Source organism: Paenibacillus salivarius (genome assembly GCF_051307165.1).
GTDB lineage: Bacteria > Bacillota > Bacilli > Paenibacillales > Paenibacillaceae > Fontibacillus.
Genome location: NZ_CP195592.1, coordinates 743,874 through 800,453 on the forward strand (window position 1 = coordinate 743,874; position 56,580 = coordinate 800,453).

Here is a 56,580-nt window from a genome sequence, read left to right on the forward strand (position 1 = left end):
GAGGGCGCCTTTTTAACTGCTGCGGATGGGGGGAGGGCTGGCTGGTAAGAGGAAAGGACTTCCTTGCGGGACCACGCCACGCCTCGCTGGATCAATAAGTATGAAATAACGACCCTATACTCTGCAAAAGTCCGCCAAAACGCTAAATGTATGCGAAAATTCAACCAGAATCGTTCGTTATGCGGTCCAAAGCTAGATTTGTGTATGATATTTCATACAGAACTGCTCCATTTCGCCCAAAAAACTAATTTGTGTACGAAATTTCATACAGAATGGCTTAATATCACCCAAATAACCGATTTATGCACGAAATTTCATACAGGACTTGATTGTGAAAAATAGAAGCACGGCCGTCCGGGCACTGTGACCGGATGACCGTGCTTTTTATCGTTTCAGCTTTCCCGCCCCCCGAAATAATGCAGGAGCACCCGCAAATCCCGATGGGCCGGGAACCGGCTCAGCCGGCTGATCATGTCCTCCGCCTCCTCCAAATATTGCACGCTCAGGAGTTCGCTTTTCCGCAAGGCATCGGACTGTTGAATGGCCGCGATCACGGCGTCGACCTGGGCGGCCGGCGTATCCGCCGAGATGCCGCGAATGGCGGCAGATAGCCTATCGTCCTGCAGGGCGAAGAGTACCGGCAGGGTAACCTGGCCTTTGCGTAAATCGCTCCCGGCCGGCTTGCCGAGTTTTTCCGCCGACTGGGTGAAGTCGAGAATGTCGTCGCGGATCTGGAAGGCCATCCCCAGCTTTTCGCCAAAGGCGTAGAGCAGGTCGGCCACATCGTCGTCCGCGCCGGCGGACTGTGCGCCGATCCGCAAGCAAGTCGCGATTAACTGGGCGGTTTTGTTTCTGGATTTCTCCAGGTATTCCTGCACCGTGACCTCGTAATCGAACAGATGGGACAACTGTTGATACTCTCCCAAACAGAGCTGTGTCGTCGCCAGAGAGGAGAGATCGTACACATATCGCTCCCTGTCCGACGAATAGGCGGAGATCAATTCTACGACCCTTGCGGACATATAATTGCCGACGTGAAGGGCCCCGTTGATGCCGAGCTTGATATGAAGGGCGGGTTGCCCGCGGCGGACCGGAGAATCGTCGATGATGTCGTCATGAATCAGGGAGGCGGCATGAATGAACTCTGCGGCTGCCGCCAATCTCCAAACTTTGCGTTCATCGGGCGCAGGCCCGAAACGGCTGCCGACGATGACCATGAGCGGGCGGACCCGTTTGCCTCCGGAGCGAACCAGCTCAACAATGCTTTGACCGAGGGCCGAGGAACGGGGAACATCCCTGTCGGCCTTGACGATATTTTCAATTTCCCGGTCGACCGATTTTAGCGGGATTCCGAGCGCTTCGTCCAATTTGATGTTCATAGACGCCTCCTCCTTTTCCGGTTGCATAACAACCCATCCTTGGCTCCTTGAAAACACGGGAAATCATAGCGTTAACCCGCCCGGCTTTGCCGGGCTGCGCCTGCTTCAAGCCGAAGGAAGGCTTCCCAACATTCCAGCAGGCGATCATCCTCCGCTTTCCCGTCCGCGCGCCGGATTTGAATTTGCTTGATGACCGGGGCAAGTTGGGACAACAGGTCGATTTCGCGCCATTCCAGGCAAAGTTGGATATATAAACTGTATAGATAGTCGCCGTTCAGCACCTTGCGGGTGAGCATTTCGCCGGAAACGGATTCGTTACAGCCACCGTGGTACGAAAGGGCGAGCTTGATTGCGACGTAAATGGACAAGAGACGCTGCCCGCGTTCTGCCGGCATGTCATATTGCTTCAGCAGCAAAACAAGGGGACGCACGTCCTCGTCACGGATGCCGGCTTGTATCCCGGTTTCGGGAGATATTTTGCTCTGCAACAAATGACAAGCGTTTTGGATGAACTCAGTATTCATAAGGGCACGCTCCTCGGTGAAACACCAAAATTAGTTAAAATCTTAGGTAATCGTGTAAAAATTAGAGTAATGTGCGGTATACGCACATTACTCCGCATGCTACAAGTTAAAAGATCATTCCGTATATAAGTACCATCTTCGTACAAGAGGAATCTTCTTCCACTGTTTTTTCAGCCAAGGCAGAACATAGTAGTCGAGGCCGAACGTGCTGCCCGAGCCGCCGATCAGGGCAACGCCCGCGGTCATGTACCAGAGCATTTCCGTCGAAGCCATGCTGGACGACCAGATCATCACCCCGAGAGCAACCGTAGCCGCAGAAGCGACGGCCGTGAACAAACCGGCGATGATCATGACGCCGAGGGCGATTTCCATGAAGACCATGAAAAATTGGAACACGCTGGCCAACGCGGTGTAACCGCCGTCCGAAGTATAGAAGAACAATTCCATGAACCAATTCACGATGCTCTTGATAAATTCCGGAACCGGCAACGCGGTAACGGCCGTAGATGCACTTTCTACCGCGGATGCGGCTGTTTGGGCATCCACCGTTTCCGTTACTTTGCTGGCAGCCTCGCTGGCCGCGGAAATCGCGTCGCCCGCGTTCGGAGATGCCGGAATCAGGAAGATGTTCGAAGGATCTTTCCACACTTTAGGCAGCTTGTCGAGTCCTTCCTCAAGCCATTTCCAGCCGACGAAAATCCGGAGCGGCAGAAGCCAGAAGTTCGGGGAACGTTTGGCGAAATGTCCGCCGACGAAGCTTCTTCGGTTGTGCACATGGAAAAATTCATGCATCATATAAGTCCAAACTTTTGCGAAGCCCGCAACGGTAAACAGGTAGTACATATTGATCATGTGCTTGCTGAACATCGCCAGGAAGCCGCTGAGCATGAACATTTTGTTCGGCAAACCGACATTCGCTACCCCGTACCGGCTGCCGATACATACCATCGTGCCGTGGAAGCCCGGTTTATAGGATTTCTTAGGCTTGTTGTGAACATCGGCGTAAATATTGTGGGCGATAAGCGGGCCGGCTTGCTCGGCGTTCTCAACCATTTGCGGCACCGGACGAGTTTCGCCTTCGGGAATGAAGAAGATGTTATCGCCTACGATATACACATTTTCATGATCCACGCTTTGCAGTTTGTCATTCGTGACGATCCGCTTGCGGCCTTCTTGTTTGACATCCAGCTTGCCGACCAGTTCGGAACCTTCCACGCCCGCCGTCCAAACGACGGTATCCGCTTCTAGCTCCTTGTCGCCAAGGATGACCCCGGTTTTGGTAACTCCGGTAATTTTGGCGCTGGTAATAATTTCGACGTTCATTTTACGCAGGCGTTTGGCCGCCTTTTCGATCAGCTTATCAGGCAGGATCGGCAAAATTTTCGGGGCCATATCCGCCACGACGAGCCGGACTTCGCTTGGATCGATGTAGAACTCCTTGCACAGCTCGTCGCGGAACTCCGCCATCTCGCCGACAAGCTCGACACCGGTGAAGCCGGCTCCGACAACAACGAAGCTCAGCATTTTCCGGCGTTTGGCCGGATTGGATTCCTTCGCGGCCAGCCCGAACTTGTTGCGGATTTGTTCCTTCAGACGTACGGCGTCCTCGTAGGACCACAGGGTCAAGGAGTGCTCTTCCGCCCCCGGGATTCCGAAGAAGGTCGGCTTGCAGCCCGTACCGATGACCAGGTAATCGTATTTGTACGTGTTTTTCTCGGAACGCAGTTCATTGGCAGCAAAATCGATATGATCGATCGAATCCAGGACGACATCCACTTTTTGACCTTCAAAAATCTGCTTCAGTTCAATCTTGACCGAGTCTTCCGGAGCGCGATTGGCGGCAACCTCATGCAGTTCCGTCAAAAGCGTATGGTACGGATTCCGGTCAATCAGCTTGATTTCTACGTCCTTATCCTTTTTGAACAGTTTGGCCAGATGCTTGGAAGTAACGACACCGCCGTAACCGCCGCCCAAAACGACTATTTTTTTCAAGAGATTCACCTTCTTTGTTTAGGGTGGTATTCATGGTGCAAACTTGAATTACTTCGCTTGCTCAAGCGCTTTTGTCACCAAATCGAAATAAGAATTCAAGCTGATCGACACGCCGGAGATGGCGTCGGTTTTGCCTTCTTCATTGAAAGATACGGAAGCCGGATCCTGTTTTTCCACCAGATAGGCTTCAGCTTTGGCTGCTTGCTCGTGCCATTCGGCTTGAGCGCCGCCTTTTTCCTTCATGCCGTACTTGCCGTCGATCGAGTTTTGCTTCTTGTCTTCGCCGGCTTCGTTAACGCCGCTGAAGTTGACTTTCACGATTTTTCCGGCCGCGATGACGACATCCGCGGTTTCCTTCCAGCCGGAATGCTCATCGAATTTGTCCGCTTCGGCATGATAAGTGCCGTCTTTATAGGTTCCGGCTTCAACCGGTCCCGCAGTCAAAGCCTGATCGGCCAAGTTAAAAAATTCACTTACATGGACGGAAACGCCCGTAATCGCGTCGGTTTTGCCTTCTTCATTCAAAGCGATATCCTTAGGATCCTGCTTTTCGATCAGGTACTGTTCCACTTTCTCGGCTTGCTCATGCCATTCGGAAGATGCGCCGCCGGCTTTCATGCCGTATTTGCCTTCTTTGGAGTAGGTGACTTTGTCGACGCCTACGTTGGCGTTGAGGGCGTTCCATTTGGCTTCCGTGATTTTGCCGCCGGAAACGGTCAGGGTGACGTAGGACTGCCAGCCGGTTTTCGCGTCGGCTTCGCCTTGGGCAAAGTAAACGCCGTCTTGATATTTGCCTTGTTCGGCGTTGGTGCCGGCATTGTTTGCAGCGCCGTTGTTCGTCGTTGCTTCGGTGCCCGCGTTGTTGGCAGGTGCCGCATTGTTAGCCTTGTCATTCGAGCCGCAGCCGGCAAGGATACCGATCAACAGGGCGGTGCACAGCAGAATAGATGCTTTTCTCATGTTTGATGACCTCCAAAAAATTAATATATAATGGGAAAGTAGTGCCGTTAGGGAGTCCCAAAATCTGTGTTCGAGGGAATTTTAGCATATATGTATACGGGTTAATGTGAAAAAAATCACTTGGTATGTGATAAATTGCAACTCTACTCCTCTATGAAAATTTTTAATGTCCCTGCCGATAAAAATGATAGGAGTGGTCCTAAAGAAGGGATGGCTGGTCTTTGACGGTCTACAAAACGTTTATAACTCGCTTGAAGCTTAATTACGCGGCAGGATTCGTGCTTACGGTCATTGCGGCCTGCGGACTGATGGTTTTTACGCCGCTTGAACTTCCCCGTGATCAGCATCTATGGTTAATACTTATCGCAAGCTTGTCCATCTGCACGATGTTTGCGCTGGAATATGCCGTGTTCTATATGCAGCTCCGGCCGATCCGCAAATGTTTTACGGGCGATACCGACAGTTTTTCCGCTCTCCAAAACGTATACATAAGAACGCACCGGTTGCCTGCGCTTGCGGTCAAAAGAATCCTGGGCCCTCATTTGTTCGGCCTGTTGGTTCCCGCAGTATCTCTAACGCTTTGGCTTATATATACCGGTAAATTATCCGTGCCCTATTATTACGTCCTGCTCGTTTCGATCGGTGCGGTTCTCGTTGCCGGGGCGCACGCGCTGATTGAATTTTATTTGACTTCGGGCGCTGTCCGCCCGGTTCTGGCCGAACTCGGCGCTCGTGCGCGACGCTCGTTCGGCAAGGAATTGACGCTTAACGGGAGAGTGCTCATCTCCATCCGGAGAAAGCTGAGATGGAGCTTTTTCCTGATCGGGGCGTTTCCGCTGCTGTTGTTCAGTTTATCGATTCAGCTCGTCACGGGCGGATTGAACATATTCGAAACCTCCTACTGGCAGTGGGCGGTATACATACTTGTTTTTGGTTTAGGCTTTGCCGTCGTCGGCTCCAGATTGCTTACCCGGGAGATGGTCCTGCCGATTCAGCATTTATATGAAAAAATGACCGAGGTGAAGAACGGCCAGTGGGGGGCCGAAGCCAGCGACTTGTTCTCCGATGAATTTTCGCGGCTGGTATCGGGATTCAATCACATGCTGCGCGGAATTAACATTCAGGCCGGGAGAAACAGCCAGCTGCTGGAAAGCTATTTCGCAACCTTGGCCGTGGCGCTTGATGCCCGTGATCCCTATACGGCGGGCCATTCCCTGAGGGTAGCCGAATATGCGGTCGAAATCGGCCGGCTTGCCGGGCTTCCGGAAGAAGATATCGACGATTTGAGGAAGTCGGCGCTGCTGCACGATATCGGAAAAATCGGGATCAGAGACGCGGTCCTTTTAAAAGAAGGCCGTTTGACCGACGAGGAATGGAAGCAGATTAAAGAGCATCCGGTGCTTGGCGAAACCATTTTGAAACAGATCGAGCCCGCCGATGCGATGGCTCCCTTCCTGGCGGGGGTAAGATCACACCACGAACGGTATGACGGCGGAGGTTATCCAGACGGCTTGCAAGGCGAAGGCATTCCGTTGTTCGGCCGGATCATCGCGGTGGCCGATGCGTTTGACGCCATGACTTCCGACAGGCCTTACCGCCAAGGGCTGGACAAAAAAACGGCGATCCGTATTTTGGAGGAAGGCCGCGGGACGCAGTGGGATCCTCATTTCGCGAAGCTGTTCGTGGATAATTACCGAAAAAAACAGCAAAAACGGGAATCGTTCAAAGCCGAGATCCGTTAAAATAAATGGCCTCTGTCCGGCAGCCATCCGGTACAGAGGCGTTGTTGCGTTTTTCAGGAAGAACCGGCATGCAGTGGGAGGAACAGGCATTCCGGTTCAAACCGGGGGCTGAAGGGTATTTAGAAATACATAGCACTTCATTATGGACAAGGAGATGATTTCGAATGGATCATAACGTGTTCAAAGGAAAGTGGAATCAAGTGAAAGGCGAACTGAAAACGCAATGGGGCAAACTGACGGACGATGACTTGGATGTTATCGACGGGGAGAAGGACAAGCTGGTAGGCAAGCTCCAGGAGCGTTACGGACATACAAAGGATGCCGCCGAGCGCGAGTATGAGGACTGGGCGCGGAAATATTAATACGCCCGAGGAGCGACAGCCCGATAGGATAGAACGTTTAAAGGCGCGAATCCATGCGATTTGCGCCTTTTTGGCATACGATAGTCTCATTCCCAACGGCCAGGCTTATGTTAATATGAGTATTGAATGACAACGATGAATGACTTTTGGGAGTGAGCATATGGGCTTAGGCAAGATGTTTTTACTCAACCTAGGAATGCTGGTTACGGTTGCCTACCTGGCAAATGTCATATATAAGTACGCACTCGCAAAACTGTCACCCAGGATCAATTATGTGTTGTCCGTAGTATTGATTATATTTGCGGGCTGGATCTGCATGAAATTCGGCTTCAAGTTGAAAGATCACGTTATTTTCGACCTTCGCATTGTTCCTTTGATCATTGCTTCAGCCGTATACACACAGCCCTTCACATTGGTTGTTATCGGCCTGGGCATCGGATTGGCGCGGTTGACTTTCGGAATTAACGACGCGGCCATAGCCGGGCTAATCAACTTTTTAATTCTGGGCGTCCTCTGCGCCGGCTTGAACGTTTGGATGAGGCGAAGCGACTACAGGCTGTCCATTAAGGGAACGATTACGATTTTGGCGGTAAACGCCGTCAATACGGTCAACATAGCCATATTCGGAGTGATTCCCGCGAAGCAATATTTGCTTGAAATTACGCCGGTCACTTTCCCGCTATCGGTCGTTCTGAGCGGCGCGTTCGCCCTTATATTATGGGATTTTCAGATGGAACGGAAGCATACGGTTGAACTTAAGTATGCGAACGAGTTATTGCAAAGGCAGACCGAGGAGCTCCGGGGGGCCAAGCTGGCGCTGGAGGAAAGAGCGAACCAGCTTGCTCAGGCCTCCCGGTACAAATCCGAATTTTTGGCCAATATGTCCCATGAATTAAGAACGCCGCTCAACAGCATCATCAATTTGGCCCAGCTCATTTCCGAACGCGATCCGGCGGAACAGCCGGAGGACGGAGACGATACGCCCGATTACGGAACGATCATTTACAAGTCCGGACAAGACCTGCTGCAGCTGATCAACGATATTTTGGATTTATCCAAGGTGGAGGCCGGCAAACTCGAAGTCGTTGAGGAGGAGGTCGTGGTCGCGGAGCTGGCGCAAATGATGGAAATGCATTTTGAGTATACGGCCGAACAGAAAGGGATTCCGTTTGAAATCCAGGTGGAAGAGGGACTGCCGTGCACGATCGTTTCCGATAGCCAGCGGATCGGGCAAATCCTGCGGAATCTGCTTTCCAATGCGTTCAAGTTTACCCATGAGGGACGGGTCACGCTGGATATTCGCAGAGCAAAGGCGCCGGACGGGCAGCCGGAGGGCGAATGGATCGTTTTCGCCGTTACGGACACCGGGATCGGTATACCCGAGGATAAATATGAGACCATCTTTGAAGCTTTCCGCCAAGCGGACGGTTCGATCAGCCGCAAATACGGAGGAACCGGGCTTGGCCTGCCGATCAGCAAGGATCTGGCCCGGCTGCTGGGTGGGTTCATCCGGCTGCGGAGCAAAGAAGGGCACGGTAGCACGTTTTCCCTGTACTTGCCCCTCCCCAAGGGAAATAAGGCGAAATCAAATGCCTAGACGGTTGCTTAGGGTACCATTCCCCGCTACAATAATAAAAAAAATATAAGATGAAATAAGAGAATAAGATGCGGGCAACATTTTACGTACGAGCCCATCATCCAATTCCTCAATCATCTTATTTCGAAAAAGAGGGATAACGAATGAACAAACAAGTCATTTCAACAACCGCCGCTCCGGGAGCCATCGGGCCATATTCCCAGGCCGTGCAAATCGGGGACCTCGTATTTGCTTCCGGGCAACTGGGGCTGATTCCCGGGACGGGGGACCTGGCCTCGGGCGTCGAAGCGCAAACCGAGCAGGCGCTCCGCAACGTCATCGCCATTTTGGAAGCGGCGGGGACCGGGCTGGACAAGGTCGTCAAGACGACGGTGTTCCTGAACGACATGAACGACTTTGCCAAAGTCAACGAAATCTACGGAAGCTTCTTCAGCGAACCGTATCCGGCGCGCAGCGCGGTACAGGTAGCCCGCCTGCCGAAAGACGCGCTGGTGGAAATTGAAGTCATCGCTTCGAAATAGGAAACGATATATGAGCAAGCTGCCCTTAAGGGGCAGCTTGTTTGTTCTCGGGCCGCGGTTTTATCGAGCCCCGGTTTCGTATAAGATAGAAGTAATGCGGTTTTAAAGGCCGGTGAAAGTGAACCTTCAAATGACGGGAGACCACCATGAATCAACGCCTCTATGGAATATGGCTCGGAGATGTGATGTTTTGCTTCTCCGGTGAAATATCGGAAGTAAAAGTGGATGCGTGGACGGCGGCGATAAGGCCGCTCGAGCCGGCGGCCGGTATCCGCCCTTTTCAGCATGCGGCATTGCGGCTGGCCGAAATCAGATATCCGGTTTCTCCGGCCCGCAGGCAGCATGCGGGAGCCGGAGAGCGGAAGGGCCTGATCGGCAGGACGCTGGAAGGCCTGGCATTGCCGGTACGGGAAACATGGCAGCTGCTGTTGGGCTGGGATGAGGCATTTTTTACGGCCCAAGGCATTAAACCCGGAGCCGAAATGGGTTACTGGAGCACCGCTGCCCGCTTCGCGCTGGACTTGCTGAAGCGGGGCAAAATCGTGCCCGGTATGAAGCCGGGCACGGAAGGACACGGGCGCAGGCGCAGCTCGAGAAGCTCGATCGCGGCGGTCTGGGGGCCGCTGCTTGATGAGGCGGCGGATGAGGAACGCTTCCGCAAGCTTGCCGCGTCGATGCCCCCGCTGGCGCTTGCCGCGCTGCAGCCGGCCTATGACAAGGAGGACGGTTCGATTGCCGACCGCCAGATGGCGGTACTGCATTCATTTTTGACGGAGCTGATGGATCACGAGGTTCGCAAGGCCGTCGCCGATCTTGGCCGGAAGCTGAATCCGGCTCGGGCCGATTACCGCCGGGGCATGTCCCCGCTTTCGGAGCTGTGGTGGAACAGCCTGCTTACGGCCGGAACGCCGCCCGAGGTTCAGGGAAGCACTGAGGAAATCGGACAGCTGGCTGGAGAGATCAAGGCGGCAGGGTTTGATCGGCCGCGTTCGGAGGATGAACAGTCCGAGGGGATAGCGGCAGGGATGCTGCGCCTATGCCTTCGCATCGAACCCGTGCCGGAGGCCGTGGGGGATGCAGAGAAGCCGGGGCCTTTGTGGAGGTTGTCCTTTTGGGCCGAAGGGGCGGAAGATCCTGCCTTGCTTTTGCCGGCAGGGCTGATTTGGAGCTATCCGAATCCGGATATGGAAGTGCGCGGCCGGAAGTATGCTAACGTGAGCCGGAATCTGCTGCTGCGCTTATCCAAAGCGGCTGAACTTTCGGCGGAAGTGGCGGATGCGATGGAGACGGAAAGGCCGGAGGAGGTGCTGCTTCGCCCCGAACAGCTGTATGCCCTCCTAAGCCGGTCGGTCGCCCAACTGAGAAAGCACGGGGTGAGCGTTCAAATGCCTTCCCGCTGGACGCGGGAAGGACGGCGCAGAGCCGGGCTGAAGATTAAGGCTTCGGGCTGGAAAGGAAACGCACCCGAAAAGGCCCCCGAAGCGGGGTTAGGCGTCAAGCAACTGGTGGCGTTTGAAGCGGAAGCGGTGCTGAACGGGCAGGAATTGACCCTGGAGGAGCTGTCGCAGCTTGCCTCGTCCAAATCTCCGCTCGTGCTGTTTCGGGGCGAGTGGATCGAAATTGACGTGAAGGAACTCCGCCAAGTGCTGAAGTTCATGAAGCGTCAGGAAACCGGGACGATGACTTTTCGCGATTTGATGTATTTGGCGTCCGGCGAGGATCAGGATCTGCTGATGGACGGACTTCCGGTGGAACGCGTGGAAGCGGAGGGCATGCTGGCGGCTTTGCTGTCAGGCGAAGGGCTGCGCAATCTCGCCACCCGACCGGTTCCCCGATCGCTAAACGGGGAGCTCCGGCCATACCAGGAAAGGGGCTTCCAATGGCTTGCCGCGATGCGCCGGCTTGGTTTCGGTTCGCTGCTGGCGGACGATATGGGGCTTGGTAAAACCGTACAGGTAATTACGGAGCTGCTCGACGGACTGGAGACATCGCCGGGAACGTGCCTGATCGTATGTCCCACCTCGCTGCTAGGCAACTGGCAACGGGAGCTGGGCCGCTTTGCTCCGCAGCTGAGCCTGTATGTGCATCACGGTAGCGACCGGCTTCGGGGTGAACGGTTTATCGCGAAATCCCGGGCCAGCGATATCGTCCTGACGACATACCAGTTGGCGGGGCGAGACGGCAAAGAGCTGATGCAGCTGGATTGGAGGACCATCGTTCTGGATGAGGCGCAGTACATTAAAAACTTTGGAACGAAGCAGGCGCAGAGCGTAATGAAGCTTAGCGCGCCCCACAGGATCGCCATGACCGGGACGCCCGTCGAAAACCGGCTTGGCGAGCTGTGGTCGATCTTCCAGTTTCTGAATCCGGGTTATTTGGGAACGAACGCATCGTTCCGGTCCCGGTATGGCGGAACCGGGGCGAATGAGACTGCCGAGCTGGAACGGCTGCGGCGGCTGGTGGCTCCTTTTTTGCTCAGGCGTTTAAAAAGCGATCCCGACATCCGCAAGGACTTGCCGGAGAAAATCGAACTGAAATCCTACTGCACGCTGTCGGTGGAACAGGCCCGCATGTACGAAGCCGTCACTTCGGAGCTGATGTCGCGGATCGGAGACAGCGGCGGGATCGCCCGCAAAGGACTCGTACTGTCCTCATTGACCCGGTTGAAGCAAATCTGCGATCATCCTGCACTTGGATCGGGACGTTCTCCGGCGGCTTTGGCCGAAGCGGGACGTTCGGGCAAACTGGAACGGCTTACCGAGCTGCTGGATCTGATTATCGACAACGGGGAGGCGGCGCTCATTTTCACCCAGTATGTGCAAATGGGCGAGTTGCTGTGCAGGGAGCTTGGCCGGCGTTACGGAAGAACGCCCTCGTTCCTGCATGGAGGCGTCGTGAAGCAGGAGCGGGACGACATGGTGCGGGAATTCCAGGAGGGCAAGGGTTCTCCGATTTTCGTGCTGTCGCTGAAGGCCGGCGGGGTGGGTCTTAATCTCACGCGGGCCAACCATGTGATCCATTATGACCGCTGGTGGAACCCGGCGGTAGAAAATCAGGCGACGGACCGGGTATTCCGGATCGGGCAGCAAAAAAATGTGGAAGTGCACAAGCTTATATGCCAAGGGACGCTGGAGGAAAGAATCGACGAACTGATCGAACGGAAGCGATCGCTTTCCGAGCAGGTCGTCGGATCCGGCGAGCAATGGATTACGGAAATGTCGGACGAACAATTGCGCGGTCTGATCGCCCTGCAGGCTGGAAGCATCATGGAGGAGGGAGCGGAATGAGCGGAAAGCGGCCTTTGGTTCCGCGGGAAGCCGTTATTGAAGCGGTGCCCGGCGGATTGCGGGTGACGGTTCCGGCAAAGGCGGCGGAAGAGTCCAAACGCCGCCGCCGGACCAGCGGCGGCGAACCCGGCGATGCCGCCGGGAAAGGGCGTGACGCGGGAAGCGTCGCGCCTCGGGATTCGGCGCCGGAATGCACCGTCGTGCTTCCGGCGTACGCGCCCGGCGCTCCGGAGCGCGAAGCGCTGCCGGAGCGGCTCGCGGCCCGGCCGCTGCTGCTGGCCGGGCTGCTCGAGGAAGGGGCAGGGGCGATCCTCGCCCTCCTGCCCGAGCAGCCGCCGTGGCGGCGGCAGGCCGCCACGGATCCCGCGTGCACCTGCGGTGCACGCGAATGCGGCCATGGCGCGGACGCCATGGCCCGGGGCGACGCCGCCTGGGCCGCGGACGCGGGCCTGCGCCTCGCGCTGCTCGGCTGGACGCCCGAGACGCTGGCGGCGGCCGCCCTGGACCGGTGGGCAGCGGTGAAGCCGCTGCCCGACCCCGAAGAGGCCCTCCGCCGGGCGGCGGGAGGGCCTGAGCACGCCCCGGGCTCCGCCGGGGCGAACGGCGGGCCGGCCCTTGCGGAATGGCTGGCCGATATGGCCGGGCAGGGCCGGTTGCACCAGCCCGGCCCGGAATACCACGATGTGGCGGAAGACCTGCTTAAAGCTCTCCGCCACAACGTAAAGCCCGGCCACGGGCCCGCTCCGGCCCCTTTGACAGCGATGCTGCCCGGCGTGTCCGGAGCGGCCAAAGGATTGGCCCTTGTCGCGGGCCGGGTCATGGAGCGCGCCGCGGAAACGGCCGGCGCCCCTACAAAAAAGCCGCGCTAAACCGATGCGCGGCTTTTTCATTTGTTTAACGGCGAGCCCCCGTTATATCCCGGATGGTGATAATCGGTATTGGCCAGATTGTCGAGGATGCCCGTCTCCATGATCGAGTTGCGGGTGCGTTCGCTGCCGGTCCGGTACAGCATCACGTACAGATCGATCAGGCTGCGGTCGAACTGATCCGGCGCCTCGTCGTGGTCTGCCGATTTATACGGAACCGGGGCGCGTCTGAACGTGTATTCGTCTTTTTTGGATAATTTCGCGATTTTGTCCCGGAGCTGCTCCAGTTCCTCCTCGTCGAGGAATACCTGGAATTCGGAAGAATCGCCGGGAACCTCTTGAATGAGCCGGTGCGTTACGGATACATAGTAAGGGGTCTTTCCGGAAGCCACTTGCCATCCCTCCTCTTCATACAACGATCAATTCTACTCTTTTTTACACCCTGATCGGGACCGTGAACCAGGGCCGGTTTTCACTCGGTGCCCGAATCTGGTATGATTACATCTGGAATCTCATATTCATAATAAGAGGTTCGGGCATTTTTAATGTTATTGAACGATCTTTAGTAGAGTCAGAAGCTTCCCTCGGATAGTTCAAGCCGGGAAGCCGACGAATGGGAGGAACAGTCATGAATTTTTTCCAGCGAATTAAAGACGGTGCCGGGAAAGTGACCGACCGCGCGCAAAACGCCGTGGAGATCGGACGCCTGAACACGCAAATTGCGAATATTGAACGCGAGATGGACCTGTATTTTCAAAGAATGGGCGAAGTATTCTACGAAGGGTATACCCGGAAGGATATGTCCAACGCGGAGAAGGAAATGCTGGAGCTCGCCAAAACCTGCGACCTGCTGTCCGAGGAACGGAGTGAGGTCCGTGCCAAAATTGCGGAGTTGAAAAACGAGCGCTTGTGCGTTTCTTGCGGCAAGGCGGTAGCGGAGGATGCGCTGTTTTGCCAGTACTGCGGCCATAAGCTGACCAAATCCAAGGAGGCTCGGCCTGTCCGGAAAGACGACGAAGATCCGGCGATCGCCGTTGAATCTCGAAAGCTGCCTGACCCGCTCGCCAAATTTACCGGTCCTCTGACGGATGACACGATCATTTACAGGGAGCCGAAAGAGCCGAAGGAACTGAAGGAGCAGGCTGCGGACCCGGAGCTTGAAGAACTGCGCCAAATGGACGCGGAGCAGGAGGCCCGCCGACAAGCCGAACTTGAGCGGGAGCGGAGACGCCAAGAGGAACTCGACCGCCGCATCCGCACCTGGAAGGATAATGTGCAGCCCAAGCAGCAGATTTCTTCCTCGTTGGAGGCAGGCGTCCCTACGGTAACATGCCAAATTTGCTCGACCGAGCTGGTAAAAGGGACGAAATGGTGCCCGCATTGCGGCTCGGAGCAAATTTAAGGCCGGATTTGAAAAACTGAAGGTATGAACATGCTCTTTTAAGCGAGTTTTTTAATAATTCACCAAAACGTAATAAACGGCGCCGCGCGATCTGAAAGATGATCCGTAAGTAATAGTAGGCGCTTTACCGTCCGGCATGGTCAGAGCGAGCTCTGAACCGTGCCGGTTCCGTTATTGGTCCCCTCCGGATGAGTTCATGCGGCCGGGGGAACGATGACTATATCGGCATCTTGCCTATGAAAAACCGTCACAATTGGAAAGGAGCGGCATAACAGATGGAATGCATCGTTCATTTTGAAGTTCAACACCCGCAGGAGACGAAGGAGTTAAGAGGGCTGATCTTTTTGAAGGAAGGAGAGCTTCCGAAGGAAGAGGACTATTTGAAGATGTTTGAAGAGATGGGGTATAAGCTGCGGCTCGAAGACCGCGATAATCTGGTGTTTAAACCGGTTGAACCGGGAGCGGATTACAGCCAAATTCGAATTCGGCGCCTGGATACGGGAGAAAAGAGCTACAAAGAGGACTCGGAGCTCCACTCGTTACTGAACAATTTACTGCCCGGCCCATCCAGACCTATATAAGAAATTTCCTCTTTATTTCTCTGGCCCCTTTGCGTTATACTTCTAACATTGTATGTAATTCGACATTTTTTTTGTAGTTCCATGAATATCGTTCTCGTATATGTGCAGGGATCGGCCTGCATGTCTCTACCCGATCACCGGAAATGATCGGACTACGGGGTGAAACCATGGTTACGGCGGCTTGAATCGGGGAGAAGCAATCGCAGGCAAATAGGCCCCTGAAGCTTTGGTACCCTGGTTTTTTGCCTTTATCAGTCCGTTTCCCGGCCGGGAATTGGGCTGTTTTTTTTGCATTGCATATGAAAAAGACACAAAGGAGAGAGCCAGATGAAACTGTTGCGCGATAAGGTCATGAGTGAAGGCATCGTTTTGGGAGACAATGTATTGAAGGTGGATTCGTTTTTGAATCACCAGATGGACCCGGTGCTAATGAAGGAGGTTGGAGCCGAATTCGCCCGCAGATATGCGGGAGAGGGGATAACGAAGGTATTGACGATCGAGTCGTCCGGAATCGCTCCGGCCATCATGACGTCATTGGAACTTGGCGTACCGATGATATTCGCCAGAAAGCATAAATCGCTGACCCTTAAAGACGATATTCTTGTGGAAAAGGTGTATTCTTTCACCAAAAGGGAAACCAATGAAATTACGGTCTCCAAAAAGTTCCTGTTTCCGGAAGACCGGGTACTGATCATTGATGACTTTTTGGCGAACGGAGAAGCAGCCTTTGGACTGGCCCGGATCGTGGAGCAAGTCGGAGCGAAGGTTGCGGGCATCGGCATCGTGATCGAAAAGTCGTTCCAGCCAGGCGCAAGCTTGCTGCAGGAAGCGGGATATCGCGTTGATTCCTTAGTCCGGATCGCATCGCTGGAGAACGGAACCATCAGTTTCGTTCATGATGTTCATGGGGAGGAGCTCTAATTCAAATGGAACGCGAACGTATCTTTCAAAGAAACCGGCATCCGTTCAAAACGCTGTCGCTGGGGATTCAGCACGTACTGGCCATGTACGCCGGCGCGGTCATCGTTCCGTTGATCGTGGGCGGAGCGTTAAACCTGTCCCATCAGGATTTGACCTATTTGATTTCGATTGACCTTTTGGCCTGCGGTGTCGCCACATTGCTGCAGGTATGGGGCAACCGCTTTTTCGGGATCGGGCTGCCGGTGATGCTGGGTTGCGCATTCCAGGCCGTATCCCCGATGATTGCCATCGGCGGAGCGGAGGGGATGGGAGTAACGGCCATTTACGGGGCGATCATCGCTTCCGGATTGTTCGTCTTCCTGTTTTCCGGATTGTTCGGCAAACTCATCGCCTTGTTTCCTCCGGTCGTTACCGGTTCGGTTGTTACGGTGATCGGGGTAACTTTGATCCCCGTGGCGTTGACGGACCTTGGAGGCGGCGATGCGACGAGTCCGGAATTCGGAAGTCCGTCCAACCTGCTGCTCGGCTTCGGCGTTCTCTTGTTCGTCATTTTGATGAACCGCTTTGCCAGAGGTTTTTTGCAATCCATTTCCGTGCTGCTCGGATTGATTGCGGGAACGCTGGCGGCGGCAATGATGGGGAAGGTCGACTTGACGCCGTTTAAAGAAGCGAGCTGGTTCCATATGATAGAGCCGTTTTATTTTGGCGTTCCTACCTTCCATGCTTCGGCCATTCTGACGATGATTCTTGTTTCGATCGTCAGCGTAGCCGAGTCAACAGGCGTATTTATGGCGCTCGGCAAGATCGTGGACAAAGACATCGATTCCAAGGACCTTACCCGCGGGTACCGTGCCGAAGGGTTGGCGATCATGCTCGGCGGCGTGTTTAACTCCTTCCCGTATACGACTTATTCGCAAAACGTGGGCCTTGTGCAAATGAGCAGGGTCAAAACCCGCGATGTCATCGTGGTGGCGGGCGGCCTTCTGATCCTGATCGGATTCGTTCCGAAAATCGCCGCTTTGACCCAACTCGTGCCGACTTCGGTACTCGGCGGGGCGATGATTGCCTTGTTCGGACTGGTGTTGTCCTCAGGGATTCGGATGCTTGGCGACCAGGTCGATTTGAACCGGCATGAAAACCTGCTTATCATTGCTTGCTCGGTAGGTATGGGACTCGGCGTTTCGGTAGTGCCCCAAATTTTCGACGCCCTGCCTTCCTGGTTGCGCATTCTGGTCGATAACGGCATTGTGGCCGGTAGCGTGACCGCTATCGTGATGAACCTGCTGTTTAACGGACTTCAAGGCGGCAAACGGAAACCGGCTCCAGAGGTGCAGTAGTCTTTTCGATTTTTAATCACATGCGGTTCAGCTGTCTTTCCGCCAGTTCTCCAATCCAGGGCAGTTTGAGCCAACGGCCTTGGAGTGAGGCCGCCATGAGCACGATCCAGAGAACGACGCCAAGCAAGGAGAGCAGAAGGCTCACGACGACGCCGATAATGGGCAAAAATCCCGCGAGGGCATGAAAGACCATTAAGCCGGCAAACAGAATGACGGATTGCAAGGCATGAAAAAGGACGAACCGGCTTCTGCGCTCCAGCACCAGAAACACGACGCCTCCGACGAAGGCGAACAGATAACAAAGAAATGCGGCAACATTTTCGTATAAACCGGTTGAAGATTTGAATGGGGACAACGGCGAGCACCTGCCTTCCGATTGAAGGATAACCTGCTTATATCCTCAATGTATGACGAGCCTTTGGAAGGCAGAACCGATTTGGCCGGGTGCGGCTTTCACGGCATCCTGCCGAAACCATTGTTCCAAGATATCGTTTACGATCGCCTCTGCGGCCTCAGGCTTGCGGAGGCTTTTCATTTTCTCCTTAACGCCGGACAAGCGGTCTTGATCGAAAAGCAGGTCGTCGACCTCCGCGCGCAGACGATCGGCATTATGGCTAATGACCGCGATGCCCTCGGATTGCAAATAACGGGCATTGTTCAGCTCCTGGCCGGGTACAGGCCGGTACAGAAACAGGGGCAAGCTGCATGCCAGCGCTTCGGATAACGTGATTCCTCCGGGTTTGGTAATGATGCAATCGCTGGCATGCATCATCGGAGCGACCTCCTGAACGAAGCCGAAGAGATGGAAATCCGGATGACTGCCGAAAGCGTCCGAAAGACCTTGATACAATTCCCGATTACGCCCGCAGACGGCAAGAATTTGATAGGAGTTTCCATGGAGAAGCGCTTCGCAAACTTCACGAATTCCCTGCATGACGCCGTAAGCGCCGGCCATCAGCATCACCGTTTTTTTTGCAGGATCGAGTTTGTCCAAGAATGAGGGCGCCTGGGATATGCGTTCAAGCCCAAAATCCGGGCGTAACGGAATTCCGCTGACCATGATTCGTTCCTGGGGGACTCCTCTGCGCGTCATTTCCTCCTTCAACTGTTCGGTAGCCACATAATAACGGTCGACTCGGGGATGAATCCATCTCGCATGAATATCGAAATCGGTCATCACGTTGACAAGCGGCAGAGAGAGGGAGGTCTTCTTGTTCATTTCCGGCAAAAGCAGCTGCGGAAACGTATGAATAATGAGATCCGGCTCATAGCTGGCGAGCGATTGCTTCAGTTTCCCCGAGCCGAAGGAATTGATCAGCCGAAAGAAGGAAGCGCCGGGGGGCAGCTTACGGGTGGCATTGTACACCCAGCCGTAGAGCGAAGGCAGGATCGAAAAACTGTGAAGATAGACGATCTTGGTTAATTCGTTCAATAACGGGTGGGCCTCCGCCATCAAATCCAGCAGAACGACATCCCGGATCCCCCTGCTGTGAAAGCTGGCTTCAATTGCCTTGGATGCCCGGTAATGGCCGTCGCCGTAGCTCGCATACAAAATCATGATTTTAGGAGATGTGGAAGTCAAACTCGATCCCTCCCTTTCAAGTATTTTGAAGCCCCGGTATGATGATGTTCTCCAGAAGCGCCTTCGGATTTTTAAACCGTTTGACCTTGCTCTCTCCCGTAAACACAACGACTGCATCCAGCTCGGGAATAACGTGGATTTGTTGTCCACCGTGTCCGTGAGCATAGCAGTAACGTAGCCCGCGATAATTTGCGCTCCACCAGTGAAAGCCGTACTGGCCATAGCTCCCGAAGGGGGCGCAATGAGGAGACATCGATTTCTCCAGCCACTCGGGACAGACCAGAACCTCCCCTTCCCATCGGCCCTTTTGCAGGCATAACAAGCCGAGCTTCAACATATCCCGCGAAGTTAAATAAAGGCCGATATGTCCCGCGGAGTGCCCCTCAGGACTGGAATCCCAGCGATAACCGGACATTCCGAGCGGCTGAAACAAATACGTTGAGGCGAATTCCGACGCGTTCATTCCCGTCCATTTCGTAAGCAAGACCGAAAGCAAATGGGAGCCGGCGCTGCAATAAACAAAAGATCCGCGTTGCTCCTCTACTACGGGGAGCCTGAGAATGAAATCCGCCCATTTCCGGCTGCGGTGCAAACGGCCGATAAACCGTTCTCCCAGCTTCGCGCCGGTCTGCCAATACAGTCCGCTCGTCATCGTAAGCAGTTCTCTCATCGTCAGTTCGGACCAGGCCGGATCCGGACGTTTTGGGGCATATTCCCTGACGCTATCCCAGACAGGCTCATCGAGTTCCGGTAATGCGTTTTGGGCGGCGGCTATACCAAGCAGGATGGAGAGCACGCTTTTTGTGGCCGACCGCAGATCATGCAAGGATGATGGGCCGCAACCGCCGTAATAATGTTCCGATAATATTGTTCCTCCCCGGGCGATAAGCATGCTCCGCATTTTCGGATAATGGGCGCGAATGGCTTCGTCGGCTGCCGAAAAGGAATAAATACCGTTAGCGGCGGGAAAAATTCTTTTCATATTGTCCTCCTGGTCATCTTACCGCAGCATGATTAACGGTGGATTAAAACATGAAGGAATGAACAGCAAGCACAAGTATTTTAACCATGAAAGCGCGGATTCAAAAATGGATTAGGCCGTTGTAGGACAAAGGAAGGAATTGGGCTTTCGGAAGAAAGCTGTAACTGAAAGCTGAATATGTTACAATATGGGAGACAGATGTCTTTTCCACATGTGATTCACCGAGACCGGCTTATGCAGGACGCTGCTTACCAACCGTGCAATGATTCATCGGGAAGCTTGTGCGGGTATGATAGTGTCATGAGCCGATCATAAAGGAACACCCCGGTGCTAGCCTATGAGCTCATGCTTACTTGGCATTCTCAAGATCGAAGCACTGAACTAGAATCGTTCTGGGAGGGAATTTGGTATGGCAACGAAAGGTCATAACGAGGTCAAGGAAAGTTTGCGGGAAATGACGAGGATCTTCAAGCCGAAAGATCCTAAGAAATTCGTAAAGGAATACGTCCGCAAGTACCGGATCACAGGGGGATATGAAGAAGAATTGACTCATCTTGTGGAAATGGAAATGGGCAAACTGGATTCATCCGTTTCCTGAATGTGCGTTTATAAGGTAGGAAACCGATAACCACGGTAATTACCGTCCCGGCGAAAGCCGGGGCGTTTTTTCATTAAAAGCTACATATAATACATCATTGATGAACTAATACATCAAGATGAACAGCGTTTCTTGAAAGGAGTTCCTGAATTTGAAAGTCAGTCTGAAAACAAAAGAGGAAATTGCCCGGATCCGGGAAGCCGGAGAGATCTTAGCCGATTGCCACAGAGAGATCGCGAAGTTGATCGCGCCCGGGATTACCACAGCGGAAATCGACGGGTTCGTGGAATCGTTTCTTGCCAAAAAAGGGGCCACTCCCGAGCAAAAAGGCTATCGCGGGTTTCCGTACGCCACCTGTGCCTCAATCAATGAAGTCGTATGCCACGGGTTTCCTGGTAACCAGGAGCTGCGGAATGGCGATATCGTAACGATTGATATGGTGGTGAACAAAAAAGGATGGCTGGCGGATTCCGCATGGTCATACAGGGTCGGGGAGGTCGGTCCCAACGCGGAGCGACTGCTGCAGACTACAGAAAAGGCGCTTTACGCGGGGATTGCGCAAGCCATCCCGGGAAACCGGGTCGGCGACATTGGATATGCCGTTCAGCGAGTAGCCCAGGAGGCGGGGATCGGTATCGTGAAGCCGCTCATCGGCCATGGAATCGGGCGACGGATGCATGAACCGCCCGATGTTCCGAATTTCGGACGGCCCAGATCGGGCGTCAAATTACAGCCGGGCATGGTGATCACCATCGAGCCGATCTTTACGCTCGGCGAGACCGGGGCGGTGCATTGGGACGACGACGGGTGGACCATCCGGTCCGCTGACGGCAGCCTGGGGGCGCATTACGAACATACTTTGGCAATTCTGGAAGACGGTCCTGTAATTCTTACAGCCCAATAAGAGAGCGTAGGCTCTCTTTTTTTTTGATTTTAATCATAAAGTTTGAGGAAATGTCAAAAATGAATGAAAGGCGGATTTTGCCGGAAGGCACAGGCCGAAACCCCGGTTCAGGACATCGGCGGAGGGGTAATCCAATGGTGAAAACGTTCGCAAACCCTTTCGTGGCGGGCCTTCGCGGCTTTTTGAACAATTTGTGAACTTGCCTTGAATCATTGACAAAACAGGGGTTCAATCATATATTTAATAGGTGATTGTTGTAATTGACAGGAAGGCAGTTTCCGTGCTAGGGCAGGTAGTTTTTGAACTGGATATACCAAATGCCTGTACATAACCGGAAGAAAACGGAAAAAGTGGGGTAGATCAATGATGAAACCGTGGAAGGCTGTAAAGCGGCTCGCACCTATGCTTGCGGGGCTGGCGCTTCTTTTGTCCGCATGCGGCCGCGAGGATTTGTCTGTGCTCAGACCGCAGGGGACGGTAGCCGAGGGGCAGTTGGGCTTGATTAAACTATCGATTACGATCATGGTGGTCGTCATGCTCATCGTGTTCGGGATTGCGGCTTATGTATGGATTAAATTCCGCCGGAAGCCGGGACAAAAGGAAGTTCCGAAGCAGGTGGAAGGCAACTTCAAGCTGGAGGTTATCTGGACGGCTATTCCGCTCGTACTCGTTCTGATTCTTGGTGCGGTAACCGTTCAGAAAATATTTGCGTATGGAGAAGATTACTCCGGCGACAAAAATGCCGTGAAAGTAAAGGTAACTTCCCATTTATTCTGGTGGGAGTTCAACTATCCGGATTACGGAGTTACGACGGCTCAGGATTTGATTATTCCCACAGGGAAAAAAATCGCTCTTGAATTGAAAACGGCGGACGTTCTCCACTCCTTCTGGGTACCTTCGCTTGCCGGTAAAACCGACACCAACACGGACGGAACCATCAACAAAATGTGGCTCGAATCGAAGAAGGACGGCGTGTATCTCGGAAAGTGCGCGGAGCTTTGCGGACCGTCCCATGCTCTCATGGAGTTCAAGGTGAAATCCGTCAGTGACGAGGACTTTAAGCAATGGGTTGAATCGATGAAGGCGCCGGCCGTACTGCCTGAGGATCCGGCGGTCGCCGAAGTGTTCAAGAACCAATGTCTGACTTGCCACGCGGTGGGAGATCAAGGTATCGCGGTCGGCCCGAATTTGACGGGAATGGGCAGCCGGGAAACGGTCGCCAGCATTTTGCTGAACGAAGAAGGCGAAGGGCATTATGAAGGCTCCAAGCCGGTGAAGGACAACCTGGTCGAGTGGTTGACAGACCCGCAGAAAGTCAAACCGGGCAACAAAATGCCGAAACCGAAAGAAGACCTTGGATTGTCGGATGAGGAAATCGACGCCATCGCCCAGTATTTGGCGGACTACAAACTATCGTATTGATTTTGGTGCCTCTGGCTGCTTTGGAGAAGGCATTGATGGAACAGGAAACTAAAGGGGGTACAAACCTTGGCTCACGCTCATAGTGTCAAGCGGCACAAGGGGTTGATGGATTGGCTGACAACGGTCGATCACAAGAAAATCGCTATCCTGTATTTGATAGCCGGCGGTTTGTTCTTCGGCATCGGCGGCATTGAAGCGCTGCTGATCCGGGTCCAGCTTGCCAAGCCGATGAATAACTTCGTCACGGCGCAACAATTTAACGAATTGATTACGATGCACGGAACGACAATGATTTTCCTCGGCGTCATGCCGGTTATCTTCGCGCTCATGAACGCGGTGATCCCTCTGCAAATCGGGGCGCGGGACGTGGCGTTTCCATTCCTGAACGCGCTCGGATTCTGGACGTTTTTGTTCGGGGGATTGCTGCTTAACTTGAGTTGGATCATGGGAGGAGCCCCGGATGCGGGCTGGACCTCCTACACGCCGCTGTCATCGTCGAGCTACAGCATGACGCACGGCGTGGACTTCTACACGATCGGTCTTCAGATCGCCGGTCTCGGGACGCTGATCGGGGGGATTAACTTCCTGGCCACAATCATCACGATGCGCGCTCCCGGCATGTCCTTTATGCGTATGCCGATGTTTACTTGGACGACCTTCGTCACTTCGGCCATGATCTTGTTCGCTTTTCCGGCCATTACGGTCGGCCTTGTGTTGCTGACATTCGACCGCATTCTGGGGGCCAACTTCTTTAATGTGGAAGCGGGCGGCAACCCGGTTTTATGGCAGCATATTTTCTGGATCTTCGGACACCCTGAGGTTTACATACTGATTTTGCCGGCATTCGGGGTCATCTCCGAGGTAGTCAGTACGTTTTCGCGTAAACGTCTGTTCGGATACAGCTCGATGGTATTCGCCACCATCCTGATCGCCTTCCTCGGCTTCATGGTTTGGGCGCACCATATGTTTACTACGGGAATGGGGCCGGTTGCGAACGCGCTGTTCTCCATTGCCACGATGCTGATTGCCGTTCCGACGGGGATTAAAATTTTCAACTGGCTGTTTACGATGTGGGGCGGTCAAATCCGTTTTACGACGGCAAACCTGTTTGCGGCCGGATTTATTCCGACCTTCGTCATGGGCGGGGTGACCGGGGTGATGCTTGCATCTGCTCCTGCGGATTATCAATACCATGATACTTACTTCGTCGTGGCCCACTTCCACTACGTTATCGTAGGCGGTTTGGTGCTCGGCCTGTTTGCCGGTCTGCATTACTGGTGGCCGAAAATGTTCGGACGCGTGCTGAACGAGAAGCTTGGCAAACTGGAGTTCTGGACGTTCATCATCGGCTTCCATATGACTTTCTTTGTCCAGCATTTCCTCGGTCTTATCGGGATGCAGCGCCGCGTGTTCACGTATTTGCCGAACCAAGGCTTCGACTTGTTGAACCTGATCAGTACCATCGGGGCGTTCCTGATGGGGGTTGGCGTGATCGTGTTCCTGATCAATATCGCGATTACGTTCAAACAGCCGAAAGGCGTGGCAGGCGACGTTTGGGAAGACGGACGTACTCTGGAATGGGCGATCCCTTCGCCGCCGCCGGAATACAACTTTAAGCAAACTCCGCTTGTACGCGGCATCGATGCTTTCTGGAAAGAGAAGATGGCCGGCAATAAGGAAATGACTCCTGCGGAACCGGTTGGACCGATCCATATGCCGTCGCCTACGATTCTTCCGTTTGTCATGTCCGTCGGGTTGTTCATCGCCGGTCTCGGATTTATGTTCACGAAAGACGATTTCGGCAACAGCCTGCTGAACTTCCTGTTCAGCAACTACATCGTAACGGGTCTCGGCCTTGTGATCACGTTCGGCTGTATGATCGTCCGCTCGCTTTATGATGACCACGGCTGGCATATTGAGCCTGACGAATTGAAAGACAAGGGGGTAAAAGCATGACGACACCTCATGCGCAGCAGGCTTCGGGCGAGCTTCCTCACGAACCTGAGAAAGCGACGCTTGAAGGCCGGAACAAAGTGCTTGGCTTCTGGCTTTTCCTGGGGGGCGAGTCGGTTCTGTTCGGCACCTTGTTCGCTACCTTCCTGACCCTGCGGAATCAAGTGGCCGACGGCCCTTCCGCCAGCGAGTTGTTCGGCCTGCCGATGACGGCGGCTGCAACGTTTATTTTGCTCCTGAGCAGCTTGACTAGCGTATTCGCCATTCAAGCGATGCATCGCGGGAACAAGAAGTCCCTGGTTAATTGGCTTGCCATAACCGTGGTGCTGGGCCTCGCGTTCCTTTGCCTGGAGATCTACGAATTTTACGAATACGTTGTTCATGAGGATTACGGCATGACAACGAGTGCGTTCAGTTCCGCGTTCTATACGCTGGTCGGGTTCCACGGAGCCCACGTATTGTTCGGGATTGTATGGATTTCCATTCTGATCGGCCAGCTGTTCAAAAAAGGGTTGAACGTCGTGACGGCTCCGAAAATTTATGTATCCGCCATGTACTGGCATTTCATCGACGTCGTGTGGGTATTTATTTTCACGGTAGTTTACCTGCTCGGAAAGGTGGTAGGGTAACAAATGACCAATCACGATTCTAACGGCGGCGTAGTGAAGCATCGTCACCGCCATGAGGGACCGCAGAAACATGTCATTGCTTTTATCTTCTCCATCTTCCTGACGCTGATCGCTTTTGCGACGGTAGCGGCAGGAGGCGTCAATACCGCGTTTACGGTGCTGCTGCTGCTCGTGATGGCAGTGCTGCAAGTCCTCGTTCAGCTCGGGTACTGGATGCATTTGAAGGATAAGGGCCATATGATTCCGATTATCTTTATGGCCGGCGGCTTTTTTGTCGCAGGAACCTGTATCGTTGCAGCTTTATACTGGATGTGGTGGTAAGATTAAAGAGGTGGGCTTGAAACCAAGCCGCCTCTTTCTTCCTATTTTAAGGAAAAGTTCAAAAAGTCAGCTTTTCAGCACCGAGAAGGTTGGATGAAGGAGGGACTGTGGAGCGGAGCGAAGGCAAAACCTATGTGAGCACCGGAAGGGCTGTCTGAATTCAAGATTCGATGTCGATTAGACTCAACCTGACTCCTTCTTGATCAAAAGATGATTTTTTGAACCACCTCTGCAAGGGAAGTTCACAATATTGACAGAATAATGGCCTGCCGAAGGGAGGGATGTAGGTGCTCGGATTAGAATATTTTGAATTTGCGGATGTTTGGAGTCCGTTGTTTCTTGCGGTGATGCTGCTTTTGACGGCGGGGTACCTGGTTATTGCGGGACCGCTGAACGATAAGTTCGGACAAGGCCGACCCGTCACCGGCGGCAAGAAGTTCTTGTTCGTGCTCGGCATGATCGTGCTTTACTTCGCCCAAGGCGGGCCCGTAGAGCTGCTGGGTCATATGATGTTCAGCTTCCACATGGTAAGTATGGCGCTGTCTTATTTGATCGCTCCGCCGCTGTTGATGCTTGGCCTGCCTGTCTGGGTATGGACGAAAGTCGTATCGTTTCTGGGGCGAAGCCCGCTGCGCCACCTGAAGTTTCTGACCCACCCGATCGTGGCGGCGGTCGTGTTCAACGGGCTGTTTTCGATCTATCATCTCCCGGTCGTACATGATTACGTAATGCTGCATTTCGGTGTTCACCGGCTGTACTATCTGGTTTTGTTCATTGCTTCCGCTTTGATGTGGTGGACCTTGGTCAAACCACTGCCGGATCAGGGGGAAGTGCAAGGCCTGAAGAAAATGGGCTTCATTTTCCTCAACATGGTGCTGTTGACGCCTGCGTGCGGGCTGATTATTTTTGCGCCCGAGCCTTTGTACGCAACCTACAGCGACCCGGTTGTCTGGGCCAAAGCGATGGGGTATTGCATCCCGGGCGATACGTCCTTTCTGCTGAGCCGTTTCGGCGGGCCTGAGTTTTTCGGCTACCTCGGAACGCGCGTGGACCAGCAGGTCGGGGGAATCCTGATGAAGTTCATGCAGGAGATTATTTTTGCTTCGATGCTGGCTTACGTCTTTTTCCAATGGTACAGACAGGAGAACCGGGAGGAAGAAGAAGGGCAATTGCCTGACGAGTTGGAGTTTAGACCTGATCTGAAAATGAAATGATACGCAGGAGGATTGTCATGGATTTGTTTACCTTGTTCCCGACGCTCAGCACCTCATTTATCGTCATCAGCGCCGTGCTCGTCGCGATCGGCTGGCGTTTGATCATTAAAGGGAAACGGGAAGCGCACAAGAAGACGATGATCGCGGCTGCCGTGGCTGCGTTGATCTTTTTTATCATCTATATGTCACGAACGGTGTTTATCGGCAATACCGCATGGGGCGGTCCGGATAACCTGAAGCCTTATTACCAGGTATTCCTGATTTTCCATATCGTGCTTGCTACGGTAGCTGCGGTGTTCGGGTTAACGACGCTGGTGCTCGGCTTTAAGGAAAAGTACGCGAAGCACCGCAAATGGGGGCGCGTCACTTCGGTCATCTGGTTTTTCACGGCGATCACGGGTGTTGCTGTCTACGTGCTGCTGTATTTGCTGTACCCGGGCGGTCACACAAAGCCGGTGTGGGAAGTTATATTTGGATTGTAAAGTTTATGTCTGGGGCCGAAGGCCGCGAAGCGCCGCTGGAGCGAATAGCTCCGGCGGTTTTTTTATGGTCAAAATCCAGCTAACGAAACGTCATATCCTTAGTAGGCGTTTTTTTCTGCTTTCACCCATTTAACGAAACGTAGTAACGCTATTTAGTCGTATGGTGGCTGAAATTCGGCGATTTGTCCTGAATAGCGTTCTGTAGTTTCCTTAAGCTGATTTAATGGTGATATTTTCCCTAATAAGACTACATAGTTTCTTTAGAAGCATATAAACGGCCCAGGTTTCCACGAAAAATTGGATAAATCAGGTTGACGCAAGAATAAGCACAGTATATACTGTGTATAAAGATATATACAGTAAGCACAGTGAAGCACAGTGTGGCGGGTGAAATTGAGACGCTAACGCACTTTTATACATTTTGAGCCGAGGAAAGGTGAGCGGAATTGAACACATGGAAGGATGCCTGGGTTATTTTTTCCAAGGATTTGCGGATCGACCGGATGTATTTGATCTGGAATGTGATCTTTATGATTTATAGCGGCGGGATGATCAGCATGATGATCTGGTCGAGGGATGAATCGGGGGTACGCTTGCTGGATCCGATGGCGGATTACTTGATTTTGATGACCGTGCCGATGATCGGATTTTACTTCTCGCGAAGGTCGTTCAGTTACATCAAGGAAGATTCGTATACGAAAATGCTGCTTTACTACAAAACGCTGCCGATCCCGGCCGCAACCATTATGAAAAGCAGAATCATTCAACTGGTGACGGCAATGTTGTTTAACGGATTCATCTATTTTGCGACGATTTATCTGGTGTTTATGGGTATGGGCGACAAGTTGAGTTTTGATAACTTTCTTGCTCTGGCAATTACCTGGATAGGTTATGCGACTGCCTTGAACGGACCGTTTATCTACTTCGAACTTTCGAGAACGGGCCGGGTTTATTTATGGCTGACCTTTGCCATCATGTTAGCTGTATGCGTACTAGCCTTTATCGTTGCATACCTTGGCGGCAATATCTTGAATTTTACAATGGAATCCTCCAAACGGTATGGACTGTTATCTCCGGTAATGTGGGGCGTTCTTGCCGGGGGAATCTTCATGCTGGCACTATTTTGCAAATTGACGCTGAGGAAACTCGGAATGCGGGACCTGGAACGATGAGGGGCAGCAATCAAGCGCTGGAAGCCGGAGGTGAATCGGAAGGTGTGGATTCCAATACAAATCAATGAAAGCAGTGCCGAGCCGCTTTACCATCAAATCGAAACCCAACTCCGGTCCCTGATCGTCAGCGGCCAGATTGAGGAAGGGACATTGCTTCCCTCGATCCGGGAGTTTGCCGGAAGCCTGAATTGCAGCGTAATCACGGTGCGCCGGGTGTATCAGGATCTGGAGAATGAAGGATTGCTCCGCACCAAACAGGGAACGGGAACGTTCGTGGCGAGCGTCGGAGCGGGAGAGCGGGACGAGTACCGCAGAACGGTGGTGCGGGAGGCGGTCGAGGCTGCAGTGGATACCGGGATCTCGGTCCAGTATAAAGAGGATGAAATGAAGAATTTGTTTCTGGAAATTTTGAAGAAAAAATACGGCGGGACAGACCGAAGGGAGGAGCCGAAGTGACCGGATTCGGAGATCAACAGATCGCCATTCAATTTGCCGGTGCCTTGAAAAAAGGGCGCAGAAAGCCGATCGGACCGATTGACCTGCGGATACCGCAAGGTTATGTGGTCGCCTTGGTCGGACCGAACGGCTCAGGCAAAACAACGATGATGAACCTGATGCTGCAGACGATTCATCCGGACGAGGGAGGGTTGAGCTGGTACGGCGGGCCGGTCAATGAAGCCCTGCCGCTCGATGTAAGGCAGCGAATCGGATACGTTCCCGAAAATCCGGCGCTCGAAGAGAATCACATGACAGCCGAAATGGCGGCGGAGTTCAGGGCGCACTGGTATCCGGCCTGGGACCAGGAGCGCTTCGAAGAGTTGATGGACCGGTTCGATGTGCCGCGTAAGGAGCGGCTGAACCGGATGTCCAAAGGGGAGCGGCGCAAGTTTGAAATCGCCGCGGTGCTCGCGGCCAAACCGAAGCTTCTGCTGCTGGACGAACCGTCCTCGGGGCTGGACCCTTTCGCATGGAAAGGGATGATCGAGGAATTGCGTAATTGCCTGGATGAGGGGGACGTCACGATCGTCCTGGCAACGCATATCGTCGAAGAGGTCAAGAGGCTGGCCGACTATATTGCATTGATTCATCATGGACAAATCGTAGGAATGGCGGAAAAAGACGCTTTGCTCGGAAGTTGGCAGGAGGTATGGGTCCGTTGTACGGATGCGAGCCGGCTCGCATCGCTTCCGGGGGTCTTGACCTCTTCACCCGACGGCCCTTCCATCTGGAAGCTGGTCGTGAAAGACAACAGAACTTTCGAGCGGGAACTTGCCGAAAGCGATGGAGATGTTCAATTGCTGAAGAGCCGGAACCTGGAGTTGGAAGAAATTTTGGAGTTATGGATAGAAGGATTCGCACCGGAGAATTGCATCTGAGATTGGTCTGGACATTTTGAAGGAAAGAGGGAGAAGATCGATGGCAAAACCGTTAGTGTTGGAACAGGTGGTTAAGCAGTTCGGCGAGAAGACCGCGGTCAACGAAATTTCGCTGCAGGTGGGAGAGGGGGAAATTTACGGGCTGCTCGGCGCCAACGGCGCGGGGAAAACGACGACGATGCGGATGGTGCTCGGACTGATTTACCCTGACGGAGGCCGGATTTTGTATAACGGCAAGCCGTACAGTACCGAGCTTCAGCGTACGATGGGGTATTTACCGGAAGAACGCGGTTTGTACCCGAAAGTGAAGGTGAGCGATCAAATTATCTATCTGGCCCGTTTGCGCGGCATGTCCGCCTCCGAAGCCGACAAAAATCTGAAATACTGGTTGGATCGGTTCGAGGTGCCGGAATATTACGATAAAAAGATCGAGGAACTGTCGAAAGGGAACCAGCAGAAGATGGGGTTCATCGCAGCCGTCGTCCATAAACCGAAAATCGTGATCATGGATGAAGCCTTTAGCGGCCTGGACCCGGTGAATGTCGAATTGCTGAAGGCGACCGTTAAAGAACTGCGCGACGAGGGGACGAGCATTCTGTTCTCCACCCACCGCATGGAGCATGTCGAGGAGCTTTGCCGGAACATTACCATCCTGCACCGCTCCAATACCGTACTGCAAGGCGATCTGCGAGACATCAAGAAGCGCTATCCGAGAGAGGAAGTGCTGCTGCATACGATCGGCGAGGTTTCGGGTCTGGATCGGATTCCGGGGGTTACCCGGGTGGATAGGAAAGACCGGGGATATTCCATTCGGATTTCCGATGTGTCGGCCGCCAAAGCGATCCTTGGAACGGCGATGGAACAAAGCGAGGTCGAGCATTTTGAAATCAAGGAACCGACCCTGAATCAAATTTTCATTAAAGAAGTGGGTGAATCCAATGAATAAAATGAGTACGGTGATCGCATTTACGTTCATGAACAAAATCAGGGCCAAATCGTTCACGATCACGACCCTGGTGTTGGCGCTCCTGGTCACGGTCGGAATGAACGTCCCGTATTTTATCGATAAGTTTACCGGAAGCGACGCGGGTCCGGCTGCCGTCGGCGTCATCCACGGCAACCAGCCGGCCATCGCCGAGTCTCTGGTCGCCTACCAGACCAAACAAGGAGCGGGCGGGTTCTCGCTGGTAGAGTACGACCAGGCGGATGAACAGACGCTGCGCCAAGATATCGAGTCCGGAAAAATCGACGGGTATTTGCGGTTCGGCGACGGCAATGAAGGCACGTTCCCATCCGTTACCTATATTTCGAAAAAAGACAGCATCCCGCAAGGCTTGCAAACCTCGCTGCAGGCGGCTTTGCAAAGCGTGAGGGCGGAGTATATTACCAAAGGCACACTAAGCGACGAGCAAATCGCAGCTTTGACCGCTCCCGTACAAATCGAAGCGATGAAGCAGACGGCGGGCGGAGAAAGTACCGGAACCGGTGCAGAAAAAGACGCTCATCCGGCAACCATAAATTATGTAATTGTTTACGTGTTGATCATCTTGTTCTTCATGACGATTATGATGACGGGGAATATGATCGCGGCGGAAGTGACGGCGGAAAAGAGCTCGCGCATCATGGAAATTCTGATCACCAGCGTTTCGCCGATGGCGCAAATGTTCGGCAAAATTATCGGCATGTTTCTTATCGGTCTGTTTCAGATCGTCATCTTCGCGGCAGTAATCGCCATCAACGTGTCCTTGCCGCACAACAGCAGCGTTCTTACCGACTTCAATTTGGATTTGTCGCAGATGAATGTTGAAGTACTGGTATTCGGCCTGATCTTTTATATCCTTGGATACTTCCTGTATGCGACATTGTTTGCCGCCATCGGCTCGCTCGTCAGCCGCACAGAGGAGCTCGGTCAGGCGATTATGCCGATTACCATGCTGTCCCTGGCCTCTTTTTACATCGGGATCTTCTCGTTAAGCGCACCGGATTCCCTGCTGATCAGGATCAGCAACTTCGTTCCGTTCTTCTCGCCGGTGACGATGATCGTTCGGGTTGGGGTGGGGAATACGCCGATTTGGGAAATTCTTCTCTCGCTGGCCATTTTGATCGTCGCCATACTGTTCTTTGGTTGGCTGTCGGCTAAAATTTACCGCACGGGCGTCCTGTTGTACGGCAAGCGGCCGACGTTCAAGGAACTTCGCAAAGCGATGAGAGCCTATAAAATTTAAGGGGGCCTTTATAGTTGAGACCCCAATAAGTAATAATTGAGACAGGTATACAACATTTACAAATCGCTCAAAACAATTAAAGGAGTGAAGGTAATGAATACAAAGCAACAACAAAATGTAGCATTGCTGTTCTTAGCCTCGTTTTCCTCGCTTACATTGAGCCAAGTCATTCAGTCCAACGGAAGTAATTTGATGGATTTTACACAAGGGATGCTGACCGGTCTGGGCATTGCCGGCATGCTGCTAGCCATCATGACCATGGGCAGACGTAATAAGCGCAGTCACTAAAAATGGTATACCATGGATAAGTTTATGCCTTCGGGATTTCAAAAAAACCGCCCGCGATTTAATTGCGGAATGCAGAATCAAAAGCATCATTCATCCCTTGTTGGCCGATCACGTGTTCCGTGAAGCGGAACGGTTTCTGTTTATTCTCGATATGTTTGAGCAATCGCTATCGGGGGTCAAAGTCAACAAGAGAGAGATCCTGTTTTAGCGAGTGAATGGGACCGGTTGCCGGAAGCCTGTCCTTATAGTAGTATCTGACATGAGGTGAAAAACAGGATGACTGACAATAAAAAAATAGGCGTGCTGTTCGTCTGTCTGGGAAATATTTGCCGGTCCCCGATGGCGGAGGCAGTCTTCCGGCATATGGTTATCGAAGAGAATCTGGAGGACAAATTTTTAATCGATTCCGCGGGAACGGGGGATTGGCATACCGGTAACCCCCCGCATCACGGGACGAGATCGATACTCGACCGGTACGGCATTTCCTACGAGGGACTGAAAGCCCGGCAGGTGGCTGCCGATGATTTTACGATTTTCGACTACATCATCGCGATGGACAATCAGAACGAAGCGAATTTGAAAAAAATCGCGAAGCAGGCGGGTGCGAAAGTCATCAAGCTGCTTGATCTGGTACCGGATTCGGTATTGCGCGAGGTACCGGACCCGTACTACACCGGCAATTTCGACGAGACCTATGAACTGGTCGGTAAAGGATGCCGGGCGCTTCTGGAGAAGATCAAAAAGGAAGCATGAACGAATGAATGACGAAAAAAGCGTCCCGCCCCGGGAAAGTACCCGGGACAGGGCGCTTTTGTTAATTGAAAAACAGACGGTTCATCGTCAACTGCCCTTTCCCGGAACGGAAAAGTCCGGGCGTGGTTCCCGTCGTTTTGCGGAAGACCTTGATAAAATAGCTCCCGCCGGAGTAACCGACGCTTTCGGCGATTCGGTCGATGCTCCAATCCGTATGCCGAAGCAGCCGCATTGTATGCTCGATGCGAATTCTGCTTAAGTATTCGCCGGGCGGGACGCCCGCAGCCGCCGTAAATGAGCGGATCAGGTGATGCTTGGAAATATGCAGGTTGTCCGACAATTGGTCAAGGCTGATCATCCGGTCATAATGGGCCTCCATATATTCGGCGGCCGCACGGACTTTTTCGGGCCAGTCCCGGCGATTGCCCTGCGGAAGAAAGGCGAACCTGCACAATTCGGTTACAAACTGGTAGACGTAGGACGAAGCCGTATAAGGATCCGTAATGCGGCCGGCGTTGGCCGCTTCCCACATATCCTCCAGCAACCGGACAGGATTGCTGGAGGACGGCAGATACGGGGCCTCGCCCAGCTTCTGCTTCGCCTCCCGCCAGTTCGGTTCGATTACGTCCGGCCGCATGAGAATAAAGAGAAACGACCAATGCTTACCGTCTTCCGGGAAATAGTAACAGTGATCCCCGGGAATTTCGGTCATAAGGGCGCGACCGGCACCCATCCGATAGGTTTCGCCCGACGACTGAAATTCGCCTTCTCCGTCGAAGGTGTATTGGAACAATAAGAGCGGTCCGTCCATCCTTGTCAGACCATTCCACCGGTATTCCGGATCTTTGACAACGTCCCGTCCGACCGCGAATAAATTGCAAAGCGACAGGCCTGACGGCGGGGTGAAACGAAAGCCATACGTGCCAGTTGAGATCTCTTTTGCCATGCCGACGCTTCCTCCCGTTCGTCGAAATCCGCATCACTTAATTTGCATTCAAGCGGTAGAGCGCCGCCCCATGCGGCGGTATGTTAACCTGAAGCCGGTCTTTCAGTTCTTCCGTTTCCTGACCGGTCCACAGTTCCTTGCCCCGAGCTTTTCCTGACAAGCCGAGCTCGGAGAGCCCGACGGAAACGACAGCCGGGGTTTCGCCGGTATTGAACAATGCGGCGTATTTTTCGCCATCCGGGCCTTCCGCGGTCCAAACGACTTGGTCGCCGCTCCTGCTGACTTGACGGGCACCGCTGCTGTATTTATGCATGTGAAGCACGTCGCGGTTTCTCAAAAGAGACAGCGTCCAGTCATCATTATCGCGAAGTTCTCCGCCAAACATGAGGGGGGAACGGAAGATGGTCCACAGCGTCATCATGGTTAGCTGCTCGTCTTTGGTAAAGCGCGTCCAGCGATCGGCGCCGCCGCCGTCGACGGAACGGATGCCGATGTGCCCGAGCGGAAGCATGTCGCAATCCGGCCAGCAGCCCGGACGCGGGCGTCCTTCCCATTGGGAGCACCGGTCAAACATGTCGAGCAGGAGAGGCCATAAATCCCAGAAGTCGTCCGTCATCCGCCACATATTGGCATTGGCCTCCAGAAAGTCGGCATGCTCGACCGGAGCCGGCCCCGGGGATAGACTAAGCGTCATCGGTCTGCCGCAGCGGTCAATCGCTTTACGGATCAGTTCGATTTCGGCGAGATGAGGGCCGTACAGCCGGGACGCGGCGATGTCGTCAACCTTGACGAAGTCGACGCCCCATTCCGCGTAAAGCTCAAAGATGGAATCATAGTACGCTTGCGCACCTTCCTTGGAGGCGTCAATTCCGTACATATCGGTATTCCACGGGCAGATGGAGTTGGTATGCGCAATGTCGCGCGCCGTTGCGTCGGTTCCTTTGATCGGCGTATTGTCGTGCACGGCCTGGCGCGGGATGCCGCGCATAATATGGATTCCGAATTTCAGGCCGAGGCCATGGACATAATCGGCCAGCGGCTTGAAGCCTCTGCCGCCGGAAGCCGACGGAAAACGGTTTTCCGCCGGAATCAGCCGCGAGTACTCGTCGGTTTCCAGTCGGACGAAGGGCCGATATTGCGACGAGACGGCGCCGGGCTCGGACCATTGGATATCAACGACGATATACTCCCATCCGTATTCTTTCAAATGCTGCGCCATGTAGTCTGCATTGCCGCGGATTTCGGCTTCCGTTACGGCAGCTCCGTAACAGTCCCAGCTGTTCCACCCCATGGGAGGCGTGGGTGCGTAAGCGTGATGCTGCATATTTGTCCACCTCTATTTTAAATAGTAATATATTGCGTTACAACATCATTCTACCCCTCCTCAAAACCGGGAATCCACAGTAATCTTTTGCGGAGAATTGTAAAATGTTGATGTGAGTGGAAAGAGTAAAAAACGCCCATTTCCCGGAAGAAATGCCGGGACAGGGCGTTTTTGATTTAAATGTTATTCCTGGAATGGCCATAAGTTTTACGTGCTTTCAGTTTTAACCATGCGGCCGCGCCGGCCAAGAGCACGGCGATGCCGATCGCTGCAGCGCCATATGTCGATAAGGCGGTTCCGCCCCATGCTTGGATCGAGTAATCCGCGAAGGGGGCATGCTCCCATACGGATTGTTCACGATCGATAAAGCCATGATTTATGGCGACCCGTTCCAATCCGTCCGGGAGTCCGGAGGCGAGCGGGGTGAGCAATAGGAGGGCAAGCAGGACAATATACCAACCTGCGTGCTTCTTGAAGTTATGCCGCATGTCGGTTCACCTCCGCAAGCGAGGAAGTTAGGCTTCGGCGCTCCGCGACCCGAATCAGCAGTGCCGTGGCGGCGCCCTCCGCCAAGCCGATCCACATGTGCCAGCTGAGCATGGCCGGCACGACCGTGCCGAACGGGGACGTTCCGGAGGCGGCCAGGTAAAGGCCGGTAGCCAGTGCGGCCGCGGCTACCGAGCCGATTCCCGCAAGCATCAGCGCCGGTGCGGCCGATGCTTTGCCCGGCAGCATGCGGCGCACGGCCGCCGTGATTCCCCAGCCGGCAAGGGGGGCGATGAGCCCCATCGATAGGATGTTGGCCCCGAGCGCGAACAGCCCGCCGTCATGGAAGAGCACGGCCTGCACGATCAGGATGGCCGTCATGACGAGAATGGCGGCGGAAGGACCGAGGGCGGCCGCGGCCAGCGCCCCGCCGATCAGATGGCCGGACGTGCCGCCCGGGATCGGGAAGTTCAGCATTTGGGCGGCGAAGATCGTGCCTCCGACCAGCCCTATTTTTACGATATCGGGCTTGGTGCCTTTCAGCTTCCAGGTTGCGATGCCCACCCCCGTCAGGGCGAGGCCGAATGTCGCGGCGCTTACGGCCGGCGTGAGAAAACCGTCGGGAATATGCATAAAGAAAATCTCCTTTCATACCGTTAAATAGTGTTCGAATTGCTCCATGTCGATCTCTTCGGGATCGCCTTCAGCCACAACCGTGCCTTTATCCATCACATAAATGTAGTCGGCGACGCTGCGGACAAAATCGATGCTTTGCTCGACGAGAATGACGGAGGTCTCGCCCCGTGCTTTGATTCCGCGAATGACTTCACGGATCTCCTCCACGATGGAGGGTTGAATGCCCTCGGTCGGCTCGTCGAGCAAAAGCAGCTTCGGCCGGGAGGCCAGCGCCCTCGCAAAAGCGAGCTGCTGCTGCTGCCCGCCGCTAAGGTCCCCGCCTTGCCGGTGATACATTTGCGGCAGAACGGGGAACAGGTCCAGCACGTCGGCAGGAAACGTTTTGGGCTTCGGAGAGCAGGGCTCCAGTCCGAGAAGCAGGTTTTCCTTAACCGTGAGCATGGGGAAAATCTCGCGGCCCTGGGGAACATAGCCGATAGCGTTCCTCGCCCGCTGCGTGGAGCTCCAGCCGGTTGCGTCCGTCTCCTCCAGAAGCATGCGGCCGCGGCGGATTTTGAGTTGTCCCGCCAGCGTGCGCATCAGCGTCGTTTTGCCGACTCCGTTGCGGCCGATCAGGCAAACGACCCGGGCGGGAGCCACGTTCAAGCTGACGTTTCTGAGCACCGGACTTTCTCCATAGCCGGATTCAATCTCCTGCAGTTTAAGCATGGTGATCCCTCCTTTTCCCGAGGTAAACCTCGGCGACGGCAGGATCGCTTTGTATTTCCGTCATCGTGCCTTCTTTCAGCAGTTTCCCTTCATGCATGACGGTGACCCGGGACGCGAAGGAACGGACGAATTCCATGTCGTGTTCGACGACGACCACGGAGCAGTCCTTGGCGATTTCCTTCAGCAACTCTCCGGTTTTGACGGTTTCCTCGTCCGTCATGCCGGCAACCGGCTCATCGAGCAGGAGAACGGACGGCTTTTGCAGCAGCAGCATGCCGATCTCCAGCCACTGCTTTTCGCCATGGGACAGTGATCCTGCCCTTGTTCCGTTCCGCCCCGTGAGGCCGATCAGTTCCTGTACGCGCTCCATCTCCGGGGTCATTCCCGAGTTCCTCCGGGACCGAAGGGCTCTCAGCACCGAGCGACTGGCATCGCCTGCAAGCTCGAGATTTTCCTGTACGCTCAAATTGGCGAATATCGACGGTGCCTGGAATTTGCGGCCGATGCCGAGACGGGCGATTTCGAATTCCTTTTTTCGGGTCAGATCGGTCTTCCCGTCCAACAGGACCCGTCCTGAGGCGGCTTTTGTTTTTCCGCAAATCACATCGAGCATCGTCGTCTTCCCGGCCCCGTTCGGGCCGATCAAGAAATGCAGTTCATGACGCCCGAGAGCCAGGCTCATGTCCCGGACCGCCATAAAACCGCCGAAAGAGACGGTAATGTCTTCCGCCGAGAGCACGGCGGGGACCGCAACGGTTTTTCCCGCTTTAAGGCTTAGGGCTGCCGGGTAATCAGCTTTCTTTGCGTACGACTGCATGTTTAACACCTCCTTTGCGGGACAACATTCCGGCCGCTTTGTTCCAGATCCCGATCAATCCGTTCGGCATCCAGACGACGACGGCGACGAACAGGGCGCCGAGCACCAGCAGCCATCCTTCCGGATAGGCCTCGCTGATCCCGGTTTTGGCGGTATTGAGAAGCACCGCTCCGATAACCGCTCCGATCAGCGTGCCCCTTCCGCCGAGCGCGACCCACAGAATCATTTCGATGGACGGAACGATGCCCATCATGGAAGGGGAAATAATGCCGACCTGAAGCACGAACAGCATCCCGGCCAGACCGGCCAGGCCGCCGGATACGGCGAAGGCGAACGTCTTGAACCGTGAGGGGTCATACCCTAAAAAGCGGACCCGGTTTTCTCCGTCTCTGGAAGCCTCGAGCACTTGCCCGGCCCGGCTCCGCACAATGTAACGGCAGAGCAGGTAGGCGAGAATGAGGGCGGCGAGAGTCACGAAATAAAGCGCGATCTTGGTCGCCGGATGATGGAAGGAAAAGCCGAAAATGCCGTTATAACCGGTCAATCCGTTGGTACCGCCGGTCCATTCTTGCTTTCCTACGAACAGGGTGACGACGATCATGACGAGCGCTTGGGTTAAGATCGTAAAGTATACCCCGACGATCCGGTTGCGAAAGGTGAAGGTTCCCAGGATCAGCGCTAGTGCAGCAGGGATCAGGATGCCGAGCAGAAAGGCGATCGGGAAATAACGAAACGGTTCCCAAAAGAAAGGGAGAGAGGAAAGGCCGCTCCAATTCATAAAATCGGGTATCGCCTGACCGCTAGCGTCAAGCTTGAGATACATGGCCATCGCATAAGCGCCGAGACCGAAAAATACGCCGTGGCCGAGACTGAGAATCCCGCCATAGCCCCAGATCAGGTCCAGGCCGACGGCCAGAATCGCCAATGCCAAAAATTTAGTGAACAGCCCGAGCCGGAAGGGGGTCATGAACAAGGGCGCCATGACCATCAGGATCAGGACGGCAGCCCATATGATTCGGGAACTGCGATTGCCTCGGCCCCGACTCATCCATCTCATCAACATGTTGTAATCCTCCTTTTAATCGAGACTGCGGGTGCGCATTGCGACCAATCCGCGCGGTTTCCATTGCAAAAATGCGACGATGCAGGCAAACACCAGCACTTTGCCGATCGAGGCGTTGGTATACGTTTCGAACAGCGTGTTGAAAAGGCCGATGCCCAGAGCGCCGGCAACCGTTCCGGCGAGTTTCCCGACGCCGCCCAGGACGACCACCATGAACGCGTCGACGATATAATACGTTCCGATCGACGGCCCGATCGGACCGAGCAGCGTAAGTGCGCAGCCGGCAACCCCGGCGATGCCCGAGCCGATCGCAAACGTCAATGCGTCCACCCGGCGGGTGGAAATGCCGAGACAACCGGCCATCTGCCGGTTTTGCATGACGGCCCGCATCCGTCTTCCGGAGGCGGTTTTGTAAATGTACAGATACATCGCCGTAAGCACGGTGGCGACCAGAACGATAATAAACAGACGTTTGTAAGGAAGCACGATGTCCGATGTTACGGCAAGGCCTCCATTCAGCCAGGAAGGACTCGTCACCGCGACGTTCGGCGCGCCGAAAATAAAACGGGCCAGCTGTTGCAGCGCCATTCCGACGCCCCAGGTGGCCAAAAGGCTGTCGAGCGGACGTCCGTATAGATGCCGGATGAGAAGAAGCTCCAGCAGCCAACCGATGACCGCGGCCACCAGAAAAGAGACGAGGAGCGCAACGAAAAAGTAAGTGTCGTACCACGCTTTAGGCAAGTAAACGGCAAAAGCGTTTTGAGTCAGGTATGCGGTGTATGCTCCAACCATGATCAATTCGCCGTGAGCCATGTTGATGACGTTCATCAGACCGAAGGTCACCGCGAGACCCAGGGCGATCAAGAGCAGAACGGAGCTGACGCTGAGCCCGTTGAATGCTTGCAGGATGAACATTTCCATAAAAGCCTCCTTTCCCGGCGGACCGTGGCGGGCCCGCCGAGTTGTTGTCAGGCGTTTTTTTTCAATAACCGCTTTACTGCCCTTCGCTTAAGCCCTTCGCCCACTCGTAGGATTTCAGATAAGGGTCCGGTTTAACGGGTTCGCCGGAGTTCCACAATTCCTTGAACTGGCCGTCTGCGGCGACTTCACCGATTCGGACGGTTTTGTAAATATGCTGATTGTCGCCGTCCACCGTTACTTTGCCTTCCGGCGCGGCAAATTCGATCCCTTTGGCAGCTTCCTTCACTTTATCGACTTCGATGGATCCGGCTTTTTCCACGGCTGCTTTCCAGAGGTACACCGCGGTATATCCGGCCTCAATCGGATCGGCGGTGACGCGGTCGCTGCCGTATTTTGCTTTGTACTTCTCGACGAACGTTTTGTTTTCCGGAGTGTCCGTCGTTTGGTAGTAATTCCATGCGGCCAAGTGCCCTTCAAGCACATCGGCTCCGATGCCGCGAATCTCTTCTTCGGCTACGCTAACCGAAAGTGTCGTAAGATCCTTGGACGTAATGCCTGCATCTTTCAGCTGTTTGAAAAAGGCGACGTTGCTGTCCCCGTTCAGGGTGTTGTAGACGATATCCGGCTTGGCTTCTTTAATCTTGCTGATGATGGTGCTGTAATCGGTGTGACCCAGCGGGGTGTATTCTTCGCCGACCAATTCGCCGCCTTCCGCTTCGAGCTGGGCTTTTATGATTTTGTTGGCCGTTCTCGGGAATACGTAGTCGGATCCGAGGAGAAACATTTTTTTGCCCCGGTTTTCAAGAAGCCAGCTGACGGAAGGAACGATTTGCTGGTTGGTGGTGGCGCCGGTATAGAAGATGTTCGGAGAAGATTCGAGGCCTTCGTACTGTACGGGATAAAACAAAAGTCCGTTGTTTTGCTCGAAGACAGGGAGCATCGCTTTGCGGCTGGCCGAAGTCCAACCCCCGAAAACCGCGGCGACTTTGTCCTGCTGCAGCAGTTTGCCCGCTTTTTCCGCGAAGGTCGGCCAATCGGATGCGCCGTCTTCAAGAACCGGTTCGATCTGCTTGCCGAGAACGCCGCCGGCCGCGTTGATCTCCTCGATTGCCAGAAGCTCCGCATCTTTGACGGACACCTCGCTGATCGCCATCGTGCCGCTCAGGGAATGAAGGATCCCTACTTTAATCGTATCGCCGGACGCTTCGGCGGCAGGCGTGCCGTTCCCCGATGTCGTTGCCGGAGCCGCTTTCTTCTCGGCAAGACAACCGGATAATACTGCGGCAGACAGTATGAGCGCCGCTGCGATTTTGCCCATCGATTTCTTATTTAACTTCATGTTTCCCACTCCCTTTTGTCTATTTCCGAACATTCTTCTTGTTGGAGAGCTCCCCCATTCGGTTCGGTTCATGTTCGTTAATCCACATTATAGGTGCGCACGGAAAAATGTGTCAACAATTCTTACATAAAATAATTATTTATTTATTTTGGATTGCTTTATTGACATATTTACAATCATTGTGTAAGGATAGTTAACATAAAATGAAGTTGAGATTGTTAATTTGGAGTATCTCGTGTTATGTAACATGACGTAACAAGGAGGTGTGATATTGCACTGGACAGAGCAGGAAAAAGAGAAATTGTTGATTACGGTAGCCGCCCAACTCGCGCATGCGCGCAAAAACAGGGGGCTCAAGCTGAACGTTCCCGAAGCCATGGCCATCCTGACGGCTGAAGTTCTCGAACGGGCAAGGGACGGAATGAGCGTGGCCGAACTGATGCACTACGGCGGAATGGTGCTAAAAAGGGAGGATTGCATGGAGGGCGTGCCCGAAATGATCCCGGAGGTCCAAGTCGAAGCCACCTTCCCTGACGGAACCAAGCTGGTGACCGTTCATGAGCCGATTCGATAAGCTCGGCCGCGATTTGGATAAAAAGCAGGAGGTGTGGAGTGAATGATTCCCGGAGAATACAGGCTGGTGCGGGAAGATGTCGTGTGCAATGCGGGACGTGCCGCCATCGGCGTTAAAGTAAGGAATTGCGGAGACCGGCCCGTACAGGTCGGCTCCCATATCCATTTTTACGAAGTCAATCCCGCTTTGGAATTCCCGAGGGCCGAAGCGTACGGCAAGCGTCTGAACATCCCGGCCGGTACGGCGACCAGGTTCGAACCCGGGGAAGAAAAAGCGGTGTCGCTGATCCCCTTCGGCGGGAGCAAAATCATCAGGGGCTTGAACCGATTGACGGACGGACCTTTGGCCGTACCGCCTTCGGGGGAAAGGCTTGACGCATTTCTCGGCAAACCGGGAAATTCGGGTGACCGGGGGAGGGATGAAGATGCTTCAAATGACTAGGCAGCAATATGCATCCATGTTCGGACCGACGACAGGCGACGCCGTAAGGCTTGCGGACACCAACCTGTGGGCGGCGGTCGAACGGGATTACACCGTTTACGGAGACGAGTGCAAGTTCGGCGGAGGTAAAGTCATCCGCGACGGTATGGGACAGTCGTCCGTCGCCTCAAGAGAGGACGGTACGCCGGATACCGTTATTACGAATGCGCTGATTATCGACCATTGGGGGATCGTCAAAGCCGATATCGGGATCAGGGACGGGGTTATTTGCGGCATCGGAAAGGCTGGTAACCCCGATACGATGGACGGCGTGGACCCCGCGCTGGTCATCGGAGCCGCAACCGAAATCATCGCCGGGGAAGGGTTGATCGTTACGGCGGGAGGCATTGACGCCCATATCCATTTTATTTGCCCGCAGCAAATCACCGTCGCCTTGGCTTCGGGGATTACGACGATGATCGGTGGCGGGACCGGTCCGGCCACGGGAACGAACGCGACGACATGCACGCCGGGTTCATGGCATATCGCCAGAATGCTGGAAGCGGCGGAGGCGTTTCCGATGAACATCGGCTTCCTCGGCAAGGGGAACTGCTCGAGCCGCGAGCCGTTGGAAGAGCAGGTGAAGGCCGGCGTCATTGGGCTCAAGCTGCACGAGGATTGGGGTTCCACGCCGTCAGCGATCGATGCCTGTTTATCTGTGGCGGACGAATTCGACGTACAGGTAGCCATTCATACGGATACGCTGAACGAAACCGGATTTTTGGAAAAAACGCTCGAGGCCATCGGAGGACGCACCATCCATACGTATCATACGGAAGGAGCGGGCGGGGGGCATGCGCCGGATATCATCCGGGCGGCGGCCGAGACTTACGTGCTTCCTTCCTCGACCAATCCGACGCGCCCGTTTACGGTAAACACGGTGGAAGAGCACCTGGATATGCTTATGGTTTGTCACCATCTTGACCCCGAGCTACCCGAGGACGTGGCGTTCGCGGATTCCCGGATTCGGCCCGAAACGATTGCCGCGGAAGACATTTTGCACGATCTGGGCGTGTTCAGCATCATCAGCTCGGATTCGCAAGCCATGGGACGCGTGGGCGAGGTGATTATCCGGACCTGGCAAACGGCCGATAAAATGAAGCGCCAGAGAGGGCATCTTTCGTTTCGCGATGGATCATTGGCGGATAACGACCGGATCCGCCGGTATATCGCCAAGTACACGATCAACCCTGCCATCGCGCACGGAATCAGCCATATCGTCGGCTCGGTGGAAGTCGGCAAGTGGGCGGACCTGGTGCTTTGGCAACCAAGCTTTTTCGGCGTCAAACCCGAATTGGTGCTCAAAGGCGGGACGATCGCCTACGCGCAAATGGGTGACCCGGGAGCATCGATTCCGACGCCGCAGCCCGTATTCGGGCGGCCGATGTTCGGAGCCTACGGCAAATCGGTTGCCACGGGCTCGATCACCTTCGTCTCCCGGGCCGCCTACGAGGCGGGAATTAAAGAGGTGCTGGGGCTGCGGAAGGCGGTCGAACCGGTCCGAAACTGCCGTTCCATCGGCAAAAAAGACATGGTCCTGAACGATGCGACTCCGCATATCGAGGTCAATCCCGAAACCTATGAAGTCAAGGCGGACGGAGTTCCGCTGACCTGCGAGCCCGCAAAGGAGTTGCCGATGGCCCAGCGCTACTTTATGTTTTGAAGGGCGGTGCTGCATGAATGGAGAAGCTGCAAAGGCTCAGGTTCAGCCAATTGTTGGACTCCGCGCTGCCCGTCGGCGGATTTTCCCATTCCTTCGGACTTGAAACCTACTGCAATGCGGGTAAAATGACGAGCGGCGCCGATCTGGAACGGTACCTGCTCAGTCAGCTTCAGTCGGGATGGGCTCCCTTGGACGGCGTCGCGATGAAAGGGATTTATGAGGCGGCCGCAAACCGCAGCGATAGTGCCGAAATGGCACGGCTCGATCATATCCTTCATGTGCAACGGATATCCAGAGAATCCCGCGAGGGCGTGCAAAAAATGGGGAAGCGTCTGCTGAAGCTGGGACGCTCGTTGTATCCCTGGATCTCGTTTCGGCTCATGGATGATGCGGTGTCGCTGCATGGAGCTCCCTGTACGTTTCCGGCAGTGCTGGCCTGGCTGGCCGTGGAACTGGAGGTTCCGGTTGACGACGCGGTTTGCGGCTATCTTTATATTTCCGTCACGGCGGCGGCCAACAGCGCTTTGCGATTAATGTCCATCGGCCAGACCGAGGTTCAGACGATCATTGCCCGCGTTCTCCCGGAAATTTGCCGGGAATGGGATCGGGTAAAAGAACGCCCTTCGGAGGAGCTTTCTTCTTTCTCCTGGTCGCAGGAAATCTTCGCGATGCGGCATGAAACGCTGCATTCCCGGTTGTTTATGTCTTGATTCTATATTCCATTTTCAATGTCGTTGATCTCTCAAAAATAAGGAGGAGTTATTATGTGTCAGGGAAACGGACATCACCATCATCATGGAGGTTGGGAACGGAAGGCGATCGAACAAGGAAGGACGCTGCGGATCGGAATCGGGGGACCGGTAGGCTCGGGAAAAACGGCGCTGGTGGAAAAGCTGTCCAAGGCGATGCGTACGAGATACAGCCTTGCGGTCATTACGAATGATATTTATACGAAAGAAGACGCGGAAATCCTCCTGCGTCAAAACGCGCTGGACCCGAGCCGGATCATCGGCGTGGAAACCGGCGGTTGCCCGCATACGGCGATCCGGGAGGATGCTTCGATGAACTTTGAGGCCATCGAGGAGCTGGAATCCAGGTTCGACGATCTGCAAATGATTCTGATCGAGAGCGGGGGAGACAATTTGGCCGCCGCTTTTAGTCCCGAGCTTGTCGATCTGTTCATTTACGTCATCGATGTTGCCCAGGGGGAAAAGCTGCCGCGCAAAGGCGGCCCGGGCATTACGCGTTCCGATTTGCTGCTGATCAACAAGACGGATCTGGCTCCGTTTGTGGGCGCGAGCCTGGAAGTCATGCGGCGGGATACGGAAAAGGTGCGGGACGGCAGGCCTTATGTCATGTCCAATTTGATGAGCGGGGAAGGCGTTTCGGAGATTGTTCACTGGATCGAGCATCAGCTCCTGGGCGAAAACACGGAGCCGCACGCCCATGCCAATCATTGAGACCGCAGGCGCCGGTGCGCTGAAAAAAGAACGCCGAAGCGAGCTCCGCGCCGCGTTTTGTCTTGAGAACGACGGGCGGACCTGCTTTTCCGAACGATATTATTCGGCCCCGCTCCGGATTAGCAGAAGCTTTCGCCCCGAAGGGGGGACCGGCGAACTGTGCGTCTACACCGCTGACGTATCCCCCGGCGTGATGGACGGAGACCGGTATTTTTCCGAATGGGAGTTGGGGCCGGGCACGCATGTCATATTGAGCAGCACATCGGCGATCCGCTTGCATCCGACGCCTTATGTTCCGTCCGCCGTGGAACAGATTTTCCGTTTGGAGACAGGGGCGGTGCTTGAATATTTCCCGGACGGCGTCATTCCCTTCCGAGGCTCGAGGTGCACGATGAAAACGGCGTTTTTCTTGGAGCCGGACGCCGTACTAGCCTACGGGGAGATTTGGTCCGCCGGCCGGATCCATCACGGGGAGGCTTTTGATTTTCATTCGTATGCCTCGTCGACGGAAGTTTGGAGGGGGAAGGAGCTGGCGGTGTGGGATCGTTTCGCGTTGGAACCGGGCTCCGGTTTCGGTCCGCAAGACGGTAACGCGGCAATGATGGATTACACGCACTCGGCGGCGCTCTGGATTGTGGCGGACGGGCTTGGAGGGCCGGAGCTCGATGCGATTCAAGGCCAACTTACGCCCGGTGACCGGGTGTTGGCAGGTGCCAGTACCTTGGCGGGACAGCGAGGCATTGCCGTTCGCATGCTGGGATATTCGGCGGAGGAGCTTCAGCAATACTGCTTTCGTGTGTGGAATGCGTTGCGGCATAAAGTGCTCGGCAAACCTCAGCTTATGCTTCGAAAATAGAAAGCTTGTCCCAACGGGGCGGGCTTTTTTTTATCGTTTGGCGAATTGACAAAGGGAGCTCGTTTCACTATTATATACCCGTAGGGGTATCCTATTTGGAATGGAGGAACTCTGATGGAAGTACAGTATTCGGAAGATTTGAAGCGCCGCCTGAAAAGAATAGAGGGGCAGGTTCGCGGCGTTCTGCGGCTGATGGAGGAAGGTAAATCCTGCAAGGAGGTCGTCGGTCAGCTTACCGCGGTCCGCAATGCTTCGGATAAAGCCATTGCCCAGATCGTGGCGGATAATTTGCAGCACTGCCTGCTGAAAGAGCAGGCCGAAGGCGGGGAGACGGATCAGTTGGTCAAGGAAGCCGTTGAATTGCTGGTTAAGAGCCGCTAATAAAATATATTTAAACAATAAGGAGATGACAGTTCGTTATGAGTTACCAAGCGGAGAAGGAAATTTCAGCACAGGAGCTGGCGGAGCGACTGGAGCGCGGGGAAGAGCTTTACATTGTTGACGTGCGGGAGCCGCAAGAGTGGGAAGAGGGGCACATTCCGGGAGCGAAGCATATTCCGCTCGGACAGCTGCCGGAGAGATTCCGGGAACTGGAGGAAGACCGGGAATGGTTCGTCGTTTGCCGAAGCGGCGGGCGGAGCGGTCTGGCCTGCGAGCTGTTGTCCGAATACGGGTATAATGCCGTGAATATGACCGGCGGACTTTTGGCTTGGAGAGGAAAGCTGGTCTAATGGCGGGATTGCTGATTGCGGCGATGATAGTCGCTGTCTGGGGTTTTTGGTTGGTCCGCCAGCTTCTGCCGGTGAAGGACCTTGCTTATGTCGATGCCGCCGTCCTCCGGGAAACTCCGGAAATGACGGCTCACGCCAAAATCGTCGATGTGCGGGATCCCTTTCTGTATGAAAAATGCCATATCAGCGGGGCCATCAATATTTCGCTGGGGCGCTTGCCGTTTCTTTGGAACAAGGAGCTGTCTCCGGACGAGCCGGTCGTGATTTTATCGGAAAGTGTGTACCAAAGCAAAAAAGCCGCAAGACTGCTAAAAAACCGCGGATTCCGTAAAATTTATGCCGTTCGCGGTCGCTTTTGCGCGTAAGGTAAATAAATTGTACGACCGCCGATGAGCGCGAATTGTACTATTTAGCGAAGCTGTCTTCACGCAGTCGTTTGACTGCGTGAGGATAGCTTCGCTTTATTTATAGGGCAGGCTGAATGATTTAGTGCATATAAACCCGGATTTTGAAATCCCCTGCCCAATCTTAATGTAAAACTTGTATATAAATTTCAGAATTTTGTGGATTGTGGATAAAATTTGGCTTTTATCTACCGATTTTGCAATGATCTCAACAACTTTGGGCAAAAATTTAAGTTTTATGCACATAAAATGCACTTATCTTGGGCATAAGTCGTTCGAGTGAGCGGTATTTTCAAAAGGGAAAGATCGAAAGTGGAGCATCAGGTGGCTTGTTTCTGCATAAGTCGGGTATTTGAAGTGGATAAGTAATCGGCGCTGTCGCTTGCGGGCGAATAGCCGGTGGATAAGTAGTCGGCGCAGGAGGTCGCGCGTGAATGAAAGTGGATAACTAGTCGGCGCGGCAGTTCACATTGCTTTCGGCGGCAGCTTTGCGGAAGCAGGATGAAGGTGAAACTTTCTTTTCCGCCCGCGCGTTTACTTGTATAGCATGTAAATTCGCAGCAGTTAGGAGAATAGGAAGATGCAATCGATGCAGCCTCATCCGCCTTCCGCGCTGCCGAGCCGGTCTTCGGCCGGGCGGGGAAAAGGGACGAATAAGCGCAAAGGTGTCAGGAAGCGCCGGAAACGGGGCTTTTGGCGCTCGGTAGGCAGGTTCATCATGGTCATGATGTTTTTGGGGGCGATTGCGGGAATTTGGCTGTTTTTCACGCCTTCCGGCAACAATGTCAGATTTCTCATGGCGGATACGCTGATTACGACACAGCATCGCCATTGGGCCAAATATATTATCGGGCAAGCGGAATTGGACAAACGCGTTGCGGCATACCAGGAACGGTTCGAACAAATGGGTACGGAAAGGGATACGCATACGATCGATTTGCCTGATCCGGACGGGGAGAATGAGCAAGAGGCAGGGGCCGAAGAAAAGCCGCTGATCGAAATCGAAGAGGTATCGGGCAAGGGCTACAAAGGATACGTCCTGACGGTGAACGACCCGACGAAAATCAGGCTCGGGGTCCCGGCAAAACGCGGCAAAGGCGAGAAGGTGTCCAGCATGGTTGCCAGGACCGGTGCGCTTGCCGGCGTAAACGGCGGGGGATTTGCCGATCCGAACTGGAAAGGCAACGGCTTTAAGCCGATCGGGGTCGTTATTTCACGAGGCAAGCTTTACTACAACGGTATAAGCAGCAACGAAGCGACCCAGGTCGTCGGCATCGACAAGAAGGGGAAGATGATCGCCGGGAAGTATACGCTGGATGAGTTGAAGGATCTTGGTATACAGGAAGCGGTGACGTTCCAACCGCGGATAATCGTCAACGGCAAAGGACAGATCCGCAACCAGAAGGAAGGCTGGGGCATCGCGCCCCGGACGGCAATGGGGCAAAAAGAGGACGGCGCCATTCTGTTCGTCGTCATCGACGGGCGCCAGCCGGGTTACAGCATCGGAGCTAGTTTATACGACGTTCAGCAGATCATGCTGGACCACGGAGCGGTCATTGCCGCCAACCTGGACGGCGGTTCATCGACCGTGCTGGTCAAAGAAGGCGGAGAAATCGTGAACAAGCCGTCGTCCGAGTACGGCGAACGCTACTTGCCGACCGCTTTCCTTGTTTTTGAGGACCCGGATCGGGTGGAGATCCCGAACATTTGGGAGGGCCTCAGACCGCAGGATATCGAGGCGGGGAAAAAGTAATCCTCATGCCATGATTAAGCCAAAGAAGAAACGCGCCGACCGAAGCACCTAAAAGTGCGAAGTAAGCGCGTTTTTCGCATTTTATTTGATAAATACGCCGCCGAACGGAATGACTTCACGCAAAAACCTTTTGATGATGCCGTCGTTGTCGGCAAGCTCCCGTTCGAGTTCCCAACCGCCGCCTCCGGCTTGGACCAGCACGAAACCATGGCCCGTAATTTTCCATTGGTATTTCATGCTTTGACTGGCAAGGGTGTTGCCGTATACGGACAACTCCAGCTTGGCGTTCTCCGGGTAAGCGATCAGGCATCCGGTTTCGACAAAGATCGGCTGGTCGGGGTGAATAGGCAGCTCGAGTACTTGGCCCTGGGTCAAAATGCCGATTTGCCCTTCCCCGTGAAATTTCATTTTGACGGCGTCCCGGGTGATCATCATATTTTTCATGCTGAGTATCCTGGATTCCATGCGCACGCCGTCCGTGTAGAAAAAAAGATGCTTGAAATCATATAACAGGTCGCTGTTTGCGCCCAGCGTTATCGGCTTCAGGGTTACGGATGAGGGCATGGATGCGACGAATTGGCAGGGTCCGGTGAAATCGGCGCGAAGCATTTTCTTTTTGCGGTACATGCCTTTGATGTTCATCAACCTGTCGGACCGGCCGCCCGCCGCTCCCCGGTAAGCGATAACTTGAGCGGGATGAAGCACGTGGACCTGTTCGCCGTCGTATACATCGAACGTCACGGCTTGTCCGCCGAAACCGGCAGGCTCGTTCTGGTAAAGGATTTTCATCGGCGAAGCACCAGACGGACCAAACGGAGCAGCAGGAAATAGCCGATCAGCAAAATCACGCCGGTCAAAATAAGGACGCGAGTTTTGTGGGCGCTCGCTTCCCGGGCCTGCTGCGATTCGGTCAAGGCGGCGACCGATGCGGCAAGTTCCTGATTTTGCTTGATCAATTCTTCGTTTTGCAGCCGATACTGTTCAATGGCCGTTTCGGCTTCCGTAAGCTTGTCCTGCGTCATTTGATAGCTTATTTTAAGCTCGTTTACTTCATCGGGGAGCTCGGATAATTCCTTGACCCCCTGGTACAAATCGTTAAAGTAACCGGCGTAGGCACGGGATTGAACCGGGAGAAGAAGTGCACAAACCAGCAGAACGCAGAAGACGGGCAGCGAGTACAGCGCAATTTTATGTTTCGAATCAAGTTTCATTCTTCTCCACCTTTCTCGTGAAAGTCTCTCCATCAATATTACGAAATGCTTCGCCTAAAAGTTTCCGTTTCATATATTTACACGCATATCCCGGATTTGGACGCATAAAAAAGCCCTGTTTCCCGAAAAAGAAAGCTTTCAGGAAGACAGGGCCTATAATTTATACGTTATTCGGATGCACTAAATACCGCAAGCCGACCGGCGCAAATACATAATGGCCACGGTCCGCGGGCCGCAGTGGCACGAAATGGCGCAACCGCCTTCGATCACCGCAACCTCTTTGACATCGTTTTTTTCGAGCAAGGAAGATTTAATATAGTCCGCAGCCTTTTCGGCCAGCGTTTGGGCGACGATGATGAGTTCGCGATCCACTTTATGGATGTTTTCCGTAAAATGATGGATCATGCGTTCTACCGCTTTTTCCGTCTTGCCGCGGTATTTATCGGCGGAGTAGATCAACCCCTCCTTGATGCGTAGCACGGGGCGGATTTTAAGCAGGTTCCCGATCATTTGCTGCACGCTGGAAACCCGTCCGCCTTTATGAAGATAATCAAGACTGTCGACCAGGACCTCGATTTCGACCCGGCCGCGGAGTTCTTCGAGCATCGAGGCGATTTCGGCGGCACTCATACCCGCTTTGGCCGCTTGGGCGGCCTTCACGGCGAGCAGGGCCGTGCCACCCGACACATTCAGCGAATCTACGACGATGACGCGTCCTTTCGGCAGCTCCTCGGCTGCGATCAACGCGTTCTGGTAGGTGGAAGAGAGCTTGGAAGACATGCTGATGAACAAAACGGTATCACCTTGTTCAATCCATGGTGTAAATGCCGAGATAAAATCCGCGGGGGACGGGGCCGAAGTACGGGGCAATTCCCCGGTTTGGTCGGCTCGCCGGTATATATCGGTTGTGGTGATCTCCAGCTTGTCTTTGTAGGCGTTTTCACCGTACACGACGTAGAGCGGAATGATCCCGATATCATATTGAATCTGCCAGGATTCCGGGATATCGGAGATGCTGTCCGCAAATATTTTCACTTGTGTCAACGCGTTTCCTCCAAATCGTAAGTTAGTAATGATAGATTGCTATTCTCTTGATTATAGAGGACGTTTCTCCTATAAGCAAAAAAGATGAACCGTGGAGATTTATCCAATTGCCCCGTCTCCTCATTATGCCTTGCTCCAGGCAAACAGCTGCCGGTATTTGCGTGGCGGCATGCCTTCGAACCGTGAGAAGGTAGCGGTAAAGTAGGCCGCATGATTAAAGCCGACCTCTTCGGCGATGCGTTCCACCGGCAGATTCGTCTGCAGCAGCAGCAGCTTGGATTGGTCGATCCGCAGGCGCAGCAGGTAGTTGGAAGGCGAGCAGCCGAACACCTTTTGCATACAGCGCGCGATATAAACCGGATGGAAATTGATCGCTTCGCCCATTTTTTTTGCGGAAAAGGGCTCGTTCAAATGCTCGCGCAGGTAGGAAGCGGCCCGTTCGGCACAAACGGATTGCGGTGACGGCCCGCCCGTGCCGAGCGAAGCCGAGAGCAGGATAATCAGCTCCTGAAACAAAGCCTGCTGCTTCATCCGTACGCCGGGAAGGTGAATACGGCGATTCATTTCATTAAGACCGTCGATCGTTTCGGCCACCTTTTGCGGCTGGGCCAGCTTCGTAAATTGAGGGAACGCGACGGTATAAGGCGTTACCGTAAACGGCGGGAGCGACGTATACCCTTGCGGTTCCCCCTCGGGGGCGCGCCCGGAATGGAGATGATATTCTTCCTCGTCCATGACACGCCACTCCCCGGGGAGTTGAAAGTGAACCCAGTAATGGAGCGACTCCTCGCGGCATCCTTCATAGCCGTAATGCGTTTTGTCCGGCCGCAAAATCAGCGCGTGCCCCTCCGTAATTTCGTATTTTTGATCATCCTCGCCGACATACAGGCAGCCCTGAACAACTACGAGAAGGTCGAAGGCGCCGATATTTTTGCGGCTGACATGCCTTCCGCCGGGCGGAAGCAAGGTTAAACCGCTGACAATGTAATGGGGGAGCGGAGGCGCGGTTAATTCGATGACGGACGGCATATTCATCCACCTTTCCCCTCTGAAATTGAGGTTTGAATATTGAAAAATTGAGTTGATAAAATGATACATCGGTATCACTATACCATCTATAATGGATTTCATGCTATAAATGTTTTGAATGCGGGCAGGCCGAATTGTTCCCGGTTCTACAGGAGGTTGTAATAGTTATGAAAAATAAGGACAGCGAGAGAAACAAATTTTCCCTATGGCTGCTCGCATGGCCTATCTTTATCGAACAGTTTTTGCAATTTTTGCTCGGTTCGGTCGATACCTTGATGGTCAGCCGGATCTCGGACGACGCGGTGGCAGTGGTCGGCTTCTCCAACCAGTTGTTTAACGCGCTGATGACGCTGTTTGCCACGGTAGCCAGCGGAGCGGGGATCGTTATTGCGCAAAAAATCGGCTCGCGTAAGGAGAACGAAGCGCGGACCGTAGCGATTATCGCATTTAACGTCACGGCCGGCATCGGCCTGGCGATCAGTATTTTGCTTATAGCCGCACCAGGGCCGATCGCGAGAATGCTGCAGCTGCCGGACGAGCTGCTTTCCCTTGCCGAGGTGTATATCTCCATCGTCGGCGGCGGTATGATTCTTACGGCTTTGATGTCCGCCCTAGGCACGGCGATCCGCAACACCGGCAACACCAAAGGGCCGATGATGACCGCGATCGGGATGAATATCATTCATATCATCATGAACTACTGCTTTATTTTCGGGGCGTTCGGGTTTCCGCAATGGGGGCTTACGGGGGTTGCGATCTCCACGGTGATCAGCAGACTGCTGGCCACGATCGTGCTGTTCTTTATTTTCCTCGGGTCCTTTGAACGTAAAATCGGAATTCGCGACTTCCGGTTGTTCGACCGGAGATTGTTCAAGGAAATTCTCGTCATCGGATGGCCGTTGGGCGTCAACTCGGCGAGCTGGGTATTTTCCCAATTGGCGATCTTCTCGTTCCTGGCCATGCTCGGTTCAACGGAATTGACGGCGCGAACCTATATGAACACGCTGGAATCGTTCTGCTTCCTGCTCGGGTTCTCGCTCGCGCTTGCGGTTCAAATCCAAATCGCCCACTTATACGGGGCGGGCCGTACGAAGGAAGCATACAAGGCGGTTTACAAAGTGCTGGCGATCGCGCTGCCGCTCGTGATGGTCAATGCGTTTATCATCGTAGTTTTCGGCAAGCATGTGCTTGGATTGTTTACGAAAGACGACGATATCCTGGCGCTTTGCGGTACGCTGCTGTGGCTGAATCTGCTGCTGCAGCCGGGCAAAATGGTCAATATGGCGATCGGCAACTCGCTTAATGCGGTCGGAGATACACGCTTTACGATGAAAATCTCCCTCATATTCATGTGGGCGGTCGCGACCGGATGTTCTTACGTGTTCGGCGTTTCGCTAGGTATCGGTATTATTGCGATTTACTCCTGCATGATTGCCGATGAGTACATCCGGGGCGTTTTGTCTTACTTCCGCTGGAGAGGCCAAAAATATTTGCGCATGAAGGACGCCGACATGGAAAAGCAACGGGAGCTGGAGCAGCGGCGCTCCGGGGATGGAGTGGCCAGCCCGGCGCTGTAACACGAAAAGCCGGACAGGGATCGTGATGATCCTTATCCGGCTTTTCTAGTGGTATAGGATAGGCCGATTGTTGCACTATTTACAACAATTTCCCCAAGAACACGAGGTGGCGAGCGAAAATGTTGTACAATTTGCAGTATTTTCCCGTGCTTCTCTGGCAGTTCACTTGATTTTTGTTGAAAATGCTGCAAATCATGCAACTTTGGGGCATTGGACCGCCTTTTTGAGGCAATATGCTGTATTCAATACAACATTCGCAGCTTGGTTCACTTGAAATGCGTAAAAAAGCCCTCTCATTCAACCGGCGGCCGATGGTCCGCTAGAAGAGAGGGAGGGCATGTTTTTTACTCAGTGCGACAGGGCTATTCTTTTTTCACCCGGTCGGGAAGCTGCTGTACATAGCTGTCGGACATCTTGAGGAGATCGAGCGCCCGGTTATACTCATTTTCCGTCGTCAGCGCCTGGCTGACACCGCCCTCGGCGAACGGATACCCGGTTCCGTCATCATACCAGACCCCCGGAATGAACAGGGCCTTGTCGTTCAGGAACGAGCCGGAAGGCAAATAGTAACGCTGCGGCAGCAAATTGTAGGTTTGATTGAAAATATCTTCCCCGAAATGAATATGATCATCCAGCTTAATCCCCATCAGATTCGCCACCGTAGGCAAAATATCCACCTGGCCGCCCACGTTCTCGTGAACCGCAGGTTCCATGCCCGGAACGGAAACGATCAGCGGGATATTGATCATATCAATATATCCGTAATCGCGGCCGTAAATTTCCTTCATCAGTTCCAGTCCGTGTTTATCCAGCGAATACATCGGCAGGCCGAGGTGATCGCCATAAATGACCACGACACTGTTATCCCAAATGCCTCTTTGCTTCAAGTCCTGAATAAACTCGCCCAACGCGTGGTCGGCATAATTTTGGGACCGGATATAATCGCCGACCATATTATCCTGATAACGTTCCGGCAGCGTGATCAGATCTTTCTCGTGCGGCATCGTAAACGGATGGTGCGCCGTCATGGAGATGACCTGAGAGTAGAACGGCTTGCCGGCCTGCTGCATCCTATCGAGTTCTTCCGATGTCTTCTTGTAGAGCACTTCATCGGAAGGCCCGAAGAACACGGTATCTTCGTTGCCGAAGAACTTCTGGTCATAGTAACGGTCAAAGCCGATCGCTTTGTATAGCTCTCCGCGGTTCCAGAATTCCACCACGTTCGTATGGAAGGTGGCGGTGTCGTAACCTGCGGATTTCATCATTTTCGGCAGGCTCGGAAGCTCTTTGTCCGGATAGTTTTGGGTTGCCGCCTCGTTATAAGGAATGTAGAACGAAGTGTTCACCACAAACTCGGCATCCGAGGTATTGCCTTGCCCGACCATTTGATAAAAGTGTTTGAAATATTGGTTTTCCTTCACGAGCGAATTCATGACCGGCGTAATTTCCTGGCCGTCGATCTTCAGGTTTACCAGGAAGTTCTGGAAAGATTCCATTTGGATAATGATCAGATTTTTCCCTTGGGCAGCGCCGAAGTATTTAGGCTCCGCCGGTTGGGTGACGCCTTTCAGCTGATCGATTTTGGCTTGCGAAATCTGCGTCTTGTCCACCAATTCCTCCTCTTTGCCGGAGAAGATGGCGTAGGTTTCGTAATTCAGAATACCCATTTGCTCGGCCTTCTTGATTTCGTTCATGCTGGCCCGGTTCGGCCACACATTAAAGATGCAGAGTGCGATGGAAATGCCGAACACCGCAGCGACGACCCCGGTACGGAGTTGTTTCATGTTGAACAGCGATTTCAGCTTTTCGGCTCTCTTTTTACGGAGCAGCCAGAAGCCAATGACGACGATATCCAGAAAAATCAGCAAGTAGTATGGGGCGAGCAGCGAGAAAACGCTGTTGCTGACCGCCGTTACCTGGTTCACCTGCTGCAATGCGGTATAGGTCACGATAACGCCATAATATTTATGATACATGATTGCCGCAAAGAAAATGGCCGTAACGAGCAGGTTGACCGTCAGGTAGATTCCCATTTTCCGTTTGGAGGAGAACCATTCGATCAGGCAGAACAAAATCCAAATGAACGGAAGCTCCTTCAACAATGGCCCCCATGGCGGGATGCTGTCAAATATGGAGATCCATGCGAGATACGTCTTAAGAATCATGATCAGGGAAAAGAAGACGAA

58 protein-coding genes, 1 pseudogene and 1 riboswitch (1 of these 60 cut by a window edge) are annotated in these 56,580 nt (G+C 53.9%); of the genes and pseudogenes, 37 read left to right on the forward strand and 22 right to left on the reverse strand.

Going from position 1 to position 56,580, the window contains the following annotated elements:
* Window positions 1-392 precede the first annotated feature (392 nt).
* The 4 genes from ACSFXJ_RS03330 to ACSFXJ_RS03345 form a co-directional block, all read right to left on the reverse strand.
* A complete protein-coding gene (locus ACSFXJ_RS03330; RefSeq protein WP_435923806.1) occupies window positions 393-1,379 on the reverse strand; it encodes a polyprenyl synthetase family protein in 987 nt (328 codons plus the stop codon).
* Between the two features lie 71 nt (window positions 1,380-1,450).
* Window positions 1,451-1,903, reverse strand: a complete 453-nt coding sequence (locus tag ACSFXJ_RS03335) for a hypothetical protein (RefSeq protein WP_435923807.1) — start codon at window positions 1,901-1,903, stop codon at window positions 1,451-1,453.
* A 114-nt stretch (window positions 1,904-2,017) separates the two neighbouring features.
* Window positions 2,018-3,895, reverse strand: coding sequence for an NAD(P)/FAD-dependent oxidoreductase (locus tag ACSFXJ_RS03340; protein ID WP_435923808.1), 1,878 nt, complete (start codon window positions 3,893-3,895; stop codon window positions 2,018-2,020).
* A 48-nt stretch (window positions 3,896-3,943) separates the two neighbouring features.
* Complete coding sequence (locus tag ACSFXJ_RS03345; RefSeq protein ID WP_435923809.1) at window positions 3,944-4,855, reverse strand: FMN-binding protein; 912 nt, start codon at window positions 4,853-4,855, stop codon at window positions 3,944-3,946.
* Between the two features lie 221 nt (window positions 4,856-5,076).
* Between ACSFXJ_RS03345 and ACSFXJ_RS03350 the strand changes: the two genes are divergently transcribed.
* The 6 genes from ACSFXJ_RS03350 to ACSFXJ_RS03375 all read left to right on the forward strand — a co-directional run bounded on the left by ACSFXJ_RS03350 (window position 5,077) and on the right by ACSFXJ_RS03375 (window position 13,233).
* A complete protein-coding gene (locus ACSFXJ_RS03350; RefSeq protein ID WP_435923810.1) occupies window positions 5,077-6,597 on the forward strand; it encodes an HD-GYP domain-containing protein in 1,521 nt (506 codons plus the stop codon).
* Window positions 6,598-6,761: 164 nt separating this feature from the next.
* Entirely contained in the window at window positions 6,762-6,959 is a 198-nt protein-coding gene (locus tag ACSFXJ_RS03355) for a CsbD family protein (protein ID WP_435923811.1), read from the forward strand.
* 160 nt (window positions 6,960-7,119) lie between these two features.
* Window positions 7,120-8,556 (forward strand): sensor histidine kinase, encoded by a 1,437-nt coding sequence (locus ACSFXJ_RS03360; RefSeq protein ID WP_435923812.1) that lies wholly within the window; start codon window positions 7,120-7,122, stop codon window positions 8,554-8,556.
* A 143-nt stretch (window positions 8,557-8,699) separates the two neighbouring features.
* A complete protein-coding gene (locus ACSFXJ_RS03365) occupies window positions 8,700-9,077 on the forward strand; it encodes a RidA family protein (protein ID WP_435923813.1) in 378 nt (125 codons plus the stop codon).
* 146 nt (window positions 9,078-9,223) lie between these two features.
* The gene (locus ACSFXJ_RS03370) at window positions 9,224-12,364 is read left to right on the forward strand and encodes a DEAD/DEAH box helicase (RefSeq protein ID WP_435923814.1); all 3,141 of its coding nucleotides are present in this window, start codon (window positions 9,224-9,226) and stop codon (window positions 12,362-12,364) included.
* Window positions 12,361-13,233, forward strand: a complete 873-nt coding sequence (locus ACSFXJ_RS03375; RefSeq protein WP_435923815.1) for a hypothetical protein — start codon at window positions 12,361-12,363, stop codon at window positions 13,231-13,233. Before ACSFXJ_RS03370 ends, ACSFXJ_RS03375 begins: the two co-directional genes overlap by 4 nt.
* Before the next feature lie 17 nt (window positions 13,234-13,250).
* Here the strand turns inward: ACSFXJ_RS03375 and ACSFXJ_RS03380 are convergent, their stop codons facing one another.
* Window positions 13,251-13,622, reverse strand: coding sequence for a hypothetical protein (locus ACSFXJ_RS03380; RefSeq protein WP_435923816.1), 372 nt, complete (start codon window positions 13,620-13,622; stop codon window positions 13,251-13,253).
* A gap of 236 nt (window positions 13,623-13,858) precedes the next feature.
* On the opposite strand from ACSFXJ_RS03380, the gene ACSFXJ_RS03385 reads away from it, so the two are divergent.
* From ACSFXJ_RS03385 to ACSFXJ_RS03400, 4 genes are all read left to right on the forward strand, one after another.
* Window positions 13,859-14,632 (forward strand): zinc-ribbon domain-containing protein, encoded by a 774-nt coding sequence (locus ACSFXJ_RS03385; protein WP_435923817.1) that lies wholly within the window; start codon window positions 13,859-13,861, stop codon window positions 14,630-14,632.
* A 275-nt stretch (window positions 14,633-14,907) separates the two neighbouring features.
* On the forward strand, window positions 14,908-15,213 hold the full coding sequence (locus ACSFXJ_RS03390) for a hypothetical protein (protein WP_435923818.1): 306 nt from the start codon (window positions 14,908-14,910) through the stop codon (window positions 15,211-15,213).
* A gap of 74 nt (window positions 15,214-15,287) precedes the next feature.
* Window positions 15,288-15,388: riboswitch (purine riboswitch) on the forward strand.
* A 152-nt stretch (window positions 15,389-15,540) separates the two neighbouring features.
* A complete protein-coding gene (locus ACSFXJ_RS03395) occupies window positions 15,541-16,134 on the forward strand; it encodes a xanthine phosphoribosyltransferase (RefSeq protein ID WP_435923819.1) in 594 nt (197 codons plus the stop codon).
* 5 nt (window positions 16,135-16,139) lie between these two features.
* Complete coding sequence (locus ACSFXJ_RS03400; RefSeq protein ID WP_435923820.1) at window positions 16,140-17,471, forward strand: nucleobase:cation symporter-2 family protein; 1,332 nt, start codon at window positions 16,140-16,142, stop codon at window positions 17,469-17,471.
* A 16-nt stretch (window positions 17,472-17,487) separates the two neighbouring features.
* Here the strand turns inward: ACSFXJ_RS03400 and ACSFXJ_RS03405 are convergent, their stop codons facing one another.
* From ACSFXJ_RS03405 to ACSFXJ_RS03415, 3 genes are read right to left on the reverse strand one after another with little or no spacing between them, the layout of a single operon-like run.
* Entirely contained in the window at window positions 17,488-17,826 is a 339-nt protein-coding gene (locus tag ACSFXJ_RS03405) for a DUF4870 domain-containing protein (RefSeq protein WP_435923821.1), read from the reverse strand.
* Window positions 17,827-17,871: 45 nt separating this feature from the next.
* Window positions 17,872-19,053 carry an MGDG synthase family glycosyltransferase gene (locus ACSFXJ_RS03410; RefSeq protein ID WP_435923822.1) on the reverse strand — a complete coding sequence of 394 codons (1,182 nt, stop codon included), beginning with the start codon at window positions 19,051-19,053 and terminating at the stop codon, window positions 17,872-17,874.
* Window positions 19,054-19,069: 16 nt separating this feature from the next.
* On the reverse strand, window positions 19,070-20,035 hold the full coding sequence (locus ACSFXJ_RS03415) for a serine hydrolase domain-containing protein (protein WP_435923823.1): 966 nt from the start codon (window positions 20,033-20,035) through the stop codon (window positions 19,070-19,072).
* Between the two features lie 409 nt (window positions 20,036-20,444).
* Here ACSFXJ_RS03415 and ACSFXJ_RS03420 point away from each other — a divergent pair, with 409 nt between their 5' ends.
* The 16 genes and pseudogenes from ACSFXJ_RS03420 (at window position 20,445) to ACSFXJ_RS03495 (ending at window position 33,372) form a co-directional block, all read left to right on the forward strand.
* Window positions 20,445-20,633: a hypothetical protein gene (locus tag ACSFXJ_RS03420; protein WP_114498473.1), complete on the forward strand. Its 189-nt coding sequence runs from the start codon at window positions 20,445-20,447 to the stop codon at window positions 20,631-20,633.
* Window positions 20,634-20,784: 151 nt separating this feature from the next.
* Window positions 20,785-21,537, forward strand: a complete 753-nt coding sequence (gene map, locus ACSFXJ_RS03425) for a type I methionyl aminopeptidase (RefSeq protein ID WP_435923824.1) — start codon at window positions 20,785-20,787, stop codon at window positions 21,535-21,537.
* 363 nt (window positions 21,538-21,900) lie between these two features.
* Window positions 21,901-22,959 carry a cytochrome c oxidase subunit II gene (coxB, locus tag ACSFXJ_RS03430; RefSeq protein ID WP_435923825.1) on the forward strand — a complete coding sequence of 353 codons (1,059 nt, stop codon included), beginning with the start codon at window positions 21,901-21,903 and terminating at the stop codon, window positions 22,957-22,959.
* Window positions 22,960-23,064: 105 nt separating this feature from the next.
* Window positions 23,065-24,915 carry a cytochrome c oxidase subunit I gene (gene ctaD, locus ACSFXJ_RS03435; protein WP_435925668.1) on the forward strand — a complete coding sequence of 617 codons (1,851 nt, stop codon included), beginning with the start codon at window positions 23,065-23,067 and terminating at the stop codon, window positions 24,913-24,915.
* Complete coding sequence (locus tag ACSFXJ_RS03440) at window positions 24,912-25,541, forward strand: cytochrome (ubi)quinol oxidase subunit III (RefSeq protein ID WP_435923826.1); 630 nt, start codon at window positions 24,912-24,914, stop codon at window positions 25,539-25,541. Before ctaD ends, ACSFXJ_RS03440 begins: the two co-directional genes overlap by 4 nt.
* Before the next feature lie 3 nt (window positions 25,542-25,544).
* Window positions 25,545-25,862, forward strand: coding sequence for a cytochrome C oxidase subunit IV family protein (locus tag ACSFXJ_RS03445; RefSeq protein ID WP_435923827.1), 318 nt, complete (start codon window positions 25,545-25,547; stop codon window positions 25,860-25,862).
* A gap of 287 nt (window positions 25,863-26,149) precedes the next feature.
* On the forward strand, window positions 26,150-27,076 hold the full coding sequence (gene ctaG / locus ACSFXJ_RS03450) for a cytochrome c oxidase assembly factor CtaG (protein WP_435923828.1): 927 nt from the start codon (window positions 26,150-26,152) through the stop codon (window positions 27,074-27,076).
* A 17-nt stretch (window positions 27,077-27,093) separates the two neighbouring features.
* Window positions 27,094-27,558, forward strand: a complete 465-nt coding sequence (locus ACSFXJ_RS03455) for a DUF420 domain-containing protein (protein WP_435923829.1) — start codon at window positions 27,094-27,096, stop codon at window positions 27,556-27,558.
* 446 nt (window positions 27,559-28,004) lie between these two features.
* Window positions 28,005-28,730 (forward strand): hypothetical protein, encoded by a 726-nt coding sequence (locus tag ACSFXJ_RS03460; protein ID WP_435923830.1) that lies wholly within the window; start codon window positions 28,005-28,007, stop codon window positions 28,728-28,730.
* Between the two features lie 42 nt (window positions 28,731-28,772).
* The gene (locus ACSFXJ_RS03465) at window positions 28,773-29,186 is read left to right on the forward strand and encodes a GntR family transcriptional regulator (protein ID WP_435923831.1); all 414 of its coding nucleotides are present in this window, start codon (window positions 28,773-28,775) and stop codon (window positions 29,184-29,186) included.
* A complete protein-coding gene (locus ACSFXJ_RS03470) occupies window positions 29,183-30,106 on the forward strand; it encodes an ATP-binding cassette domain-containing protein (RefSeq protein ID WP_435923832.1) in 924 nt (307 codons plus the stop codon). The genes ACSFXJ_RS03465 and ACSFXJ_RS03470 overlap by 4 nt, the downstream gene beginning before the upstream one ends.
* Before the next feature lie 40 nt (window positions 30,107-30,146).
* Window positions 30,147-31,052 carry an ABC transporter ATP-binding protein gene (locus tag ACSFXJ_RS03475; protein WP_435923833.1) on the forward strand — a complete coding sequence of 302 codons (906 nt, stop codon included), beginning with the start codon at window positions 30,147-30,149 and terminating at the stop codon, window positions 31,050-31,052.
* Window positions 31,045-32,331 (forward strand): ABC transporter permease, encoded by a 1,287-nt coding sequence (locus ACSFXJ_RS03480; RefSeq protein WP_435923834.1) that lies wholly within the window; start codon window positions 31,045-31,047, stop codon window positions 32,329-32,331. The genes ACSFXJ_RS03475 and ACSFXJ_RS03480 overlap by 8 nt, the downstream gene beginning before the upstream one ends.
* A 93-nt stretch (window positions 32,332-32,424) precedes the next feature.
* The gene (locus tag ACSFXJ_RS03485) at window positions 32,425-32,619 is read left to right on the forward strand and encodes a hypothetical protein (protein ID WP_435923835.1); all 195 of its coding nucleotides are present in this window, start codon (window positions 32,425-32,427) and stop codon (window positions 32,617-32,619) included.
* A gap of 28 nt (window positions 32,620-32,647) precedes the next feature.
* Window positions 32,648-32,827: pseudogene (locus ACSFXJ_RS03490) on the forward strand (DUF2935 domain-containing protein); the annotation flags it as partial.
* Window positions 32,828-32,895: 68 nt separating this feature from the next.
* On the forward strand, window positions 32,896-33,372 hold the full coding sequence (locus ACSFXJ_RS03495; protein WP_435923836.1) for a low molecular weight protein-tyrosine-phosphatase: 477 nt from the start codon (window positions 32,896-32,898) through the stop codon (window positions 33,370-33,372).
* 61 nt (window positions 33,373-33,433) lie between these two features.
* Here ACSFXJ_RS03495 and ACSFXJ_RS03500 read toward each other — a convergent pair whose 3' ends face one another.
* From ACSFXJ_RS03500 to urtA, 9 genes are all read right to left on the reverse strand, one after another.
* On the reverse strand, window positions 33,434-34,318 hold the full coding sequence (locus ACSFXJ_RS03500) for a helix-turn-helix domain-containing protein (protein WP_435923838.1): 885 nt from the start codon (window positions 34,316-34,318) through the stop codon (window positions 33,434-33,436).
* 37 nt (window positions 34,319-34,355) lie between these two features.
* Window positions 34,356-35,642: a glycoside hydrolase family 27 protein gene (locus tag ACSFXJ_RS03505; RefSeq protein WP_435923839.1), complete on the reverse strand. Its 1,287-nt coding sequence runs from the start codon at window positions 35,640-35,642 to the stop codon at window positions 34,356-34,358.
* 176 nt (window positions 35,643-35,818) lie between these two features.
* Window positions 35,819-36,130, reverse strand: a complete 312-nt coding sequence (locus ACSFXJ_RS03510; RefSeq protein ID WP_435923841.1) for a PDGLE domain-containing protein — start codon at window positions 36,128-36,130, stop codon at window positions 35,819-35,821.
* Window positions 36,120-36,761 carry an energy-coupling factor ABC transporter permease gene (locus ACSFXJ_RS03515; RefSeq protein ID WP_435923842.1) on the reverse strand — a complete coding sequence of 214 codons (642 nt, stop codon included), beginning with the start codon at window positions 36,759-36,761 and terminating at the stop codon, window positions 36,120-36,122. The genes ACSFXJ_RS03510 and ACSFXJ_RS03515 overlap by 11 nt, the downstream gene beginning before the upstream one ends.
* Before the next feature lie 15 nt (window positions 36,762-36,776).
* Window positions 36,777-37,472, reverse strand: coding sequence for an urea ABC transporter ATP-binding subunit UrtE (urtE, locus tag ACSFXJ_RS03520; protein WP_435923843.1), 696 nt, complete (start codon window positions 37,470-37,472; stop codon window positions 36,777-36,779).
* Window positions 37,465-38,289, reverse strand: a complete 825-nt coding sequence (urtD, locus tag ACSFXJ_RS03525) for an urea ABC transporter ATP-binding protein UrtD (protein ID WP_435923845.1) — start codon at window positions 38,287-38,289, stop codon at window positions 37,465-37,467. The genes urtE and urtD overlap by 8 nt, the downstream gene beginning before the upstream one ends.
* On the reverse strand, window positions 38,264-39,352 hold the full coding sequence (urtC, locus tag ACSFXJ_RS03530; protein WP_435923846.1) for an urea ABC transporter permease subunit UrtC: 1,089 nt from the start codon (window positions 39,350-39,352) through the stop codon (window positions 38,264-38,266). Before urtC ends, urtD begins: the two co-directional genes overlap by 26 nt.
* Before the next feature lie 15 nt (window positions 39,353-39,367).
* Window positions 39,368-40,273 carry an urea ABC transporter permease subunit UrtB gene (gene urtB / locus ACSFXJ_RS03535; RefSeq protein ID WP_435923847.1) on the reverse strand — a complete coding sequence of 302 codons (906 nt, stop codon included), beginning with the start codon at window positions 40,271-40,273 and terminating at the stop codon, window positions 39,368-39,370.
* Between the two features lie 73 nt (window positions 40,274-40,346).
* On the reverse strand, window positions 40,347-41,612 hold the full coding sequence (urtA, locus tag ACSFXJ_RS03540) for an urea ABC transporter substrate-binding protein (RefSeq protein ID WP_435923849.1): 1,266 nt from the start codon (window positions 41,610-41,612) through the stop codon (window positions 40,347-40,349).
* Window positions 41,613-41,883: 271 nt separating this feature from the next.
* Here urtA and ACSFXJ_RS03545 point away from each other — a divergent pair, with 271 nt between their 5' ends.
* From ACSFXJ_RS03545 to ACSFXJ_RS03590, 10 genes are all read left to right on the forward strand, one after another.
* Complete coding sequence (locus ACSFXJ_RS03545; RefSeq protein ID WP_435923850.1) at window positions 41,884-42,186, forward strand: urease subunit gamma; 303 nt, start codon at window positions 41,884-41,886, stop codon at window positions 42,184-42,186.
* A 42-nt stretch (window positions 42,187-42,228) separates the two neighbouring features.
* Window positions 42,229-42,627, forward strand: coding sequence for an urease subunit beta (locus tag ACSFXJ_RS03550; protein ID WP_435923851.1), 399 nt, complete (start codon window positions 42,229-42,231; stop codon window positions 42,625-42,627).
* Window positions 42,611-44,329: an urease subunit alpha gene (ureC, locus tag ACSFXJ_RS03555; RefSeq protein ID WP_435923853.1), complete on the forward strand. Its 1,719-nt coding sequence runs from the start codon at window positions 42,611-42,613 to the stop codon at window positions 44,327-44,329. The genes ACSFXJ_RS03550 and ureC overlap by 17 nt, the downstream gene beginning before the upstream one ends.
* A gap of 17 nt (window positions 44,330-44,346) precedes the next feature.
* On the forward strand, window positions 44,347-45,039 hold the full coding sequence (locus ACSFXJ_RS03560; protein ID WP_435923854.1) for an urease accessory protein UreF: 693 nt from the start codon (window positions 44,347-44,349) through the stop codon (window positions 45,037-45,039).
* Between the two features lie 54 nt (window positions 45,040-45,093).
* Window positions 45,094-45,789 (forward strand): urease accessory protein UreG, encoded by a 696-nt coding sequence (gene ureG / locus ACSFXJ_RS03565; RefSeq protein ID WP_435923855.1) that lies wholly within the window; start codon window positions 45,094-45,096, stop codon window positions 45,787-45,789.
* The gene (locus ACSFXJ_RS03570) at window positions 45,776-46,645 is read left to right on the forward strand and encodes an urease accessory protein UreD (RefSeq protein ID WP_435923856.1); all 870 of its coding nucleotides are present in this window, start codon (window positions 45,776-45,778) and stop codon (window positions 46,643-46,645) included. The genes ureG and ACSFXJ_RS03570 overlap by 14 nt, the downstream gene beginning before the upstream one ends.
* 114 nt (window positions 46,646-46,759) lie before the next feature.
* Complete coding sequence (locus ACSFXJ_RS03575) at window positions 46,760-47,026, forward strand: metal-sensitive transcriptional regulator (RefSeq protein ID WP_435923857.1); 267 nt, start codon at window positions 46,760-46,762, stop codon at window positions 47,024-47,026.
* Between the two features lie 38 nt (window positions 47,027-47,064).
* The gene (locus ACSFXJ_RS03580; RefSeq protein WP_435923858.1) at window positions 47,065-47,376 is read left to right on the forward strand and encodes a rhodanese-like domain-containing protein; all 312 of its coding nucleotides are present in this window, start codon (window positions 47,065-47,067) and stop codon (window positions 47,374-47,376) included.
* Window positions 47,376-47,741, forward strand: coding sequence for a rhodanese-like domain-containing protein (locus tag ACSFXJ_RS03585; RefSeq protein WP_435923859.1), 366 nt, complete (start codon window positions 47,376-47,378; stop codon window positions 47,739-47,741). The genes ACSFXJ_RS03580 and ACSFXJ_RS03585 overlap by 1 nt, the downstream gene beginning before the upstream one ends.
* A gap of 619 nt (window positions 47,742-48,360) precedes the next feature.
* A complete protein-coding gene (locus ACSFXJ_RS03590; protein WP_435923860.1) occupies window positions 48,361-49,533 on the forward strand; it encodes a phosphodiester glycosidase family protein in 1,173 nt (390 codons plus the stop codon).
* An 81-nt stretch (window positions 49,534-49,614) separates the two neighbouring features.
* Here ACSFXJ_RS03590 and ACSFXJ_RS03595 read toward each other — a convergent pair whose 3' ends face one another.
* From ACSFXJ_RS03595 to ACSFXJ_RS03610, 4 genes are all read right to left on the reverse strand, one after another.
* Complete coding sequence (locus tag ACSFXJ_RS03595) at window positions 49,615-50,322, reverse strand: AIM24 family protein (protein WP_435923861.1); 708 nt, start codon at window positions 50,320-50,322, stop codon at window positions 49,615-49,617.
* Complete coding sequence (locus ACSFXJ_RS03600) at window positions 50,319-50,744, reverse strand: hypothetical protein (RefSeq protein WP_435923862.1); 426 nt, start codon at window positions 50,742-50,744, stop codon at window positions 50,319-50,321. Before ACSFXJ_RS03600 ends, ACSFXJ_RS03595 begins: the two co-directional genes overlap by 4 nt.
* Before the next feature lie 180 nt (window positions 50,745-50,924).
* Complete coding sequence (locus ACSFXJ_RS03605; protein WP_435925669.1) at window positions 50,925-51,779, reverse strand: DegV family protein; 855 nt, start codon at window positions 51,777-51,779, stop codon at window positions 50,925-50,927.
* 132 nt (window positions 51,780-51,911) lie between these two features.
* A complete protein-coding gene (locus tag ACSFXJ_RS03610) occupies window positions 51,912-52,823 on the reverse strand; it encodes an AraC family transcriptional regulator (RefSeq protein WP_435923863.1) in 912 nt (303 codons plus the stop codon).
* 161 nt (window positions 52,824-52,984) lie between these two features.
* Between ACSFXJ_RS03610 and ACSFXJ_RS03615 the strand changes: the two genes are divergently transcribed.
* Complete coding sequence (locus ACSFXJ_RS03615) at window positions 52,985-54,394, forward strand: MATE family efflux transporter (RefSeq protein ID WP_435923864.1); 1,410 nt, start codon at window positions 52,985-52,987, stop codon at window positions 54,392-54,394.
* Between the two features lie 362 nt (window positions 54,395-54,756).
* On the opposite strand, the gene ACSFXJ_RS03620 is transcribed toward ACSFXJ_RS03615, so the two are convergent.
* Window positions 54,757-56,580 carry the 3' portion of an LTA synthase family protein gene (locus tag ACSFXJ_RS03620; RefSeq protein WP_435923865.1) on the reverse strand. The gene runs 42 nt beyond the window's last position, so only the last 1,824 of its 1,866 coding nucleotides appear in the window; the start codon falls outside the window, past its right edge; its stop codon occupies window positions 54,757-54,759.

Bases quoted from the DNA above. Each gene is read 5' to 3' on its own strand.
- ACSFXJ_RS03360 (WP_435923812.1), top strand. From the start codon at position 7,120: ATGGGCTTAGGCAAGATGTTTTTACTCAACCTAGGAATGCTGGTTACG.
- ACSFXJ_RS03390 (WP_435923818.1), top strand. From the start codon at position 14,908: ATGGAATGCATCGTTCATTTTGAAGTTCAACACCCGCAGGAGACGAAG.
- ACSFXJ_RS03365 (WP_435923813.1), top strand. From the start codon at position 8,700: ATGAACAAACAAGTCATTTCAACAACCGCCGCTCCGGGAGCCATCGGG.
- ACSFXJ_RS03600 (WP_435923862.1), bottom strand. From the start codon at position 50,744: ATGAAACTTGATTCGAAACATAAAATTGCGCTGTACTCGCTGCCCGTC.
- ACSFXJ_RS03510 (WP_435923841.1), bottom strand. From the start codon at position 36,130: ATGCGGCATAACTTCAAGAAGCACGCAGGTTGGTATATTGTCCTGCTT.
- ACSFXJ_RS03475 (WP_435923833.1), top strand. From the start codon at position 30,147: ATGGCAAAACCGTTAGTGTTGGAACAGGTGGTTAAGCAGTTCGGCGAG.
- ACSFXJ_RS03590 (WP_435923860.1), top strand. From the start codon at position 48,361: ATGCAATCGATGCAGCCTCATCCGCCTTCCGCGCTGCCGAGCCGGTCT.
- ACSFXJ_RS03355 (WP_435923811.1), top strand. From the start codon at position 6,762: ATGGATCATAACGTGTTCAAAGGAAAGTGGAATCAAGTGAAAGGCGAA.
- ACSFXJ_RS03335 (WP_435923807.1), bottom strand. From the start codon at position 1,903: ATGAATACTGAGTTCATCCAAAACGCTTGTCATTTGTTGCAGAGCAAA.
- ACSFXJ_RS03550 (WP_435923851.1), top strand. From the start codon at position 42,229: ATGATTCCCGGAGAATACAGGCTGGTGCGGGAAGATGTCGTGTGCAAT.
- ACSFXJ_RS03420 (WP_114498473.1), top strand. From the start codon at position 20,445: ATGGCAACGAAAGGTCATAACGAGGTCAAGGAAAGTTTGCGGGAAATG.
- ureG (WP_435923855.1), top strand. From the start codon at position 45,094: ATGTGTCAGGGAAACGGACATCACCATCATCATGGAGGTTGGGAACGG.
- ACSFXJ_RS03440 (WP_435923826.1), top strand. From the start codon at position 24,912: ATGACGACACCTCATGCGCAGCAGGCTTCGGGCGAGCTTCCTCACGAA.
- ACSFXJ_RS03370 (WP_435923814.1), top strand. From the start codon at position 9,224: ATGAATCAACGCCTCTATGGAATATGGCTCGGAGATGTGATGTTTTGC.
- ACSFXJ_RS03415 (WP_435923823.1), bottom strand. From the start codon at position 20,035: ATGAAAAGAATTTTTCCCGCCGCTAACGGTATTTATTCCTTTTCGGCA.
- ACSFXJ_RS03385 (WP_435923817.1), top strand. From the start codon at position 13,859: ATGAATTTTTTCCAGCGAATTAAAGACGGTGCCGGGAAAGTGACCGAC.
- coxB (WP_435923825.1), top strand. From the start codon at position 21,901: ATGATGAAACCGTGGAAGGCTGTAAAGCGGCTCGCACCTATGCTTGCG.
- ACSFXJ_RS03480 (WP_435923834.1), top strand. From the start codon at position 31,045: ATGAATAAAATGAGTACGGTGATCGCATTTACGTTCATGAACAAAATC.
- ACSFXJ_RS03455 (WP_435923829.1), top strand. From the start codon at position 27,094: ATGGATTTGTTTACCTTGTTCCCGACGCTCAGCACCTCATTTATCGTC.
- ACSFXJ_RS03500 (WP_435923838.1), bottom strand. From the start codon at position 34,318: ATGGCAAAAGAGATCTCAACTGGCACGTATGGCTTTCGTTTCACCCCG.
- ACSFXJ_RS03595 (WP_435923861.1), bottom strand. From the start codon at position 50,322: ATGAAAATCCTTTACCAGAACGAGCCTGCCGGTTTCGGCGGACAAGCC.
- urtA (WP_435923849.1), bottom strand. From the start codon at position 41,612: ATGAAGTTAAATAAGAAATCGATGGGCAAAATCGCAGCGGCGCTCATA.
- ACSFXJ_RS03515 (WP_435923842.1), bottom strand. From the start codon at position 36,761: ATGCATATTCCCGACGGTTTTCTCACGCCGGCCGTAAGCGCCGCGACA.
- urtB (WP_435923847.1), bottom strand. From the start codon at position 40,273: ATGGAAATGTTCATCCTGCAAGCATTCAACGGGCTCAGCGTCAGCTCC.
- ureC (WP_435923853.1), top strand. From the start codon at position 42,611: ATGCTTCAAATGACTAGGCAGCAATATGCATCCATGTTCGGACCGACG.
- ACSFXJ_RS03345 (WP_435923809.1), bottom strand. From the start codon at position 4,855: ATGAGAAAAGCATCTATTCTGCTGTGCACCGCCCTGTTGATCGGTATC.
- ACSFXJ_RS03375 (WP_435923815.1), top strand. From the start codon at position 12,361: ATGAGCGGAAAGCGGCCTTTGGTTCCGCGGGAAGCCGTTATTGAAGCG.
- ACSFXJ_RS03575 (WP_435923857.1), top strand. From the start codon at position 46,760: ATGGAAGTACAGTATTCGGAAGATTTGAAGCGCCGCCTGAAAAGAATA.
- ACSFXJ_RS03570 (WP_435923856.1), top strand. From the start codon at position 45,776: ATGCCAATCATTGAGACCGCAGGCGCCGGTGCGCTGAAAAAAGAACGC.
- ACSFXJ_RS03610 (WP_435923863.1), bottom strand. From the start codon at position 52,823: ATGAATATGCCGTCCGTCATCGAATTAACCGCGCCTCCGCTCCCCCAT.
- ACSFXJ_RS03615 (WP_435923864.1), top strand. From the start codon at position 52,985: ATGAAAAATAAGGACAGCGAGAGAAACAAATTTTCCCTATGGCTGCTC.
- ACSFXJ_RS03400 (WP_435923820.1), top strand. From the start codon at position 16,140: ATGGAACGCGAACGTATCTTTCAAAGAAACCGGCATCCGTTCAAAACG.
- ctaD (WP_435925668.1), top strand. From the start codon at position 23,065: ATGGATTGGCTGACAACGGTCGATCACAAGAAAATCGCTATCCTGTAT.
- ACSFXJ_RS03505 (WP_435923839.1), bottom strand. From the start codon at position 35,642: ATGCAGCATCACGCTTACGCACCCACGCCTCCCATGGGGTGGAACAGC.
- ACSFXJ_RS03585 (WP_435923859.1), top strand. From the start codon at position 47,376: ATGGCGGGATTGCTGATTGCGGCGATGATAGTCGCTGTCTGGGGTTTT.
- ACSFXJ_RS03485 (WP_435923835.1), top strand. From the start codon at position 32,425: ATGAATACAAAGCAACAACAAAATGTAGCATTGCTGTTCTTAGCCTCG.
- ACSFXJ_RS03330 (WP_435923806.1), bottom strand. From the start codon at position 1,379: ATGAACATCAAATTGGACGAAGCGCTCGGAATCCCGCTAAAATCGGTC.
- urtD (WP_435923845.1), bottom strand. From the start codon at position 38,289: ATGCAGTCGTACGCAAAGAAAGCTGATTACCCGGCAGCCCTAAGCCTT.
- urtE (WP_435923843.1), bottom strand. From the start codon at position 37,472: ATGCTTAAACTGCAGGAGATTGAATCCGGCTATGGAGAAAGTCCGGTG.
- ACSFXJ_RS03395 (WP_435923819.1), top strand. From the start codon at position 15,541: ATGAAACTGTTGCGCGATAAGGTCATGAGTGAAGGCATCGTTTTGGGA.
- ACSFXJ_RS03560 (WP_435923854.1), top strand. From the start codon at position 44,347: ATGGAGAAGCTGCAAAGGCTCAGGTTCAGCCAATTGTTGGACTCCGCG.
- ACSFXJ_RS03495 (WP_435923836.1), top strand. From the start codon at position 32,896: ATGACTGACAATAAAAAAATAGGCGTGCTGTTCGTCTGTCTGGGAAAT.
- ACSFXJ_RS03445 (WP_435923827.1), top strand. From the start codon at position 25,545: ATGACCAATCACGATTCTAACGGCGGCGTAGTGAAGCATCGTCACCGC.
- urtC (WP_435923846.1), bottom strand. From the start codon at position 39,352: ATGTTGATGAGATGGATGAGTCGGGGCCGAGGCAATCGCAGTTCCCGA.
- ACSFXJ_RS03580 (WP_435923858.1), top strand. From the start codon at position 47,065: ATGAGTTACCAAGCGGAGAAGGAAATTTCAGCACAGGAGCTGGCGGAG.